Origin of the sequence: Gilliamella sp. B3801 (assembly GCF_026536645.1) — a bacterium.
Taxonomy (GTDB): domain Bacteria; phylum Pseudomonadota; class Gammaproteobacteria; order Enterobacterales; family Orbaceae; genus Gilliamella; species Gilliamella apicola_I.
This window is the reverse complement of record NZ_JAFNNR010000003.1, coordinates 230,686-288,356: the sequence shown is the minus strand read 5'-3', so window position 1 is coordinate 288,356 and position 57,671 is coordinate 230,686. Positions and strand designations below refer to the sequence as shown.

General features: G+C 36.2%; 47 protein-coding genes and 1 tRNA gene (2 of these 48 only partly in view). 12 read left to right on the top strand and 36 right to left on the bottom strand.

Features of this window, described 5'->3' with window-relative positions:
* The 15 genes from tssE to tssB all read right to left on the bottom strand — a co-directional run.
* Positions 1 to 316, bottom strand: partial view of a type VI secretion system baseplate subunit TssE gene (tssE, locus tag J3U14_RS04090; protein WP_267350477.1) — the 5' portion only. Its footprint begins 110 nt before the window's first position; only the first 316 of its 426 coding nucleotides appear in the window; its start codon is at positions 314 to 316; its stop codon lies beyond the left edge, outside the window.
* Positions 317 to 832, bottom strand: a complete 516-nt coding sequence (gene tssJ / locus J3U14_RS04085; RefSeq protein WP_267350479.1) for a type VI secretion system lipoprotein TssJ — start codon at positions 830 to 832, stop codon at positions 317 to 319.
* A gap of 2 nt (positions 833 to 834) precedes the next feature.
* Positions 835 to 1,896, bottom strand: a complete 1,062-nt coding sequence (gene tssG / locus J3U14_RS04080; RefSeq protein WP_267350481.1) for a type VI secretion system baseplate subunit TssG — start codon at positions 1,894 to 1,896, stop codon at positions 835 to 837.
* On the bottom strand, positions 1,860 to 3,623 hold the full coding sequence (tssF, locus tag J3U14_RS04075) for a type VI secretion system baseplate subunit TssF (protein ID WP_267350483.1): 1,764 nt from the start codon (positions 3,621 to 3,623) through the stop codon (positions 1,860 to 1,862). Before tssF ends, tssG begins: the two co-directional genes overlap by 37 nt.
* Positions 3,624 to 3,720: 97 nt before the next feature.
* Complete coding sequence (gene tssA / locus J3U14_RS04070) at positions 3,721 to 5,337, bottom strand: type VI secretion system protein TssA (protein ID WP_267350485.1); 1,617 nt, start codon at positions 5,335 to 5,337, stop codon at positions 3,721 to 3,723.
* Positions 5,338 to 5,358: 21 nt separating this feature from the next.
* Positions 5,359 to 8,700: an ImcF-related family protein gene (locus J3U14_RS04065; protein WP_267350486.1), complete on the bottom strand. Its 3,342-nt coding sequence runs from the start codon at positions 8,698 to 8,700 to the stop codon at positions 5,359 to 5,361.
* A 19-nt stretch (positions 8,701 to 8,719) separates the two neighbouring features.
* Positions 8,720 to 9,844, bottom strand: a complete 1,125-nt coding sequence (locus J3U14_RS04060; protein WP_267350488.1) for a hypothetical protein — start codon at positions 9,842 to 9,844, stop codon at positions 8,720 to 8,722.
* A 4-nt stretch (positions 9,845 to 9,848) separates the two neighbouring features.
* Positions 9,849 to 10,115 carry a PAAR domain-containing protein gene (locus tag J3U14_RS04055; RefSeq protein WP_267350490.1) on the bottom strand — a complete coding sequence of 89 codons (267 nt, stop codon included), beginning with the start codon at positions 10,113 to 10,115 and terminating at the stop codon, positions 9,849 to 9,851.
* A 585-nt stretch (positions 10,116 to 10,700) separates the two neighbouring features.
* Positions 10,701 to 13,571: a type VI secretion system ATPase TssH gene (gene tssH, locus J3U14_RS04050; protein ID WP_267350491.1), complete on the bottom strand. Its 2,871-nt coding sequence runs from the start codon at positions 13,569 to 13,571 to the stop codon at positions 10,701 to 10,703.
* A 70-nt stretch (positions 13,572 to 13,641) separates the two neighbouring features.
* Positions 13,642 to 14,130 (bottom strand): Hcp family type VI secretion system effector, encoded by a 489-nt coding sequence (locus J3U14_RS04045; protein WP_065559516.1) that lies wholly within the window; start codon positions 14,128 to 14,130, stop codon positions 13,642 to 13,644.
* Between the two features lie 35 nt (positions 14,131 to 14,165).
* Complete coding sequence (locus J3U14_RS04040) at positions 14,166 to 15,926, bottom strand: OmpA family protein (RefSeq protein WP_267350493.1); 1,761 nt, start codon at positions 15,924 to 15,926, stop codon at positions 14,166 to 14,168.
* An 11-nt stretch (positions 15,927 to 15,937) separates the two neighbouring features.
* Positions 15,938 to 16,603: a type VI secretion system protein TssL, short form gene (gene tssL, locus J3U14_RS04035; RefSeq protein ID WP_267350495.1), complete on the bottom strand. Its 666-nt coding sequence runs from the start codon at positions 16,601 to 16,603 to the stop codon at positions 15,938 to 15,940.
* 9 nt (positions 16,604 to 16,612) lie between these two features.
* Complete coding sequence (gene tssK / locus J3U14_RS04030; protein ID WP_267350497.1) at positions 16,613 to 17,965, bottom strand: type VI secretion system baseplate subunit TssK; 1,353 nt, start codon at positions 17,963 to 17,965, stop codon at positions 16,613 to 16,615.
* A gap of 52 nt (positions 17,966 to 18,017) precedes the next feature.
* Complete coding sequence (gene tssC, locus J3U14_RS04025) at positions 18,018 to 19,550, bottom strand: type VI secretion system contractile sheath large subunit (protein ID WP_267350500.1); 1,533 nt, start codon at positions 19,548 to 19,550, stop codon at positions 18,018 to 18,020.
* A 71-nt stretch (positions 19,551 to 19,621) separates the two neighbouring features.
* Entirely contained in the window at positions 19,622 to 20,122 is a 501-nt protein-coding gene (gene tssB, locus J3U14_RS04020; protein WP_065559521.1) for a type VI secretion system contractile sheath small subunit, read from the bottom strand.
* 601 nt (positions 20,123 to 20,723) lie between these two features.
* On the opposite strand from tssB, the gene J3U14_RS04015 reads away from it, so the two are divergent.
* Genes J3U14_RS04015 through J3U14_RS04000 form a run of 4 tightly spaced genes read left to right on the top strand, consistent with a single transcriptional unit; the run spans position 20,724 to position 24,234 of the window.
* Positions 20,724 to 21,644, top strand: coding sequence for a metal ABC transporter substrate-binding protein (locus J3U14_RS04015; protein ID WP_267350503.1), 921 nt, complete (start codon positions 20,724 to 20,726; stop codon positions 21,642 to 21,644).
* Positions 21,644 to 22,540 (top strand): manganese/iron ABC transporter ATP-binding protein, encoded by an 897-nt coding sequence (locus J3U14_RS04010; protein WP_267350505.1) that lies wholly within the window; start codon positions 21,644 to 21,646, stop codon positions 22,538 to 22,540. Before J3U14_RS04015 ends, J3U14_RS04010 begins: the two co-directional genes overlap by 1 nt.
* Positions 22,541 to 23,401 carry a metal ABC transporter permease gene (locus J3U14_RS04005; protein WP_267350507.1) on the top strand — a complete coding sequence of 287 codons (861 nt, stop codon included), beginning with the start codon at positions 22,541 to 22,543 and terminating at the stop codon, positions 23,399 to 23,401.
* 2 nt (positions 23,402 to 23,403) lie between these two features.
* A complete protein-coding gene (locus J3U14_RS04000; RefSeq protein ID WP_267350509.1) occupies positions 23,404 to 24,234 on the top strand; it encodes a metal ABC transporter permease in 831 nt (276 codons plus the stop codon).
* A 76-nt stretch (positions 24,235 to 24,310) separates the two neighbouring features.
* On the opposite strand, the gene dnaB is transcribed toward J3U14_RS04000, so the two are convergent.
* The 3 genes from dnaB to J3U14_RS03985 form a co-directional block, all read right to left on the bottom strand.
* The gene (gene dnaB, locus J3U14_RS03995; RefSeq protein WP_411590079.1) at positions 24,311 to 25,720 is read right to left on the bottom strand and encodes a replicative DNA helicase; all 1,410 of its coding nucleotides are present in this window, start codon (positions 25,718 to 25,720) and stop codon (positions 24,311 to 24,313) included.
* A gap of 62 nt (positions 25,721 to 25,782) precedes the next feature.
* On the bottom strand, positions 25,783 to 26,574 hold the full coding sequence (gene truA / locus J3U14_RS03990; protein WP_267350512.1) for a tRNA pseudouridine(38-40) synthase TruA: 792 nt from the start codon (positions 26,572 to 26,574) through the stop codon (positions 25,783 to 25,785).
* Complete coding sequence (locus J3U14_RS03985; RefSeq protein WP_267350513.1) at positions 26,561 to 27,580, bottom strand: aspartate-semialdehyde dehydrogenase; 1,020 nt, start codon at positions 27,578 to 27,580, stop codon at positions 26,561 to 26,563. The genes truA and J3U14_RS03985 overlap by 14 nt, the downstream gene beginning before the upstream one ends.
* A 177-nt stretch (positions 27,581 to 27,757) precedes the next feature.
* Here J3U14_RS03985 and J3U14_RS03980 point away from each other — a divergent pair, with 177 nt between their 5' ends.
* Positions 27,758 to 28,807: a LacI family DNA-binding transcriptional regulator gene (locus tag J3U14_RS03980; RefSeq protein WP_267350515.1), complete on the top strand. Its 1,050-nt coding sequence runs from the start codon at positions 27,758 to 27,760 to the stop codon at positions 28,805 to 28,807.
* A gap of 71 nt (positions 28,808 to 28,878) precedes the next feature.
* Here J3U14_RS03980 and truB read toward each other — a convergent pair whose 3' ends face one another.
* From truB to J3U14_RS03925, 11 genes are all read right to left on the bottom strand, one after another.
* On the bottom strand, positions 28,879 to 29,793 hold the full coding sequence (gene truB, locus J3U14_RS03975; protein WP_267350517.1) for a tRNA pseudouridine(55) synthase TruB: 915 nt from the start codon (positions 29,791 to 29,793) through the stop codon (positions 28,879 to 28,881).
* 67 nt (positions 29,794 to 29,860) lie between these two features.
* Positions 29,861 to 30,238 carry a 30S ribosome-binding factor RbfA gene (gene rbfA, locus J3U14_RS03970; protein ID WP_065559531.1) on the bottom strand — a complete coding sequence of 126 codons (378 nt, stop codon included), beginning with the start codon at positions 30,236 to 30,238 and terminating at the stop codon, positions 29,861 to 29,863.
* 69 nt (positions 30,239 to 30,307) lie between these two features.
* Positions 30,308 to 32,974: a translation initiation factor IF-2 gene (gene infB / locus J3U14_RS03965; protein ID WP_267350519.1), complete on the bottom strand. Its 2,667-nt coding sequence runs from the start codon at positions 32,972 to 32,974 to the stop codon at positions 30,308 to 30,310.
* A 17-nt stretch (positions 32,975 to 32,991) separates the two neighbouring features.
* Positions 32,992 to 34,467, bottom strand: a complete 1,476-nt coding sequence (nusA, locus tag J3U14_RS03960; RefSeq protein WP_065559533.1) for a transcription termination factor NusA — start codon at positions 34,465 to 34,467, stop codon at positions 32,992 to 32,994.
* A 16-nt stretch (positions 34,468 to 34,483) separates the two neighbouring features.
* The gene (rimP, locus tag J3U14_RS03955; RefSeq protein ID WP_065559534.1) at positions 34,484 to 34,945 is read right to left on the bottom strand and encodes a ribosome maturation factor RimP; all 462 of its coding nucleotides are present in this window, start codon (positions 34,943 to 34,945) and stop codon (positions 34,484 to 34,486) included.
* Positions 34,946 to 35,134: 189 nt separating this feature from the next.
* Positions 35,135 to 35,211, bottom strand: a tRNA-Met gene (locus J3U14_RS03950).
* Between the two features lie 236 nt (positions 35,212 to 35,447).
* Entirely contained in the window at positions 35,448 to 36,254 is an 807-nt protein-coding gene (trpA, locus tag J3U14_RS03945) for a tryptophan synthase subunit alpha (RefSeq protein WP_267350520.1), read from the bottom strand.
* Positions 36,251 to 37,444 (bottom strand): tryptophan synthase subunit beta, encoded by a 1,194-nt coding sequence (gene trpB / locus J3U14_RS03940; protein WP_255556761.1) that lies wholly within the window; start codon positions 37,442 to 37,444, stop codon positions 36,251 to 36,253. Before trpB ends, trpA begins: the two co-directional genes overlap by 4 nt.
* A gap of 22 nt (positions 37,445 to 37,466) precedes the next feature.
* On the bottom strand, positions 37,467 to 38,849 hold the full coding sequence (trpCF, locus tag J3U14_RS03935; protein ID WP_324169807.1) for a bifunctional indole-3-glycerol-phosphate synthase TrpC/phosphoribosylanthranilate isomerase TrpF: 1,383 nt from the start codon (positions 38,847 to 38,849) through the stop codon (positions 37,467 to 37,469).
* Positions 38,850 to 38,862: 13 nt separating this feature from the next.
* On the bottom strand, positions 38,863 to 40,494 hold the full coding sequence (gene trpD / locus J3U14_RS03930) for a bifunctional anthranilate synthase glutamate amidotransferase component TrpG/anthranilate phosphoribosyltransferase TrpD (protein WP_267350523.1): 1,632 nt from the start codon (positions 40,492 to 40,494) through the stop codon (positions 38,863 to 38,865).
* A complete protein-coding gene (locus J3U14_RS03925) occupies positions 40,494 to 42,056 on the bottom strand; it encodes an anthranilate synthase component 1 (protein ID WP_267350525.1) in 1,563 nt (520 codons plus the stop codon). The genes trpD and J3U14_RS03925 overlap by 1 nt, the downstream gene beginning before the upstream one ends.
* 361 nt (positions 42,057 to 42,417) lie before the next feature.
* Between J3U14_RS03925 and J3U14_RS03920 the strand changes: the two genes are divergently transcribed.
* A complete protein-coding gene (locus J3U14_RS03920; protein ID WP_065559539.1) occupies positions 42,418 to 43,335 on the top strand; it encodes an SPFH domain-containing protein in 918 nt (305 codons plus the stop codon).
* 96 nt (positions 43,336 to 43,431) lie between these two features.
* Positions 43,432 to 43,893 (top strand): NfeD family protein, encoded by a 462-nt coding sequence (locus J3U14_RS03915; RefSeq protein WP_267350526.1) that lies wholly within the window; start codon positions 43,432 to 43,434, stop codon positions 43,891 to 43,893.
* A 505-nt stretch (positions 43,894 to 44,398) separates the two neighbouring features.
* Here J3U14_RS03915 and J3U14_RS03910 read toward each other — a convergent pair.
* The 6 genes from J3U14_RS03910 to dapD all read right to left on the bottom strand — a co-directional run bounded on the left by J3U14_RS03910 (position 44,399) and on the right by dapD (position 53,226).
* On the bottom strand, positions 44,399 to 46,549 hold the full coding sequence (locus J3U14_RS03910) for a carbon starvation CstA family protein (RefSeq protein WP_411589998.1): 2,151 nt from the start codon (positions 46,547 to 46,549) through the stop codon (positions 44,399 to 44,401).
* A gap of 291 nt (positions 46,550 to 46,840) precedes the next feature.
* Positions 46,841 to 47,560: a two-component system response regulator BtsR gene (gene btsR / locus J3U14_RS03905; RefSeq protein ID WP_267350528.1), complete on the bottom strand. Its 720-nt coding sequence runs from the start codon at positions 47,558 to 47,560 to the stop codon at positions 46,841 to 46,843.
* A complete protein-coding gene (locus tag J3U14_RS03900) occupies positions 47,560 to 49,254 on the bottom strand; it encodes a sensor histidine kinase (protein WP_267350530.1) in 1,695 nt (564 codons plus the stop codon). The genes btsR and J3U14_RS03900 overlap by 1 nt, the downstream gene beginning before the upstream one ends.
* Before the next feature lie 54 nt (positions 49,255 to 49,308).
* On the bottom strand, positions 49,309 to 51,582 hold the full coding sequence (bglX, locus tag J3U14_RS03895) for a beta-glucosidase BglX (RefSeq protein ID WP_416380136.1): 2,274 nt from the start codon (positions 51,580 to 51,582) through the stop codon (positions 49,309 to 49,311).
* 225 nt (positions 51,583 to 51,807) lie between these two features.
* The gene (locus J3U14_RS03890) at positions 51,808 to 52,299 is read right to left on the bottom strand and encodes a YajQ family cyclic di-GMP-binding protein (protein ID WP_267350533.1); all 492 of its coding nucleotides are present in this window, start codon (positions 52,297 to 52,299) and stop codon (positions 51,808 to 51,810) included.
* A 102-nt stretch (positions 52,300 to 52,401) separates the two neighbouring features.
* Positions 52,402 to 53,226 carry a 2,3,4,5-tetrahydropyridine-2,6-dicarboxylate N-succinyltransferase gene (gene dapD, locus J3U14_RS03885; protein ID WP_267350535.1) on the bottom strand — a complete coding sequence of 275 codons (825 nt, stop codon included), beginning with the start codon at positions 53,224 to 53,226 and terminating at the stop codon, positions 52,402 to 52,404.
* A 219-nt stretch (positions 53,227 to 53,445) separates the two neighbouring features.
* On the opposite strand from dapD, the gene J3U14_RS03880 reads away from it, so the two are divergent.
* The 4 genes from J3U14_RS03880 to J3U14_RS03865 are packed head-to-tail and all read left to right on the top strand — an operon-like array spanning position 53,446 to position 55,210.
* The gene (locus J3U14_RS03880; RefSeq protein ID WP_267350537.1) at positions 53,446 to 53,925 is read left to right on the top strand and encodes a prepilin-type N-terminal cleavage/methylation domain-containing protein; all 480 of its coding nucleotides are present in this window, start codon (positions 53,446 to 53,448) and stop codon (positions 53,923 to 53,925) included.
* Positions 53,919 to 54,479, top strand: coding sequence for a prepilin peptidase-dependent protein (locus J3U14_RS03875; RefSeq protein WP_267350539.1), 561 nt, complete (start codon positions 53,919 to 53,921; stop codon positions 54,477 to 54,479). Before J3U14_RS03880 ends, J3U14_RS03875 begins: the two co-directional genes overlap by 7 nt.
* Positions 54,466 to 54,897, top strand: coding sequence for a DUF2509 family protein (locus J3U14_RS03870; RefSeq protein ID WP_267350541.1), 432 nt, complete (start codon positions 54,466 to 54,468; stop codon positions 54,895 to 54,897). Before J3U14_RS03875 ends, J3U14_RS03870 begins: the two co-directional genes overlap by 14 nt.
* A complete protein-coding gene (locus J3U14_RS03865; protein ID WP_267350543.1) occupies positions 54,884 to 55,210 on the top strand; it encodes a type IV pilus modification PilV family protein in 327 nt (108 codons plus the stop codon). Before J3U14_RS03870 ends, J3U14_RS03865 begins: the two co-directional genes overlap by 14 nt.
* Positions 55,211 to 55,213: 3 nt before the next feature.
* On the opposite strand, the gene J3U14_RS03860 is transcribed toward J3U14_RS03865, so the two are convergent.
* Positions 55,214 to 55,969, bottom strand: coding sequence for an alpha/beta fold hydrolase (locus tag J3U14_RS03860; protein ID WP_267350545.1), 756 nt, complete (start codon positions 55,967 to 55,969; stop codon positions 55,214 to 55,216).
* A 130-nt stretch (positions 55,970 to 56,099) separates the two neighbouring features.
* On the opposite strand from J3U14_RS03860, the gene J3U14_RS03855 reads away from it, so the two are divergent.
* Positions 56,100 to 57,671 carry the 5' portion of an exoribonuclease II gene (locus J3U14_RS03855; RefSeq protein WP_267350547.1) on the top strand. It continues 372 nt past the right edge of the window, so 1,572 of the gene's 1,944 nt are visible here — the first part of the coding sequence; its start codon is at positions 56,100 to 56,102; its stop codon lies beyond the right edge, outside the window.

The window sequence follows — 57,671 nt, the reverse complement described above, 5'->3', positions numbered from 1 at the left end:
AACTGAGAACCATTGAGTCATTATTTTTTTCATCGATATTGATATTAATCGATTCAAGTCGTGGTTCATAAATAAGTAGTGTTTGTTCTATAGCTCTCATTAATACATAAGCTGATGACGGTAATGCTTGAAAGATAGTAGACATGTCCGGTAACCCATAATCAGGCATATGGTTAATAGCCCCTGCCCGACTATTTAAGATACGTTCAATGTTATCCATTACACTTATAATCGTTTGTTCTTTTTCGTCTATATCATCCACTGGGATGCCAGATTCGAAATAGCCATATAAGATGTCATATAATGATGCGCTCATTTACTTTTCTTCCACAAGTTTAATGGTATATTGACTAGCAATAATTTCACGTGGTTCAGTTATATAAAGATCACCCCGCTCCAAGACTAATCGCCAAGTGTTATCTTTTAAATTCGGCTCTTTGAAAAGTGCTATAATTCCAACCGCATCGGCTTTTTTGTCAAATGGGATATCAATTGAAATAGCAGTGTCGGGTTTTAATACGACTTCTTTACTTTCAATCAATGTTTCTTGTAAGATTTCACTATCATTATCAACCAGTTCTTGATAGGTGGCTGTATTGAAATTATCGACATCTTTTAATTGATAAATGCGAATTACAACAGGTGATGATCGACTATCATCATCTACATTGAGTTCTGCTCTTGCTTTAAGATCTAAATGTAACGTTCTGACATTCCATTTAAAAACAGAATCTGTAATTTCAACTGCTGTTTCACTTACGCTTTGGGCAATACCACAGCCCGCTAGCGAAATAATTAACAAACTTGCAATTAATGTTTTGATTATTCTCATTTTTAGTCCTTTGTTTGATATGCTCGATAATCAACGCCTGAATAACTTCCCAAATTGACTTTGATTTCGTCTTGAATGGGTTGATTATTTTCGTCAGTTTTATTAAAAGATGCAGTTAATCCTAATCTGCTATTTTTTGATTTTAATTGACTTCTTGGTAGAAAAATTCGTTTAATACACAGCGTTATTTTAGCATCTACTCGATAGCCTAAATAAGTGCGTAATAATGCTAAGATGTCATGGAATAATTGTCCGTCAGGCAATAATTCAGCAATTTGATGTTCGTGTTGTGGCGTTATTGAAATATGAATACTTTGATTGCACTCTTTGAAGCGTGAACCCAATGTTCCACCACCATCTAACCCAATTCGATTAGGTTCCTTTCCACCTAATTTTGCAGGATTATCTATTGATTGCCAAACAGGATAAAATTCACTGACATCAACTTTGGCATCATCAACCATAACTCGAATAAGTCCAACAATCCCTTCTGCTGTTCGTGTTTTTTGTGACATTAGTCCAAGTAATGCAAAAAAACGTGATAATGGCGTGCCAATTTGCTCTCTTATACCTTTGATTCCTAACCCAATTAAACCAAATAAACATTGGGATACGGGATCTCGTCCTCCTTCTATGTAGCTTGCCGGATAGTGGTACTTTAACCAAATGCGATAAAATTGTGTGATGACTCTGTGATTGAACATGTCAAGAAAGTCAGTCATAACTTGATAGTTTTCATCACGACGAATAATGTTATCAATCAAACCTAGTGGTAATACGGCATCAACACCATATAGACCTAAAAATCGCGTTCTTACCGTTGTTGGACGGTTGATATAAGGTGCTTTCTCAATATATTTTAGTTCACTAGCCGGAAATGACATATCCACCGAAGGCGCAAATCGTAACGGATCAGCCGCAGGCGATTCATGTTTCCCTAATATCGGATCTACTGAATACATTTGCTCAAGTAACTGACAAAAACGATAAAAATTGATTCTTGGCAGTTCTTTTTCAAGCATTTGCATTAAAGGGCTGTTTTCGATGCTTTGCTCTGATTCCATACTATTTTGTTTCCTGTAGGTAAACTGATAATAACCAACTGCGTAAATAAATTGACATCGGCATATAAGGCAAAAAATTGATGTAATAATTCACCAAATAACATGACATCACCCTCACCCGAAAATTGAAAACTATTGATAGTGACCTCAATTTCTATACCCCGTTGTAACATGCCTTTAACGGTTCGCTTAATCATGCGATGAGTGACCTCAACTATGCCTTCAAGGCGTCTTCTATTTAATTCGTTGTCCGTCCAGTCGTATAGCGCTAAAGTTCCTCGTAAGACTTCAGCATTCATTAACGATAAGTAATTTGGTGCAAGATGCGATAATATTCGCCAATAAAAACGATCTTCTGTCGGCGGATAACAAGGCATTGTCGGTGAACAAAGATTGCGTACTTTGGCAATACTACTATTTGAATCAAGAAGACTATGAATGCGTGCATTGCGTAGTGCTTTACGTGGTAGCATTCCATTGGTTCCTGTGACTCTTAATGATAAAGTTTCGGTTTCAAGGATTTCGTTTTTATCCCATATTTTTCCACCTAAGATTAGCCATGTGTCATGTAGCCCCGAAGGCCCTTTTCTCACACGTGTGTGATAATACCGTTCTGGTGCGTCGTGACGTAACATTCCACCACGGTGTTTAAAGCTGGTAAATGGTACATAACGATATCGTCCATCATTGGTGATCGCTTCTACATTTTCAACTGAATAAACTTCTATATGCCCGTCCTGTCTTAACAGTGGTCTTAGTAGGTATTCACTTTCTAGCTGATTAACAACAATGGGATCCGCTTCCATGTCAAATAGGTTGATAACAGGGACACAATGCAAACGAATGTTATCATGCCCAAATGGCATGTCGCTTGGCCATGTTTGATTGAGCGTTAATTCTATATCGATATAAGTACATGCTTCTGATATATTGCTTGTTTTTAAACCATGTAAGTCAACAAACATAAATTTTTCACGAAATGCAAAATATTCCAATAGTAGTTGATATCCTGAAAACGCATTATCTGGTTTGAGCCATAGGCGATCTTCTTCACTGAATCCTACTGGTGTAATTTTTCCATCAAGCGTAACTCGTGTTTCTGGATCATCTGAGTAACGAACATGTATTTGTCCTACTTGCTGAGTCAATGCATGATGTAAAGTTGATGCAATTGGTGCATCAGCATTTAGGTATAGGCGTAAACATGATAAATCTAACTGTTCTTTATCCGCCAATTCGCTAAAACCTATACGGATAGTTATCATGCTTCGTCCATCGTGATTAAGCCCTAAAGTCACTTGATTAACTTTTATTGGCTGTAAAGTCACTTCTTGAGTTGTACGAAATGGGCATTTAGTGCCAACTTGTCCAAGTGGCTCGGTTTGTACTTGCAGGCCTTTAGGGATCACTTCTTGACGTGATAGCGTTGTATAATTTGGTGTTAATTCGACAATCGATAATGATGGAATTAAACGTAAATAATGTGGCCAAAGTAAGGTGACTAAGCTTTCTGTTAGTTCAGGTAAATCGTCATCAATTTTTTGGCGTAACCGTCCTGTTAAAAAGGCAAAACCTTCAAATAATCGTTCTACATATGGGTCACGGTCTCCGACACGATCTAAGTTTAAAAAACTTGCCCTATCAGGATGTATTTTAGCAAATTCTTTTCCGGCTTCTCGCAAATATCGCATTTCCGATTCGTAATAGCGTAAAATTAAATCATCCATTGTTAATCTCTTTCATTGTTGTGTTATTTTCACTTGGTTAATTGTTTTTATTACAAAATTTGTATTATTCATTATTTAGTTTTTTGATACTGCCTTTTTACATCATGCTGAGTGCCCGTGCAGGATCAAGCTGCATTAATTCATGTTGTAACAGATCTATTTTCTCTGATAATTCAACTTTTATACCATCTTTTAATTGATTTTTTTGCTTTAATAGCTTTAATAAAAAGCGTTTAACATCAAAGATTAGCTCTGGTTCCCAGTCAAGCAATGTCATTGATTGTTGTTGGTTATTTAAGCCAATCAATAATTTTAATGCAATTTCTTGTTTACCCAGTTGTTCAGCTACTCTTGCTTGCGTATATTGCAGTAAATATCGCTGTTTAGGTGAGCGTAATGTTGGCAAATTTTGTAACCATTGAAATGCTTTTTCCAACGTTTCAGACTGCGCTAATTCGTATGCTTGTTTTTCTATTTCGTTCCAATCGTTTTCACCAGAAATCGATATTGGCGCAATACTGTCACCTTCATCTAAATGATGAATTCTTGCATTGGTTGCAATCCAACTAAGTGTTTCATCATCGGCAAAAGGTGTGCCATTATCGAATGAAAGCCGTTCTATGCCATTCAATCTTTCTAACATCAAACCTATATCAGTTAGAAATATATCCGCCCAAGCTTGATGTGGTGCCCCCATTTTTTGTAGTGACATAATCGTTGCTCGCTGAAGGTCTAACCAAAAATGATTAGCACCTTCCATGAATGCAGCTTCTACACGCTCAAATAGTTCAGACCACTGCTGTTGAATTATTAATCGACTAATATTTTGTTTTAGTTCTGCTCTTGGCGCCGGTAAGCGAGTACGTCCTCGATGATCTGCTGGCGGTAAATCGACAATGGTATCCCAACGTAATATTCGTAAAAAACGACCAGCAGCAAGATATCCTTCTGGCTTTTCGCGTAAAAAAGCCGCCATTTTACGAGCTTGATCCAGTAAATCTCGTTGAGAACCAATTTTGACATCTGTCATTTTTGGAAAAGATTCGGCAGTTGTTTCAGACGAAGCTAAAGATGATGACGATGTCGATTCTTCTGGTTGTGAACTTCTAACTTGTTGTTTTAAGTTATTACTAAAAAAATGTACGAGAGCTGATAAATCAGGTGCTTCAATAGCTTGATCAGGGTTTTCACTGACAAAAAGTGTTTTGATTGTGCTATCTAATTCATTTAATGCAACAATGATACGTGACAGGCATTCGTCAGAAATTGGTTGTAATTGGGTAAGTTGATCAATAAATTTTGCATTAGCCAACCATTCAATCGCATTTTTGCGGACATTATGCCGTGATGGATAAATATTTGTTCCGAATTTTTCAAGTAAGCCGGCTAATAATTCAACACCGTCCGCATATCCTTCTGCGCCGTCAAGATGTAATCGGGCTAGGCAATAATAAGTTGCCACTCGAATATCCTTACTGCTCTGTTTTAATATGTTTTCACTTTCAGTGACGATCAATTCATAATCAATACCTGATAGTTTGGCGATTTCTTCTTTTATTTCTTGAAAAGTATCGTGGTAAGTTAAATCTTCACCTGTAGGTTTTTCTGGACTAATTGGTTCTAGCCAATCCGCCCATTGTTGGGTTAAATTTTTTTTGACTGATTCAGTTGAATCTTGTGTTCCAAATAAACGATTTAACAATTGGCTAAACATAATAATTTTCCATCATTTTAATTAATTTTCAAATACTCTGGTTGGTAAGGTGAAATTACGCAATTTTAACAACGTTAGTGGCCCTTGCCCCAATTGTGTCCTTAATACATATCGTAATTTACCTTCGTCAGATACTTTCCAAACTAGTTCATAACGACTTGAATCAAGCGCTTTTACAGATGCTTTTTCAAGTAGTCTTATAAGTGCCCAATCACCATTGTAGTAATCAAATAGTTTTAACCCTGCCTCATCAGAACTCCAACTGAGTTGAGAAAAAGGTGAATAGCCATCCCCTGGCCAATTGAAGCGTTGCCATGTTGGGGCTTGATTGAAGTATTCTAGTTTTTGTTTATTGATGATTAATTCAGTACGAACAATTTTGTTACCACTACGTGGCATTAAATCGAACGATAAGGTTACATCACCTGATGTGATCAATTCGGATGATAAATCATTAAATAACTCTAATGCATCAAGAAATTTTGGTGAGAAGTTAAGACCTTGAGCATTCACGGTATTGACTATCCAACGTCCGCCTTTCTTTTCTAATACACCGTTTAGTTCATTTATAATAAAGTTATCAATAATTCCAGTATCACTTCGTAAAAAACGAGCAAGTTCAGCTAATGATGCTTCATTTTCACTATTTTTGAATGGATAACGACCCGCAAATGACTTTTCCCATTGATTGACAATGTAATTTTGCCAAATTTCATTAAAACTTTCTGTTGCAGGTGTTAATACTACCTGCCAAGACTGCTCAAGCGGTTGTTTAAATAAGCTATGACCAAAACCTGACCATTCATTACCTAAATTAGCTGCAATTAGATTTCCATAATCTCGAGTTTCGGTTAAGTCAACTGAAGTCCCTTTAAATACGCTTTTTGCAAGTCCTTGCATCATTGCTTTAGGATCGGCGCTATTGGTCACATTTTGTAATTTTAAGCGAACTTGTGTTACTCGAGATAAGTAAGTCTGTAATGAAAGACTATTACTGTTTTCATTTTTTATTAGATTTACAATTGGTGAAAAAGTAGCTGTTAAAGGCCCCGATGCTTCATTATTGGCTATAGGAATAATAGATTGGTTTCTTTTGCCCATAATTTGTTGAGCAGTACGAATTAAATTATCCGATATGCCATCACCTGAATAATCAACTTCAGATTGATATTTAACTACATTGATAAGTGCAATTAGTGGTGATTGGCGATTATCAGCGAGTAACGTTAACTGTTCAATGACATCAGAAACATTGTTAGCTGGCTGCCATTGGATGTTATTTAGAAAATAAGCCCATGATGCTCCATATTCACTAAAGTAGCGATCTTTCAACTGCTGTTTTAATACATTAGGTGATATTGAGGCAATTAAATTGCTTTGGCTCCCTTCCCCTAATACCCAGTCAATTTGTTCTTTGCGTGATTTAGCCGCATCATTTATCTCATCTTTAATGGTTTCTTCCCATGCTTTTCGGGTAAATATACCAGGTACTTCTACATCATTGATAAAAAGTATATTACTGTCAATACCATCAAGCAGTTGATTTAAATTTAGGTTATTGTATTGCTGACTTGCACGTTGAATTATGTCTTGATAAAGCGTATTAACAGCATTTTGAACACCAATTTTATTAATTAATATTTTTTGTACGCCATTTACTAAACGTTTATCTTCTTGTAATGCCCAGTTAGGATTATTTTTTAAGACTTGTCCCCAAAAACGGACAAGATCGGGCATTAGTCGTTGCCAATCTCCATCACTAATACCTTCCGGTGCTCGCCATTTATCTGAGGCAAACTGGCTTAAATATATACCATCGCTTTTATCGGGATGACTTAGCATTAAATAAGCTTTTAAAAAGTCATATGCAGAATCTACTAATTTCAAACGTTCAGGACTATCCGGTGGAAGTTCTGTTAATAGCGTTAAGTAGTCAGTCATTAACGTATGGAATGGTGTTGCAATATTGCGTGAGTTGGTAACTTTATAAGTAAGCCATAATTTACTGAGTAGCTGATCATTATGGTTTAATCCAAATCGATACGATAATGGTGCACCATGTTGTTTACGATGTAATAATTGCTCAATGCGTTGTTGCAATTCAAATTGTGTCTGTAATTTTGTCTTATAATTTTTATTTACCGAATCATCAGCTTGTTTTGCCAGTTCAATACTTCCGTTAATAAGAAATGCATTTTGAAGATAGGATGTGATTAATCCTACTCCCGTAACGAGTATTGCACCTAATATCGCGCAGTTAATAATTAGTCCCCATTGAATGCCCATTCGTCGACCTGACTGTAACTTTGCATCTTCACTGATCGATTCCCATGTTGGCGTCATAGTCAAATAGTTATTTAAGTACGGGATTTCATCATTGGATAAGACTTGATGTGGTGTAAAAAATAATCCACGTATTCGTGGCGAATAGGGAAGTGCTGTCAATGAACTTAAATAACGTTGAATATTAGTAATATTACCTTTTACTAAATCTTGACTTAATTTAAGTAAAAACGAATATGTCGTTTTTTCTTTAATTTGCTGTATACCACGTTTGCTACATTCTGAAGCTAGTTGATTAAGTGATAACACCACAGAATCCATTGATTCTTTATTTAATGTAGGAAATATCAGACCAACGCTTTGCTCGATTCGTCCTGCTTGTGACCATTCGGTTTCTTCCGTTGAGATAAGATAAAGCGGCGAAGACCACTTTAAAATTTTATCTCGAGATTTAAATTGTAATACTGCCTTTTCAATAATTGATTGTTGTTGACGGTTATTGACAAGATAATTTTTAGGCACCACCCAAATTACCGCATTTAATGGTTTTCGTGAAAATGGCAAAAACCGAGAAAGGTGTTTTTTTAAAGCTTGTAACCATGGGATATTAAGTTCATCTTCAATATCTCCACCATAAATCACTAATGTCTTATCATTCAATTGCCATTGTTCTTGAGGTAAGCGAGGAAAAACGCTTTCTATGTCATTTGATTTTCCAAGAACCAGACATTTACGAATTTTGTAGCGCCAAAATATACCTGTAATGTAACGACATTTTTTTTGTATATCGATAAATTCTGAAAATGGAATTACTTTTTTCGTTTTTTTATCTGTTTCAGCAGGATTAAGTGATTCTCTTTTCGCTTTATCTTTTGCTGCTAGTCGTCGACTATTCGTTATTATGGAAGGCGTTAAAAGTAAGCCTAATAAAAATAGCATACAATATATCCAAATTTCTATTTTATGTCCTAATGTTTTGTAACCTAGGTCATCACCCCAAATAGATAGTCCTATAGCTATTGATATGGCCCCTAATAAAATAATGAAAATTAATCCAATTCGTTTCCATTTATTTCTCATTTAACACACCTTTCCTTTTTTATACATTTTTTATCACAGAAAATTGCCATTGGTGTTGGCTTTCTGAAACAATTAAATTATTGTTCTGAGTTATACTCATCATTTCACATGTAAGTGCTAATGCTAACCAATAAGTAAGTTCTGTTGACTTACCGACAAAACTTTCAAGTGAATATATATGTTCTGGTGAAATCTCATGTAGCGTTAATTCTTTAGCCACATCAGCTTTTTGTTTATTACTTATATTGGTTACCCAAAGTTGATTTATTGTTTTAAGTGCACTTTGCATTTCGACCATTTGATTCAGACCTTCTTCTAAATCATTAGCAATCATTGGTCTTAAGATTTCTATCTTTGCAAAATCCAATTTTAAATCTTCGTAATAGTCTTTATTAAGCAGTAAAAAACTGGCCAAAAAAGCAGACCCTTCTGATTTTTGATTATTAATTATAATTAGCTCTAAACCTGAATCTGGTGTATCAATATTTTCTACTATTTTTTTTATATTAGTGTTACGAAAAAGAATTTGCTGTTGTAAAGTAAATTTATTTTCTATGTTAGATGCTCGAATAGCTTGATTTATTTCGTTATCAATAGGTTGATAAGACTTGTCTGATGAATAAACTGTAATATGCAATGTTTCAGATTTAGGCAATAGAGCCAGTATTTTATTAAATTTGATGAATAGATCTTCAAGCTTGTGCTTCAATTCAAATGTTTCTTCAAATTCAAGCGATTTGTTGATCTGAGAATCTATATTGATCTCATCATCGAATATTTTTCTTGCATTGACATTACTAACTAAATAATAATAACTTTCAAGAACAACTAATGATTTCATTGCCCAATTTTGCCAATTATTATCAATAGTTTGTTGTTCATTTTGCCATATTTCATATTCTTCTTGTGCTAAACCATAAAGATATATTCGTACGCCAAATGCCGAACCTCCAATTATAGTTGGTATTAAAATTACGCCAGCCCAGTAAGTGAATTGAGTCGCAAAGCTTTTATCTGGCCATAAGGCTGCAAGTATTAACGCGGTAATTATAATTAATACAACAAAAAAAATTCCCCATTTTGCACGACTAAAACTTATAGGTTGTTTTACTATATTTGTAACATTTGGTTTAGGCCAAGACATAATATTATTCCATCTCCGATGTACTAATTGTCGAAATTACTTTACAGCCACAGGCACAAGCACATTGATCTACGACGACTTGCTTTCCATCCGAATAACTTCTTTCAACACCTTCAATAATAGGATTGACTCCGTGCCCTTTTTTTGGGCAACTTACCAAATCACCGACTAAAGCAACGGGTTTGCCTTCAACAATCATGGTGGATGAAGCAGTAATTACATTACCTCCATGAGTAGTCGGATCACCTAATCTCACTACATTTTTAGCCATCTTTCATTCCTTTATTATTCATTTATTGGTGTTTCATTTTTTATGCAACCATCGGATATTGTATAAAATTTGCAAATTAATTTTTTTCGATCACTTTATGTTCATTATCAGTATCGAGTTAATACCCTTAAGTTATAATTTATATGCAAATAACATTATTTTTGGGTTATTAACTAACACTATTATTACAATTTTATTTTTATAACTGTTTGCTATGAATCACTATTTATTTTTAATTATTACTTTAGCCAAAGTATTTTCTTTTATATTAGTCAGCTTTTAATCACCATAATTAATTTATTATTTGTTGGTATATAATTCTTATTTTGAAGTTTATTATTGGTGATATAAGTAATTGTTTAATATCATGTAAAATTAAAATATTCATAAATTTCAATTCATTAAAACAGAAATTAGTAAAAAGCATTCATACTTCAACCTAACATCAAAATCATGTGTGACATCATTCAGTATCGCTACAATTTTACTAAGATAATGTTAACCGAAAAGATTGATGAACACTTTCACTGTTTTATCATTTTGTAAAACGCTAACGATTTTATTCGTTAACGTTTTACTTACTTATTAGGCTTTTTTGGTAGCCTTCTCTTTCTTATCTTTAGTATTTTCTGCTTGTTTAGCTTTAGTTGTTTTAACCGTCTTAGCTTTAGCAGGCTTAGCTTCTGCCTGTTTGGTTTCAACTGATTTTGTTTTAGCAGATTTTGCTTTAGTTTGCTCACTTTCCCATTCAAGTACGATTCCTTCTGATTCGTCAAAATCAAGGATTAACGTTGGTACTTGATTGTTAGTTGTACTGCTTCGTTGTAGTAATAAATTTGATACCACAGGTAAAATTTGTTGATTTAAGATACTGTCAATGTTTCGTGCACCTGTATCTGGTAGTAAACACGCTGATACCAAAGTGTCGTAAAGTTTTTCGCCCACATTAAATACAATTTTGTAATGTTTTTGTAGTCGGCTGGCAACTTTATTGAGTTTCATTTCAACAATTTTGCGTAATGCGTCTTTACCAAGTGGTGTATAGATTACTGTTTGGAAACGTGCTAATAATGCCGGTTGGAAATGTTCACGAATGATCGGACGTAGAAGTTCTTGTTGTGTCGCAATATCGGCATCTGGCATTTCTTCGAAAAGCGCCATAAGCTCATCACTACCTAAATTAGATGTCATTAATATTAAGGTATTACGGAAATCGATTTCACGACCTTCACCGTCACGCATAAAGCCACGATCAAAGACTTGATAGAATAAGTTAAGTACATCACGATGTGCTTTTTCAACTTCGTCCAGTAACACAACACTGTATGGTCGTTTTCGAACGGCTTCGGTTAATACCCCACCTTGACCATAACCTACGTATCCCGGAGGTGATCCTTTAAGTTGTGATACGGTGTGCGCTTCTTGGTATTCTGACATGTTAATGGTTACCAGTGATTGTTCACCACCAAATAGGGTATCTGCTAATGCTAAAGCTGTTTCGGTTTTACCAACACCTGACGGACCAACTAATAAAAATACGCCCATTGGTGCATCTTCAGATGTCAGTCCAGTTTTTGCTGCACGAATACGTTTAGCTAATTCAAACAGGGCATTATCTTGTCCCACAACACGTTGACGTAAATCATCTTCAAGCGCAAGTAAATGGCTTTGCTCATCTTTTAGTAAACTTTCTAATGGAACACCTGTCCAGTCTGATATAACGGATGAGACTGTGCGACTGTCAACATCAAGTGAAAGTAATGGGTTATGACCTTGTAGCTCATTTAATTCTTGCTGAGCATCGCTGAGTTTTTTAAGTAGCTTGCTATCTGATTTATTCGTCAGTTTTTGACGTAATTCTATCAATGTTTCAATTTGTTTTTTCTCTTTTTCAAATTGAGTTTGTTGAATAGTTAATTTGTCTTGTAGTTTGGCTAACTGGATGTCTATTTCTTTTAAGCGATCGCTCGTTAAATTTTCACCTAATGCCAGATCTGCGTTAATTGCATCTTGTTCAATTTTTAGTGAAGCAATTTTAGCTTCAAGCTGTGTAATTGATTCTGGTATCGTATCTAGCCCCATACGTACACGTGCTGACGCTGTATCAAGCAGGTCAACCGCTTTATCGGGCAGTTGACGTCCACTGATATAACGTCTTGATAGTGAAACGGCTGTTTTGACAGCTTCGTCTAGGATATGTACACCATGGTGTTTAGCATAACGTGATTTTAAGCCACGCAACATTAAACATGCTCGATCGTCATCAGGTTCGTCTACTTTGACCATTTGGAAACGACGCTCTAAAGCGGCATCTTTTTCAAAATATTGTTTGTATTCAGACCATGTTGTCGCTGCAATAGTGCGTAGTTCTCCACGTGCTAATGCAGGTTTTAGTAAGTTTGCCGCATCTGCGCCACCGGCTGAATTACCTGCGCCGATAATAGTATGAGCTTCGTCAATAAATAGCAATATTGGGGTTGGAGACTGTTGAACAGCATCAATCACATTTTTTAATCTTTGTTCAAATTCACCTTTTACGCCAGCTCCAGCTTGTAATAATCCAAGATCTAACGTTAGGATGCTAACATCCGCAAGATTTTTTGGTACGTTTCCTTCAGCAATTCGAAGTGCTAAACCTTCAACTAGCGCAGTTTTACCTACCCCTGGTTCACCGACAAGAATTGGGTTATTTTTACGACGACGGGATAGAATATCGACCATTTGTCTGATTTCACTGTCACGACCAAAAACGGGATCAATTTTACCTGATTTGGCTTTTTCAGTGACATTTTCGGTAAAACGTTCAAGCGCCGCTTGATGATGCTTTTGTTGAGCGATTTGTTTATCATTATTATTTGTAGCATCATTCGCATCGTTTTTTTGTGTTTTGTTTGCAGCGATTGTTGAGTTCGCTGTTGAATCAATACCAAAACTGTCTGTAGCGCTGATCGCTGTATCGGATTGATAGCTGTATTGGTTAGCTGGGTTTTCGTCCGAAGTTTCATCCAATTGTAATCGCATTTTTTGCAATGAAACCGGCGATAAACTAAGTAGTTGCCATGCATCTTGAGCTTTTAAGCAATGTGGCATTTCTTGCAATGCTTGCAATATATGAACTGAGCGAATAACTTCTTCATGATTTTCTAGCGACGCTTTTAACCATGCTGATTGCATTACAGCTATCAACGATGGCGATAAACTTGGTTTTGTGTTAATAGTATGCGGTAGTGCGTCTAGATAATTGAGTAATCCAGTCCAAATTTTATCCATATCGAGTTGATAATGTCTTGAAATTATCGTTATGTCACCTGAACCCTGTTCTAGTAATTTTAATAACCAATGTTCAAGTGTAATTTCGGTATGTGCTCGTGTTTGGCATAATCCAGCCGCAGCTTCAAGCGATTTCGCACAGTACGGATTTAGTCGTCTTAATAAAACAGAGGGATCAGCTATCATTACTATTTCTTTCCTTAATCTTAAATAAAATAAATACAGCCCCTATAAATAGGGACTGTGTAAGTTAAAATTAACCTCGGCTTTCTACCCAGCTGTCTGAGTGGATGATGTTGCCATCTTTATAAGTCCAAGTAATTTTTTCATAACGAAGTTCAATACGTTCTAAGTGGTTGTATTGTTCTTTCGTTGGGTCTTTGATGTTGTGCATTTCAGGTTTAACAGATACGACTTTTACACCGTCCATTAATGTATTGAAATATTCAACTTCTTGTCCTGCATCGTTGATTTTGTACCATTTGATCTCAACTGATTTTAAGTTTTGACCAGTAGTTACAGCTTTGTATAGGTAAGGTGAAGATGCATCAACTTCTTTAACAAATTCAAGTGCTTTATGTACACGAGTTCCTGTTAATTTACCTGTATTACCATCGGTTGGGATGTATACTCGGTGATCGAATTCAACCACTTCTACACTTCCTTCACGACCAACAACGGTTACAGAACCTTTGATTTCGGCACCGCCGTCATCTTTTAAAAACATATAAGCTGGTACAGCCATTGTTTATCTCCTTTTATTGTTTTTGTTTCACACTCTTAGTTTTCATTCGTCAAAATACATGTTGACGCTTGAGGAACTAAATTTATTTCTACCCTTCGGTTTTTTGCACGATTTTCTGGAGTATCGTTATCCACTAAAGGTTTTTTTGCACCATACCCTTGGATGGCGAAACAGGTTTCTGGTATGTCACTCGCTTTTAATATCCAATCACGTACTGACATGGCTCGATTAAATGATAGTTGTTGATTTTTGGTTTCATCGCCAACTGAGTCGGTATGACCCGTTATGATCATTAACCAACCTGTACCAGGATTTGCATTAATCTGTTTTTGTATTTCCATTAATGCATTAATTAGTACTTTTTCTGAACCCGATTTTAGACTTGCTTGTCCACTTTCAAATAACGCCAAGCTATCTAGACGAATTGGCGGAGGTGGTTCTTTAACAATAACCTGGGTTTTTTCAACGATTACTTTTTCAGGCTCTGGTGGTTTTGCTACGTAGTCACTCATGGCTACATTGAGCGGTTCAACAAGCTGTAATCCACGATATAATCCCATTCCTAAACGAATAGGTTCACCTTTAGCATAGTATTCATTTAGCATTGTTTTATCATTTCGTAGTACTTCAAGTGCCTCTTTTTTCTCATCATAATTGCCCATTGGAACTAAATGGTAATGATGAATATCATTCTGAATTCTATCGATTAATTTGATGTTATTCCAAAATGACGCTCCCATACTTCCCATTAAAAATAATGATGTGATCATGATTAAACCACAGATCATGGAACTAATAGGCGAAAATGGGTATGCAATTGGCATAAATTTAACTAATGCATCTGGCGGGGTGACACCGTCTTGTATTTTATGCGTATTTGGTAATGATAAACTTGTCGCATTTTCCCATATTTTTTTCATGAGATTATCGTGAACAATCGATTGATTGGTAGGATAGATTGCTACACCAGTCGGTACACATTTAGCAATAGGTTGCTTGTCATTAACTAAAGTGGTTAATACTACGTCTTCAATCCAACTTTCTGTTTCACTTAAAAATGGTCGAAGTCTTAATCGTCGTTCACGTTCATCTGTTGGAATTTTGATGTCATTAACCCAATTTGTAATTGGCGACAAATAACGATCTAACAAGTATAATTTTTGATTTAATAATTGAAACCAATATACAGGTAATGGGTTATTTTCATCATAGATTAAGTCGTTCAGTCCAACATGTGTTGAAAGATAAACAGGCATTTGGTATTTAGCTATTCGACAAGTGTCCACCCATGATTGACGAAATGCTTGTAGTTTAGCTACGAATAAGCCCTGTTTGTCTTCTGTTTCTGGTGTTAAGGCAAGGAAAATACCTACACGACCAAGCATATCAGGCCATTTCGCCACTAATGAATCGTAAACTATCGGTAGATGTGAAAATTCATCAACGTAGATCCAAACTGCTTCAGACGAAACTAATACATTAGATTCGGCAAGCGATAAATCATCAGGAAAAAAATCTTTAGCCGCGCTACCCGTAACCATGAGTATTGGTAAACGATAACGCTGTCTTGCCGGTAATAAATCAAGTTTTTGAGTTAAAAATTGGATATTTGCTGTTGATGATGCTAGCACTCGTCGATAACGTCGCATTTGCCAAAGAAAACCTCCGGCAATAGCAAAGACGAGAATCGATCCAAGTATTTTCCAGCCAATTGTTATTGGTAGGAAAACAAACAATAATAATAAACTCAATACGACTGCATATATAATTTGAATGCGCTTAGGGTAATCGCTCATAATAAACCTTTTTAACCAACAAGTTGCTTAACCAAGTTGTCTAGTTGATTATCCAATAAAAAGTAAAGCCCAATAACGACAATAACCGATACGACAGTACAAGCTAGTAGAATGGTTTTTCTAAACTGATAACGATATGTTTTGGTCTGTTCAATGATTGGATATGATTGTTCTGGCTCATATTCTCGTAGAGCTTCACGTAGCGCGAGTATCAGGTGCTCTCGTTCCATTTGAGGTCTATCAAGATAACAGCCTTGGAAACCAAGTCCTAATACTCGGTCAAAACAAGCTAAAACAATTCCTTCTTTTTTATCAGCTTTTAAGCGAGAACGAATTTTATCGAATAGATCATCACCCGCGCTGTGCGTGTTAAAATAGATAACTTGTAATGGCGAACCTAACCATTCATCATAGTCTTGATTTTTCGGATTATCTCGATGACAAAGTAATACAGTTTCATCTAATAAAGCACATAAAGCATAACTGATATCATCAATTACATCTTGGCTATACTGCGCTTGATGTAATTTTTCTCGTACGGTTATAACTTGTTGTTTACAAATTTCGTACAATTTATGTCCTGATGGAATATCAGCTTTAGCTTTTAACTGCACTACAACTAAGATGGAATCTCGTAATAATTCATCAATAACAATTGGTTTTGATTCTATACTCATAATTTGATCCTATGACCGCAATACGGCAAACAATTCCAAAGAAATATCAGGCATTGCACGTGGTACATAAAATTCACAACAGCGTGTAAGCAACATATTTTTGGCCGCTTCATGTGAAAGATCTAGTGCAAAATATTGATTATCCAAACGTACCGGTATAGCTGCCGGAACATGGCTCAATGCTTTAATTGGAATACCAGATAACGCAGAATGAATGATTTGTCTAACATCATCAGGTGCACCTGCTTTACATAAGATTGGGAACCGCGATTGTAATTGATGACCAGGCATACTTGAACGAACAGAAAGATAGAAATCAGCATCTTCAACAAGACGTGAGTCATTTAATCGTCCTGTCCATAGTGTGTCTTTGTCATGAACCAATTCAATTTTAATTACTCGAGAAGGTAAGCTTTCTTCCAGTAAGTTGCGTACTAATCCAAATAATGGAGGGAAAACTTCATTAAGATTATTATGTTGATAAGCTGGAATACCATCTACATTATTTAAAAGCGAGAAAGTTAATAATGCACCGGTTAGTGCTATTAATGTTTGATAAAGCTTTTCAGGATGAATCGTTGGATTATCACGCAAAAATTTGAGTTGAGGCTCATAAGTATTTAATGCATTTAACAACCAGAATAATGACACATCAGCGGTGGCAAATTCTGCCATTTGTTGATTTCGCTCATGACGCATTCCTGTTAAATGTTGCCGTTTGGCTTGCATTTGAACACATAATAATTCAAGTTCTTTAACTAATGTTCCACTTTGTGTATGCAGGTTTAACATTGGTGGAAGATATTCTTGATCCAGTACAAATCGCCCGTTAAGATCTCGTTTTAATCGTGCTATAGGACAGGTTAGATAATCACTTTGATTTTCAAAATCAAATAAGAATGTTAACGCATAATGCTCTACAGCTATAGTTTCGACATTTTGCCCCAATAAATCTGTAACTTCTACCCAATCTTGTCTATAACGCAGTGGGCGTTCAAGACGTTGATTTTCTTGTAAACAGTTACCCCCGTTGGCTTGTAGTAACGGTATACCAATAAAAACGGTTACTTCTTCAAGCTCGACAGGTATATCGGTATTTAATATTCTCGCTTCCGGTAGTTTATCTGCTATATCCGTATTGATGACAACACCATCAGAAAATCGGATACTTATTGATTCTGCTTGTAATCGATCGAAGGTTAGTGCCTGCAAATCAATAGATAGGTTTTCAATTCCCCATGGGTTAGCCACCGCTAGAGTGGCTAATTTTTGTGAAGTGAATTGATCCCACAACGCTTGTTGTTGAAATTGTTGAGGCGTCAGAAAGACGCCTTCATTCCATAAAGGACGAAATATTTTCATGTGTCCTAACACTCCTTAAAAGATATTAATGAAATCAAGTAAAAGCTAATACTTATGATTTAGCTTTTGGCATCTGTGATACCATTGATAAATTAATATCCATTCCTTCGATTTGGAAATGAGGAATTAAGAATGTTTTAACACGGAAGAATCCTGGATTATCTTCAATATCTTCAACAATGACTTTTGCTTCTCTTAATGGGTGAGCCGCTTGAACTTCATCACTTGGATCTGTCATTTCAGTGACAAGGTTGCTTATCCATTTATTTAATTCAAGTTCTAACATACGGCGGTCTTTAGTTGCACCGATATTTTCACGTTGAATAACTTTTAAGTAGTGAGCAATTCGTGACAATAAGAAGATATAAGGTAAACGAGCATTAATACGGCTGTTTGCTGTTGCTTCTTTTGTATCATAAAGTGCTGGTTTTTGCGTTGAGTTCGCAGAGAAGAAACATGCATAATCTCTGTTTTTATAGAAAGATAATGGGATGAATCCTAAATTAGCAAATTCAAATTCGCGTGTTTCAGGGATAAGCACTTCGGTAGGAATTTTTACTTGATTACCAGTACCTAAATCATAAAGGTGAATTGGTAAATCTTCAACTAGTCCACCTGCTTGCGGTCCACGAATTTGTACACACCAACCATTACGAATGAAGCTTTGAGTCATGTTTGCTGCAAACGCATAAGATGCATTAGTCCATAAATAACGGTTGTGATCAAGTCCTTTAACATCTTCAACATAATTGAAGCTACGTACTGGAATTGTATCTGGTCCATAAGGCAGACGAGCAAGTACTCTTGGTAAAGTTAAGCCGATGTAACGTGAATCATCAGTTTCACGGAAGCTGTTCCATTTGGTGTATTCTGCACGGTCGAAATAGTTGCCAATATCTTTAATTGCAGCAACTTCTTCCATGGTTTCTTTACCAAAGAATTTTGGACCAACAGAGCTTACAAATGGCATGTGTGCAGCAGCTGCAACTTTAGAAATATTACGTAACAATGAGATGTCTTGTGAACTACGATCAAACTCATAATTTGAAATTGTTACACCAATTGGTTCGCCACCCGGTGTGTCATATTCTTGAATATAGGTATGACGATAGAAACCTGTTTGGATAATTTCTGGCGCATCTTCGAAATCTTGGCGAAGATCTTCTTTTGAAACATCTAAAAGTTCAATTTTGACATTACGACGGAAATCAGTACGGTCAACTAAGAATTTTAAACCACGCCATGTTCCTTCGATTTCTTGGAACGTTTCGTGATGCATAATAGCATCAAGTTGACGACTTAATTTTTGGTCTATTTGACTGATGTGATAATCTAATAGGTGTTTATCTAATTTTTCAATCTTTTGCGATGAACTTTGAATCAATTTTAATAAAATATTGATTGCCATTGTGACACGTTCATCTTGTGAAGCTTCAAATAATACTTCATTATCTTCAAATTTATCAATTTCACCCGCTTTTTTGATTGGACTTAGATTGATTTTATCGAATAAAGATTGGTAAACACTACCATTCTCTTCTACTACGGTTGCTTTACTAGCATTGCTTTGTTTTTGTACGTTCATTACTTTTGTCTCTTAATTTTTATCAAACTTTATATTTTGCTGTGCAAATTGAGTTTTGATTGATTAAAATTTTATTTTTTACTTTCAGATACAATTGATTCTAATTCAGCACGGAGCTCATCAGAGAGTTGTTGATCTTTCACTATTTTTTCAAGTTCATAGCGGAAAGTAGCGTTATCTAATAGATTTGATTTCAAATCTCTTAATAGATTACGCATAGCAAGTAAAGAACGTAGTTGTGGGATTTTTTTAGCGACTTGTTCTGGTGAAAAATCTTTCATAGATTCAAACACCAAATCAACACTGATGTCACTACCATCATCTGCAAGTGTATTAGGTACACTTATTTTAGCTTCTGGTCTAAAATCGTTTAACACTGCATCGAAATTATTTTTATTAATCGATACTTTTTCTTTTTCAGAAAGTGAACGTTTGTCTTTTCCACGACCATAATCGCCAATTGACAATATTTTAAGTGGTAGTTCAACTTTCTTTGAGGCTCCGCCAGTGTGTAAATCTAAACTGATATTCACGCGGGCAGCTGGGACTTCATTTTGATAACTGTTTGACATAATTTCTCCTAAATTTCCATTCCCTTTAAAGGCTAAAATAAATAATTACCCTTAAGTTGTGAATAAATTACACGATTTACGAATTAATTACAATCTTAACGCTTAAATTAATTAATTTTTTCATAAAGAATTTTTTTTAAAATTTGCTTATTTTTCTAGCAAAATAAAGGGTTTTTATGATGTCGCAGATATGAACTGATGGATTGTTTTTTAATCATTTTTAAATAAATTTTATTAAATTTAATGCTAATTCAACTTTTAAAATGTTTTTTAAATTTTTTTAACTATAGTTAACTCAATAAATCAATTATTAAAATAGCTATTATTCTAATAGATAAGGCTATCTCCTTTTTCAATAAATATTTATTTAAAATACGTTATCTAATAATTTAAAAATTGACTAAATTAAACAAATTTATTTGACTTTAGCGACTTAAATGATAATAATTCTCATTAACATTTAAAGTGTATTTATTTTTATCACTTTATTAGATAGTTAAAGGAAGCTATTATGAAAAGGATTTCTTTTTAGCTTTCACGTTTTCCTTGATTTCTCGGTATCTTGAAGATGATTGAGTATATTATTAAATAGGAGTTGCTAATGAAATTCAATTCTATCAAAAGTCGTAAAACTTTATTAAATTTAATTTTTACATCATTAATTATTCTTACTGGCGTGGCTAACTCTGCAATCGCTGAAGAAAAAAAATTTAAAGTTGTTACGACATTTACCGTGATTCAAGATATCGCACAAAATATTGCGGGCGATGCAGCGATAGTTGAGTCAATCACTAAAGCTGGTGCCGAGATTCATGAATATGATCCAACCCCTCAAGATATTACCAAAGCACTTTCTGCCGATTTAGTATTATGGAATGGACTTAATTTAGAACTTTGGTTTAAACGTTTTTTTGAAGATATTAAAGATGTTCCTTCGGTTACGGTAACAGAAGGAATTGACCCTATGCCGATTCAGGAAGGAAGTTATAAAGGTAATCCTAATCCACATGCTTGGATGTCTCCGACACTTGCTTTAACTTATATTGAAAATATTCGTGCTGCTTTTGTTAAATATGATCCGAAACATGCCGATATTTACAATAAGAATGCTGCCGATTATGTTGCTAAGATTAAAGCTCTTGATGCGCCTTTAAGGGAACGCCTAGCCAAAATTCCAGAATCTCAGCGTTGGTTAGTCACCAGTGAAGGGGCTTTTAGTTATTTGGCAAGAGATTATAATCTTAAAGAAGCATATTTGTGGCCGATTAATGCTGAGCAGCAAGGCACACCTAAACAAGTTAAAAATCTGATTGATACGGTCCGTAAAAATAATATTCCGGTTGTTTTTAGTGAAAGTACGATTTCGGATAAACCGGCTAAGCAGGTAAGTAAAGAGACAGGTGCTAAGTATGGAGGTGTGTTATATGTTGATTCACTTTCAACTAAAGATGGCCCAGTACCAACCTATATCGATTTATTAAAAGTGACTGTTGAAACAATAGCTAAGGGGTTTGAAAACTGATGACTCAAATTTGCCTAAACGTTGATGATATTACTGTGACTTATAATAATGGTCACACTGCTATTCATGATGCAAGTTTTAGCTTACATGGTGGCACTATATGTGCACTGGTTGGCGTTAATGGTAGTGGTAAATCCACACTGTTTAAAAGCATTATGGGGATGATACGACCAACTAAGGGACAAGTAACTTTTAATAATACGCCTGTAAAACAAGCATTAAAACAAAATATTATTGCTTATGTACCCCAAACGGAAGAGGTTGATTGGGATTTTCCTGTGTTAGTGTCTGACGTAGTAATGATGGGACGTTATGGACATATGTCTTTTTTACGTATTCCAAGTAAAGAGGATAAAAGACAAGTTGATATTGCCCTAAAGCGTGTAGATATGCTCGAATTTAAACACCGACAAATTGGCGAGCTTTCTGGCGGTCAAAAAAAACGTGTATTTTTAGCCAGAGCGTTAGCTCAACAAGGTAAAGTACTTTTATTAGATGAGCCTTTTACTGGGGTTGATGTTAAAACAGAAAATGCCATTATTGAACTTTTGAAGGATCTTCGTGATGAGGGGCATTTAATTTTAGTTTCTACCCATAATTTAGGTAGTGTGCCTGAATTTTGTGATCAAGTTGTTTTGATTAATCAAACTGTTCTTGCTTTTGGATCAACCCAATCCACATTTACCCCTCAAAATTTAATGACTACTTTTGGCGGTGCTTTGCGTTATCTAAGTCTTTCGGGTGAAAAGTTACATGAAGATGAAGATCCTCGCAAGGTATCTATTTTAACCGATGATGAACGTGCAGCAATATTTTATGGTGAAGGTAAAGATGATTCCCCTCATCAAGATTTACTTGTTGAACATCATGATCATGAACCAAAAGGACAGCAATAAATGGAACTCCTTCTTGAACCATTTAGTTATGACTTTATGCTAAAAGCCATCTGGGTAAGTAGCATTGTCGGCGCAGCTTGTGCTTTTTTATCTGCCTTTTTAATGTTAAAGGGCTGGTCATTAATGGGCGATGCTTTATCTCATTCAGTGGTCCCTGGTGTTGCCGGAGCTTATGCACTGGGTTTACCTTATTCGGTAGGCGCTTTTTTTACGGGATTATTGGCTGCACTTTCTATTACCATGGTAAGAGCAATGACCCGATTAAAAGAAGATGCCATTATTGGTTTTATTTTTTCTACTTTTTTTGCGATTGGTTTATTAATTCTTTCATTAAATCCGACTTCTATTAATGCCCAGACAATTATTTTTGGTAATATTTTAGGTATTGATGATAGTGATATGTGGCAAGTGCAGATTATCATATTGGTTTCGGTTGTACTTTTATTATTATTCTGGAAGGATTTATTAGTTGTATTTTTTGATGAAATTCATGCCAGATCAATCGGTTTAAGACCTTTACCTTTAAAAATCCTTTTTTTTACTATTTTAAGTGCTTGCACAGTTGCAGCTTTACAAACGGTTGGGGCAATTTTAGTTATTGCAATGGTTGTCACGCCCGGTGCAACCGCTTATTTGCTGACTAATCGATTTTCACATTTATTGATTATTTCGGTAATAATTGGTGCACTAACCAGTGCTATTGGAGCGTGGTTTAGTTACTTTTTAAATGGTGAAACAGGTGGCGTTATTGTTACATTGCAAACGTTAGTTTTTATTTTTGCTTTTTTATTTGCACCTAAACAAGGATTAATTTCTAATCGCCGTAAAATTAGACAACTTCGCTTAAGTAAAGGGGATTAAGTATGGCTGATATAGGGTATTTTATTTTTCATCCTTTTACGATTCCTCTTATGCAAAGAGCCATTTTAGCCGCGCTTGCAACCGGTATGGTTTGTGCCCTACTATCGTGCTTTTTAGTTTTGAAAGGGTGGTCATTGATGGGCGATGCTATATCACATGCAGTATTACCCGGTATTGTACTTGCCTTCTTAGCCGGAATTCCCATTATTATCGGGGCTTTTGTGTCAGGTTTATTTTGCTCAGTCGCTACCGGTTATATAAAAGAAAACAGCCGAATAAAAGAAGATACCGTCATGGGAATTGTGTTTTCCGGTATGTTTGCATTCGGTTTAGTGTTATTTTCTAAAGTTGATACGTCGCAACATTTGAACCATATCTTATTTGGTAGTGTACTTGGTACAAGTTATGCAGAATTAATACAGATTATTTTTATTGCTGCTGTCGTGTCTATTATTGTTATCATTAAGCGTCGTGATCTCATGCTTTATTGTTTTGATCCTGTTCAAGCAAGAGTGGTTGGATTACCCGTTCGATTATTACATTATGGATTACTGAGTATTCTAGCTTTAACTATTGTAGGATCGCTAAAAGCAGCTGGGGTTATATTGGTCATTGCTATGTTGATTGCACCGGGTATTACTGCTTTTTTAATCAGTAAACGATTTGAAAGAATGTTAGTTATTGCGGTGTTAATTTCTGTCTTTTCAACCGTTATGGGAACATTGATCAGTTATCATTTAGATGCTTCTACCAGTGCTTGCATTGTGATTCTACAAGCTACTATTTTTGTTTTTACACAAAGTTATGCCTATATTAAAAGCCGTCAAAATTAACCATTAATAAAATTGCGTAAATGTGACATGTTAGTCGTTATGACATTTACGCAATTTTCGCTTTGGAATTTTTTAACTATTCATCATCCATATATTTGCTGGAATCAGCATAATTATCAAAGCGTGAAAATTGACCTTGGAATTTTAATCTTACTTTACCTATTGGACCATTACGCTGTTTACCTAAAATAATTTCGGCAATTCCTTTGTGTTCAGATGCTTCGTTATACACTTCATCACGATAAATAAACATGATTACATCGGCATCTTGTTCAATCGATCCGGATTCACGTAAATCCGAATTCACTGGTCTTTTATCTGCCCGTTGTTCAAGACTACGATTTAACTGTGATAGTGCAACAACCGGAATTTGTAATTCTTTTGCTAATGCTTTTAATGATCGTGATATTTCAGCAATTTCCAACGTTCGATTTTCAGACATATTCGGTACACGCATCAGCTGTAGATAATCGACCATGATCATACTTAACCCTTTATGTTCCCGATAAATACGTCTGGCACGTGAACGTAATTCCATTGGCGTTAATCCGGAAGAGTCATCGATATAAATATTTTTCTTTTCAAGCAAAATACCCATGGTACTTGAAATACGAGCCCAATCATCATCTTGTAATTGACCAGTACGAATACGTGTTTGGTCTACTCGAGAAAGTGAAGCGAGCATACGCATCATAATTTGTTCTGAAGGCATTTCTAAACTAAATATTAATACCGGTTTTTCTTGCATCATTGCTGCATTTTCACACAAATTCATGGCGAAAGTTGTTTTTCCCATAGAAGGACGTGCGGCAATAATGATTAAATCTGAACGTTGCAAGCCAGCTGTCTTTTTGTCTAAATCAAGAAAACCTGTAGAAACACCAGTGACACCATCATGTGGGCGTTGGAACAGTTCTTCGATTTTAGCAACCGTCGCTTCCAGCACTTCAGTTATGCTTTTTGGCCCCTCTCCTTGCTTGGTACGGCTTTCAGCAATTTGAAAGATTTTACTTTCAGCTAAATCCAATATTTCACTACTGTCTCGCCCTTCTGTCGCATAACAGTTATCTGCAATCTCATTTGATGCGCTGATAAGTTCACGTAATATAGCTTGTTGCCGAATAATATCACTATATGCCACAACATTGATGGCGCTCGGGGTGTTTTTTGATAATTCAGCTAAATAAGCAAATCCCCCCACGTCAGCAAGCAAATCCTTACTTTCTAAACTTTCTGAAAGCGTAATTAAATCTATTGGTGTTCCTTTACCCACTAAAATATGCATTTCAGCGAAGATAATTTGATGATGACGTGAATAAAAATCCCGTTCGGTTATCATTTCAGCAACGACATCCCAACGCTGATTATCCAGCATTAAACTACCGAGAACAGCTTGCTCTGCCTCTATGGAATGGGGAGGCAATTTTAAGCTATGTAGTTTTGCGTTTTTCGCATTTTGATTATTACCGTCTTTATTGGTAATGATTTCATCAGTATTCATTAGATTCATCTTTTTTAATTTAATTCATATTTGAGCTTATCATTTAGCTAGCTCAAAAATAAGGGGCCTAATGCAAGATTAGGTATTTGATATTCTAGTGGATAATCCACCTGAACTAAATACAAACCTTCCGGTTTTGCTGTTGCTGCCGCCCGTGTTCTATCTTTAGCTTTCAATAAATCATCAATCCATTGCGGCTTTTGATTTTCAGCGCCAACTTCTAGCAAACTGCCGACGATATTCCTTACCATATGATGTACGAATGCATTCGCTTTTATATCCACAATCACATAGTCACCCTGTCTGGTTACACTAATTTGATGAATGTTTCGCCAAGGCGTTAACGACTGACATTGTGCGGCCCTAAATGATGAAAAGTCGTTTTCTCCTAACAGATATTGTGCAGCTTCATGCATGAGCTTTTCATTAAGGGGTAAATAGTAATGCGTAACCCCTTTTGATAAAATTGCTGGACGGTAACGGTGATTATAAATCACATAACGATAACGTCGAGCAGTTGCGCTGAATCTTGCATGAAAACTTTCCGCAACAGGTTGAGACCACCGCACCGCAATATTTGATGGTAAGTGGGAATTGACCCCCATTGTCCAAGCACTGTGAGATCGTTGTGCTTTTGTTTCAAAGTGAATAACTTGTCCTGTTGCATGGACCCCCGCATCCGTTCGACCTGCACAAAAAACCGTAATAGGCTCATCGGCGATAACCGATAAAGCAGACTCTAATCTTTCTTGGACTGAATCAACGGATTGTTGGCGTTGCCAACCAAAATATCCACTGCCATCATATTCAATACCCAGTGCAATTTTAGAGGTAGTCATTAATCAGCATCTCAAGCGTCTGGATGAGCATTATTCCACCTAAATAGCGAATATTATCAGCAACTGACCAAAATTGGATTTGTTCATAATGACCAAAACTATGCCTTAAATTGGATAATTTAATCGTCAAATTAGATTCTGATTCGGCATTAACTTCAGTAACAGGAGTTGAAAGCGTATCCCCTTGTAATTCAACACCATATTCGCTAAAACGTGCCATATCTAATTCAATCGGTAAACTGCTAGAAACATTTACCGCTTGAGCAAGTCCATAAAATACCGGAACAATAACAGATTCAATCGATATTGGTAGCTGATAATTATTGATAACTTTACGAATCTGATTTATCAGTGATTTTTCACCGTATGATGAATTATCAGATTCATGTGAAATAGGCAACAGATTGAAAGCAAGCTGTTTGTCGAATAAGTCATTATCAACAGGCATACCATTTAATAATCGAGCACTTTGACCAGCCAGTTCTTCAACGCCTGGTTTGCCATACATTGAAGAGGGAATGAAACTTGTTACATGCAAATTAGTGAGTAACTCGATATCCGTTAAAGGTGCAACACAGCGAAGTAATTGAGAAACGGGGGCACTGGCTACCGCAATAATGTTTTCGTTACGGTATTCAGCTAAAACATGATTGTTCACTTGTGGCACAATCAGTGGAATATGATCTTGATCAGCAAAGTAGCCACTTGCATCAATCACAATGCATCCTGCTTGTGCTGCTTGTTGAGCATATTTTTCACTGGTTTTCGCACCCGCGACAAAAAAAGCAAAATGGCATTGACTAAAGTCCATTTGAGCACTATCAATAACCGTTAAATTTTTACCTGCAAATCGAATAATCTCGCCAGCACTGTTATCACTGCCGACTAGGTAGAGATTATCAATTTCAATACTATGATTTTTTTGAGTATACTCTTGTAGTAACTCAATGAGCGCAGAACCTACTTGTCCTGTCGCACCAACAATGGCAATATTCCATGCTGACATATATAAACCCAATCAATAAAATTTATCAAAGATTATAACATTATATCTGTGAGGATAGCTGAAAAAAAAGAGCTATTAATTTTGGAAGCAAGATCGACAAATTCATTTTTTATCCGTTACACATTATAAAATTATGATTAAAGTGATGCACCATGTTACACGTTAAAATCCTATTTTATGAATAAAGTTACTTTAGCTGTGATTGCCCAAAAGGCAAATTTATCAATTGCGTCCGTGTCAAGAGTATTAAACACGCCCAATTTAACTTCTGCATTAACACAATCACGTGTTTATAAAGCAATTGAGGAGTTGGGGATTGATACACCCTTTAATACTAAACCCTATCATGTAGAGTGTGAAACGCAAAAAATTTTAATTATTGATAATCAATTATTCTCGCAAAGTTTAATCAATATTGGTTTAGAAAGTGGTTTAAAAGAAGCGGGATACCAATTTTTTTATTTACGCTTCGCCTATTCCAGCCCAAATGATATTCATCATTTAATTCGATATGCAACCCAAAACATTTTTGATGGTATCGTGATCATTAATGATGCTCCCTATTTAGATATCCTCAAAAACTACAAATCCACCTTACCACCTATTATTTTAGTTAACCATTTTTCGCTTGATTTTAATTGCGTTTATTTCGATCACTTGACCATAGCCTATAATATTACTCAATATTTAGTGCATCAAATACATAAAAAAATTGCAGTTATCATCAATGACAGTCATAAAAAGAGTTCAACTCTTTTTTTACAAGGTTATCAGCAAGCCCTTCTGAGGTCTAACATTAAGTTTGATCCTAATTACCTAATTCATCATTGCTTTAGTTATGAGCAAGGGCGTTCGGCTATCAAAAAATTAATTGAAAGTAACAAACCACCCACTGCGATTATTTGCTCGGATAATATTCATTTAAATTATTTGGATGAACAATATTATGATCAAAAAAATTCTCAACACCCTTTTGCTGCGGTACTGGGAATATTGCATCAAGTGAATCAAAGCAAGGAGCAGCTAACGACCCCTATCGCTATTACTTATATTAATCATTCAAAAGATCGTCAATATAATGAATTAGACCAGCTTAGCCGAATTTATAAACCTTTATCTAAAATGGGAAGAAAATCAGCCCGTTTACTTTGTGACATACTCAAACAAAAAACTGCATCAACTTTGCAATACCACCTTGTTGAAACAGAATCCCTATTTATTAACTAGTCTATAATTAAACATCGTCGCTATTATTAATAGTAGCAGAACGTTTATTTCTGTTGGATTCTGTTTTATGACTATGATGATATCAATCGTTTTGGTGAGAGTTTATTTTTTATCTGAACGCCCGCCCCGATAAATGTTTGATCTTGATAAATCCTGACTAACGTTTCTTGAGGTGAAGTTATCTCATCGTTAATGACCGTATCTATTTCTATCGTTCGACCTAATAAAATATGCTTACCTTGTTGTTCAGTGAGTGTGACCTTTGGGTACGCATTCATTGGGCTATCTACTGGCATTAACAAAGTATCTTTATCAGCTAAATTGTGTAGTGCATCTAAAGTTACCATTTGTTGAATGGGATAATTAGAAACTTGCAGACGTCTTAAATAAATGACATGTGCACCACAACTCAGTAATTCTCCTAAATCATCAATAATCGTTCGAATATACGTTCCCTTAGAGCAATGTATTTCTAAAGTTAATTCATGAGTATTGGCATCAAATTGGATAAATTGATTTTCGTAAACGGTAATGGGTCTTGCTTCTCGTTCAATGACAATGCCTTGCCGAGCATATTCATAAAGTGGTTTACCTTGGTGCTTTAATGCCGAAAACATGGTTGGCACTTGTAAAATATCCCCACGAAAATGCGTTAACGCTTCATCAATTTGTGATTGAGTAATATTGACAGGTTTAGAACAAATGATTTGACCGTCTGCATCTGACGTATCTGTTCGTTCACCTAGTTTAGCAATAACTTGATATCGTTTATCAGAATCTAACAAATATTGAGAAAATTTGGTCGCTTCACCAAAACAGATGGGTAACATGCCTGTCGCTAAAGGGTCGAGCGCACCTGTATGCCCTGCTTTTTTAGCGTTAAAGAGTCTTTTGACTTTTTGCAAAGCATCATTCGAGGTCATGCCTTGCGGCTTGTCTAATAACAAAACGCCGTGAAGTTCACGGCGAATTTTTTTAATATTCATTGTTAATTTCTTTATCTTAAAAAATAAAACCAACTAGATTTAGTTCAAAATCATGGCATTTTTTATGTTAATCTTTATGACGTTCGTTATCCTGTTTGATAACATCAGAGACTAAACTAGACATTTGCATACCTTTAACCAATGATTCATCATAAAAGAATTTGATTTCAGGAATAATACGTAAACGCATTGCTTTGCCTATTAAAGTTCGAATATATCCTTTCGCATCATTGAGTACGGTTAGACCTTGTTCAATAACTTGCGGATCATCATCATTTAAAAAAGTTACAAATACTTTCGCGTAGGAAAGGTCGCGTGAGATATCAACACCCGAAACAGTAACCATGCCTAGACGTGGATCTTTGATTTCGCGTTGTAGTATGATTGCAATCTCTTTTTGCAATTCATGTCCAACACGAGAAGAGCGATTAAATGCTTTTGCCATATCTATTTTCCTTAAAATATGAATAAGCAAGGCATAAACCTTGCTTATAACATGGTAATGTCATCGTTATTAAATTGTACGCTTGATTTCGATAGTTTCAAAGACTTCGATTGAATCCCCAACACGAACATCATTATAGTTACGTACACCAATACCACATTCCATTCCGTTACGAACTTCATTAACGTCATCTTTAAAGCGACGTAGTGATTCAAGTTCGCCTTCATAAATAACCACGTTATCACGTAAAACACGGATTGGATTATGACGTTTAACCACACCTTCAGTAACCATACAACCAGCGATTGCACCAAATTTAGGTGATTTAAACACATCACGGACTTCGGCAAGACCAATAATTTCTTGTTTGTACTCTGGAGCTAGCATACCACTCATGGCTTGTTTCACTTCATCAATCAGATCATAAATAACTGAATAGTAGCGAAGGTCTAAATTTTCTGTTTCAATCACTTTACGAGCTGAAGCATCGGCACGTACGTTAAAGCCTAAAATTATGGCATTCGATGCTGCTGCAAGCGATGCGTCCGTTTCGGTAATTCCACCAACACCCGAACCAATAATTTTAACTTTAACTTCATCGGTTGAGAGTTTAAGTAGTGAGTCAGAAATCGCTTCAACCGAACCTTGAACGTCGGCTTTTAGCACGATATTAAGTTCAGATACATCACCTTCAGTCATGTTAGTAAACATGTTTTCGAGTTTCGCTTTTTGTTGTCGAGCAAGTTTAACGTCACGGAATTTTCCTTGACGATATAATGCCACTTCACGTGCTTTCTTTTCATCACGTACAACTGTTGCTTCATCACCAGCAGAAGGTACGCCCGATAGACCTAAAATCTCAACAGGAATTGATGGACCTGCTTCAGTCACTTCTTTACCTAATTCGTTGCGCATTGCACGAATACGACCATATTCAAACCCACATAGAACGATATCGCCTTTACGTAATGTTCCTGATTGAACAAGTACTGTAGCAACAGAACCACGACCTTTATCAAGGAATGATTCAATAACCACACCACTAGCCATACCGGTTTCGTAAGCTGTGAGTTCAAGTACTTCCGCTTGTAACAAAATGGCTTCAAGCAGTTGATCTATACCTGTTCCTGCTTTAGCTGATACATGAACAAATTGTGTGTCTCCACCCCAATCTTCTGACATGACACCATATTGTGCAAGTTCACCTTTTACACGTTCTGGATCGGCTTCGGGTTTATCGATTTTGTTTACGGCAACAACCATAGGTACATTTGCAGCTTTAGCATGTTGGATTGCTTCGATAGTTTGAGGCATGACGCCATCATCAGCTGCCACGACAAGAACAACAATATCAGTTGCTCTTGCACCACGAGCACGCATTGAAGTAAATGCCGCATGTCCCGGTGTATCTAAGAAAGTGATCTCACCATTTGCTGTTTTAACATGATAAGCACCGATATGCTGAGTAATACCACCTGCTTCACCTGAGGCAACTTTTGCTTTACGAATATAGTCAAGCAATGAAGTTTTACCATGGTCTACATGTCCCATAATGGTCACAACCGGAGCCCGTGACACTTTTTCCGCACCCGTATCACGATCACTCATTAAAGATTCTTCTAGTTCGTTTTCACGACGAAGAACGACTTTGTGTCCCATTTCTTCAGCAACTAGCTGAGCTGTTTCCTGATCGATAACCTGATTAATGGTTGCCATTGCCCCCATTTTCATCATCGTTTTGATAACTTCTGAACCTTTTACTGCCATTTTGTTAGCGAGTTCAGCAACGGTAATCGTTTCACCGATAACTACATCTCGGTTAACCGCTTGTACAGGTTTATTAAAACTTTGTTGTAAGGTACTTTTACCTTTCTTTTTATTATTACCACGAGTAACAGCACGTGCTTCTTCACGTTCTGCTTTACCTTCAGATAATTTGCTGCCTTTTTTCTGTTTGGTCTGTTTTGCATTACGACCTCGACCACGTGCGCTTTCAACTTCACGGTCGGTATCGTCTTCTGCTGCGCGTGCAAATTTAGACGTAGTAACATGATAATCTTCTTCATCACCATTGTTGTCATTGTCATTATCATCAGCATCACTATATTGTTCTGCTAATTTTCGCGCTTCTTCAGCCATGCGTTTAGCTTCGGCTTCTAGTTTGCGACGATTTTCTTCTTCAGCTTTACGTTTAATTTCGTTAGCTTCGGCTTCAAGACGCGCTTTTTCTTCTTGTGCTTTTTTTACCTTAGGTGTCACTGATTGTTCTGCTGCTTTTTCAGCTTCTTTCGCTTTTGCTTCTTGTGCACGTTTTTCAGCTTCGGCCTCTTCACGTTTTTTGGCTTCTTGAGCAGCTAATTGTGCTTGTGCTTCAGCTTCTTTACGTGCTTTTAATTCAGCTTCCTGTTTGGCTTTGCGTTCAGCTTCAAGTCGTGCTTTTTCAAGTTCAGCAGGATCTTGCTTAACAATTGTACGTTTTTTGCGTACTTCTATTTTAATTTCTTTGCTTTTGCCACCGCCACTCGATACATTCAAGGTAGAATGTGTTTTACGTTGTAACGTTAATTTTGTTGGGCCTTGCTGAGGATTTAGATGCGCAAGCAAAGCTTCTTTTTCCTTTTGTGTAACAGTATCTGTTGCAGTTTTTTTAATACCTGCATCAGCAAACTGTTGCAAAAGTGTTTGCACTGGAGTATTTATCTCTTGAGCCAGTGTTTCGATTGATACTTTGGTCATGTATTACTATCCCTCAATTATTCATTTGCAAACCAACAAATATTACGAGCAGCCATAATAAAGTCGCCAGCTTGATTACTTGTTAAACCTTCAATCCCGACTAGATCATCTGTACCTTGTTCAGCTAAGTCTTCCAAGGTGATTACATCATGTTGGGCTAATTGATAGGCTAATTCTTGTGTCATACCTGGCAAATCTAATAAATCTTGCGCAGGTCGTTTATCACCACTATTAGCTAATGCTATTGTAGTTAATGCATCTTTGGCTCTATTTCTTAATGCTTCAACGAGTTCTTCATCAAGTTCTTCAATTTCAAGCAATTCATCAACAGGAACGTAAGCAAGTTCTTCCAGTGAAGTAAATCCTTCTTCTACTAAAAGTTTTGCTAACTCTTCATCAATGTCCAGATGTTTAATCAGATTATTAATTGCTGCAAATGATTCTGCATGATGCTTTTCTTGCAAATCTTCGGTGCTCATGACATTTAATGTCCAACCGGTTAGCTGCGAAGCTAAACGAATATTTTGACCGTTACGACCAATTGCCTGTGGTAAAGTATCAGCATTAACAGCAACATCCATTGTATGTTTATCTTCATCAACAACAATGGAAACCACATCGGCAGGCGCCATAGCATTAATTACAAATTGTGCCGGATTATCATCCCATAAAACGATATCAATACGCTCACCACCAAATTCATTGGATACAGCCTGAACACGCGCACCACGCATCCCAACACAAGCACCAACAGGATCGATACGACGATCATTACTGCTTACTGCGATTTTCGCGCGTGAACCTGGATCACGAGCAACGCCTTTAATATCAATCATTTCTTCGCCAATTTCTGGTACTTCAATGCGGAATAACTCTTCCATCATTTGTGGATTTGAACGACTGATACAAAGTTGTGCCGGTTTATTATCTTGTTCAACTAAATATAAGATCCCGCGAACCCTATCGCCTATACGAAAGTTTTCACGTGGTAACATATCATGGCGGGACATCATCGCATCAGCATTATTTCCTAAGTCAAGGATAACGCTATCACGATTAGTCTTTTTAACAATACCTGTTACGATATCTCCAATTCGATTTCTAAACATGTCGATAACCATCGCACGTTCAGCTTCACGAACTTTTTGCACAATCACTTGTTTGGCTGTTTGCGTAGTAATACGGTCGAAGGCAACCGATTCTATCTGCTCTTGAACGTAATCACCAATTTTTACTGAAGGATCTTCGTATTGCGCAGCTTCTAAAGTCATTTCTTTCGTCGGTTGAGTAACTTCGTTCACAACAAGCCAACGACGGAATGTGTCATAATCACCCGTTTTGTGATCAATCTTAACGACAACATCAATATCAACTGTATGTTTCTTTTTGGTTGCCGTCGCTAATGCGGTTTCTAACGCCTCAAAAATTTTATCTCGCGTAAGTGCTTTTTCATTTGATACCGCTTCAACAACAGCTAAAATTTCTTTATTCATCCTTTACACCCGTACTCTATTTAAGGTTAAAATTAGGTACAATGTTTGCTTTTTGTATATTACTAAAAGCAAATACCTCATCATTATTATCAACTGTTAATGTAATCATCTCATTATCAATGGATTTAATATGTCCTTTCCATTTACGACGATTAGCAACAGGGATACGTAAACTCATCGTAATTTCTTCACCAATAAAACGTTTATAATGCTCAAGCGTGAATAATGGTCTGTCCATACCTGGCGATGAGACTTCAAGATTGTAGGCATCTTTGATAGGATCTTCGACATCAAGTACCGCACTAATTTGTCGGCTAACATCAGCACAATCATCAACAGAAATACCCTCTTCACTATCAATATAAACTCGTAACACTGGGTAACGGCCACGGATATATTCAATACCGACTAATTCAAAACCAAGCGCATTAACAGGCTCTTGAATGATATCGGTCAATTGTTGCTCTATATTAGCCAAACAAACCTCCACTGCAGAAAATAAAAAAGGGCATGAAGCCCAACATTCCTTAAAAACTTACGCTTAAATCGAAACGTAAAAAAACCTCGACATGCGAGGCTTACATTTAAAACTAACTATAATGAAGCCACTTGTTTCGAACTTTCATGCAATAATAACAGGATAAATGGTTATGGATGAAAAGTTAAGTGGTTGCGGGGGCTGGATTTGAACCAACGACCTTCGGGTTATGAGCCCGACGAGCTACCAAGCTGCTCCACCCCGCGATAGATGGTTGATGAGTATACTATATTTTGAAAAAAATGCAACTGAAAATCACGCTTTTTTAACAGTTTTACTTGAAGTTATTGAAATATTTCAGATAGTCATTTTGTCTTATTTTTTTAATTACTCACATTAAATTACATTATAATATTTTCTAATGAAATCATAAGGATTTCCGCTGATTTTTCAGCGGAAAAACGTGTTTTTGTGATTAATATTAAATAACGATTTTTGGAGGCTATTTTATAGTTGCATTTTTCATTTTATTGACAAAAATAGCTAATTCATGCAACATTTTTTGAGGGTTATCCAAATGTTGCTCAATAATTTTGACTGTCGCAGAACCAGCAATTGCTCCCGCTGCTCCCGATTTAATTGCTTCACTTACTTGGTTAGGATCAGATATACCAAATCCTTGAATAGCAGGAGGTGCATTAAATTCAATGAGTTTTTTCAATAAATGGGTAAGGGGTTTATTGGCACGATTTTCAGTTCCTGTAACACCAGCGCGAGACACCAAATAAGTATACCCTTTACCATATTTAGCAATATTTTTAATCACTTCATCATCGGCATTAGGTGGACAAATAAATATAGGGGCAATACCATTTTTTTCAGCTGAGCCTATAAACTCTTGCGCATACTCAACAGGTAAATCTGCAATCAATACTGAATCTATCCCTGCTTTAGCGCACTTGGCATAGAAGTTATCAATACCATTTTTGAACACTAAGTTAGCATAGATGAGTAATCCAATAGGAATATGAGTATTATCATGTCGAATTTTGGTTAAAATTTCAAAGCATTTATCAACGGTGATACCGCCTTGAAATGCTCGTATATTGGCGTTTTGAATGGTGGGACCATCCGCCATAGGATCTGAAAATGGAATACCAAGTTCCAACGCATCAGCACCCGCATCAATTAATGTTTGAATTATTTGTAATGAGAGCTTTGGATTGGGATCACCAACGGGAACAAAAGGAACAAATGCACCTCGTTTTTCTTGCTTTAACTTATCAAATAGTTTTTGATAGCGGCTCATTCGACTTCTCCTTTTGCTTTTAAAATATCATAAACAGTAAAGATATCTTTATCGCCACGACCAGATAAATTGACAATTAATAACTGTTCTTTGTTTGGATTTTCTTTGATCATCTTAATAGCGTACGCTAAGGCATGCGATGACTCTAATGCGGGGATTATGCCTTCACTACGTGATAGAGCTTTAAAGGCCGCTAATGCTTCGTCATCAGTAATCGATACATAATCAGCCCGTCCAATACTGTCTAAATATGCATGTTGAGGCCCTACCGACGGAAAATCCAAACCCGCAGATATCGAGTAAGATTCTTCAATTTGTCCTTCATCAGTTTGCATCATTGGCGATTTCATCCCAAAATAAATGCCTAGTTTACCATGTTTTAATGATGCGCCATGCTCGCCACTTTCAATACCATGACCACCCGGTTCAACACCAATTAATCTGACCGATTTATCTTCAATAAAATTGGCAAACATTCCAATAGCGTTTGACCCCCCTCCAACACAAGCAATGACAGCATCAGGCAAGCGACCTTCTTTTTCTAAAATTTGCTGTTTTGCTTCACGGCTGATCATTTGTTGAAACTCTCGGACAATGGTCGGAAACGGATGCGGTCCGGCAGCTGTGCCTAACATATAATGTGCTTTTTCATAACTACCTGACCAGTCTCGTAATGCTTCGTTACAAGCATCTTTCAATGTTGCAGAACCCGTTTCAACAGGAATGACTGTTGCGCCCATTAAACGCATTCTAAAGACATTGGGTGCTTGGCGCTTAACATCTTTTGCCCCCATATAAATGCGGCATTTTAGACCTAATAGTGCGCATGCTAAAGCCGATGCAACGCCATGTTGCCCTGCACCGGTTTCGGCGATTATTTCCGTTTTTCCCATTCTTTTGGCTAGTAAAGCTTGCCCTAATACTTGATTTGTTTTGTGTGCCCCACCATGCACAAGATCTTCTCGTTTTAAATAGAGTTTAGTTTTCGTACCCGCCGTTAAATTTTTACATAATGTGAGTGCTGTAGGTCGACCTGCATAGTTAACTAACAAATCGTTAAACTCTTTTTGGAAGCTGGGATCGTTGATCGCAGAGATAAAAGCATCCTCAAGTTGTTCAAGTACAGGCATCAATATTTGAGGGACATATTGCCCGCCAAATTCACCAAAATAAGGATTTAATTTAGACATAACCATTCCTTTTTAAAATTAATTAAATTTGTTCAAATACGGCTTTAATTTTCTGTTTATCTTTAATTCCAGCAGACATTTCCACACCGGAATTAATATCAACGCCAATAACTTTAGTGGCTAATGCAGATTTGACATTTTGTGGATTTATACCACCCGCTAAAATCACATTATTTAAATCCAGTCCATTTAGTAATGACCAATCAAAACGTTGTCCTGTTCCCCCTGCTCCATGATCAAAGATATAGCGACTAATTAGCGGATGATGATGTTCTGGGATGACATCGCTAATACTTAGCGCTTTCCAGATTTGACAGGATTGAGGCAGCTGTTGACGTAAGGTTTGTAAATACTCTTCGTTTTCATCGCCATGTAATTGAACGGCATAAAGTGATAATTGTTTGGCAATTTGACTTACTTGCTCGATGTCTTCATTTTTAAACACACCAACCCAATTAAGTGGAGCCACTGACATAAGCGAACGCGCTTTAATGGGTGAAATATAGCGTGGTGATTGGGGGACAAAAATTAATCCACCATAAACAGCGCCAGCTTGATAAGCCGCAACAGCATCTTCTGTTCGCGTCAAACCACATACTTTATTTTCACCTAGCATAACTTTTCGAATCGCTATCGCTAAGTTAGATTCCGACATTAATGCACTTCCAATTAAAAAACCATTAGCAAATTGACTGAGTTCTTTCACCTGATTATGGGTGTATATACCTGATTCACTGATAATGATGCGATCCGTCGGAATTGTTTTAGACAAATTCTTGACCCGATTTAAATCGACACTTAAATCACGTAAATTACGATTATTTATACCGATGACTTTAGCACCAAGTTCAATGGCTCGTTCGACTTCTTTTTCAGTACTCGCTTCAGTTAGTACACCCATATTAAGTTGATGAGCAATCTGACTTAAATGACGATATTCATCATCGGTAACAACAGATAGCATTAATAAAATAGCATCTGCTTGATAATAACGCGCTAAATAGATTTGGTATTCGTCAATAATAAAATCTTTACATAGAACGGGTTGTGTCACTTCGTTGCGAACAATTGGCAAAAATTCAAAACGACCTTGAAAGTATTTTTCATCAGTCAGTACAGAAATAGCCGAAGCATAATCTTTATAGACTTTAGCAATACTCGCTGGATCAAAATCGTTACGAATTAAGCCTTTTGAAGGTGACGCTTTTTTACACTCTAAAATAAACACCGTTTTAGGCTGATTTAAGGCTTGATAAAAATCACGATCACTTGGTTTAATTTCTGATTGAAATGTGTCTAGTGGTTTTTGTTTTTTTTGTTCGATTAGCCATTGCTTTTTATCATCAATGATCTGTTTTAAAACAGTCGCCATTTCAACATTTTCGGTTAATGTATTTACAACCATGTTACTCTCCATTTTACCTTGCTGCTAATTGTTGTAACAGCGTATAGGCTTTGCCACTATGCATCATATCAATTGCTTGCTGCGCATTTTGTTTTAAATCTGACTGACCAAACAGGCTCATTAACATGGCGACATTAGCAGCAATGGCTGCTTCATGCGCCGGTTTACCATGACCTTGTAAAATGGCTATTAACATATCACGATTCATCTCAGGTGTACCGCCTTCAATGTCTTTTAAGGTATACTGTTTTAGCCCAAAATCTTGTGGTGTCAAAGTAAAATAACGAATATTGCCATTTCGAATTTCAGCCACTTGGGTTTCACCATGAATAGCAACTTCATCCATTCCAGATCCATGTACCACGTAAGCATGAGTATAACCTAGCATTTTTAGCGTTTCAGCAATCGGTTTAATTAAATCGGGATGATAAACTCCTAATAAAATACGTTTAGGTCTGGACGGATTTATCAACGGCCCAAGCACATTGAAAATAGTCCTTGTTTTTAATTGCTGACGTACGGGCGCAGCATGACGAAAGCCTGAATGATATTGTTGAGCAAATAAAAAACAGACCCCCAATTCATCTAATGCTTTACGAGATGCTTCCGCAGGCATATTTAACTTTATCCCTAAAGCGGATAATACATCGGACGATCCCGATTTACTTGATACACCACGATTACCATGCTTAGCCACTTTATAGCCTAATGCTGCTGCAACAAAAGCGCTTGCTGTGGAGATATTAATACTATTGGTGCCATCGCCACCGGTTCCCACAATATCGGTAAAGTCATAATCGGGAATATCAAAACTATCCGCATTTTCCAGCAAGGCTTGAGCAGCGCCAGCAATTTCATCAGGTTTTTCACCCCTTACTTTCATGCTAATCACCGCAGTTGCTAAAACGGTTGGTTCAATTTTGCCTTGAATAATAAGATTAAATAGAATTTTACTCTCATTTTGGGTTAATGTTTGTCCTAAATACAATTTATTAATAATAGGTTGAATGTTGTATTCTTGTTTATCAATAATGGCCTCAGGTTTCGATTGTGACTCTGATTGTGGTGGATTGAGTGCCCACTCAATCGTTTGTTCTAACAATTTTAGACCTTGAATCGTTAAAATTGATTCGGGGTGAAATTGAAAGCCATAAACCCGATCATGATCATTGCGCACCGCCATTACAATATTATTACAAAGTGCATTAATGGTGAGTGTATTTGGAATATTTTCGCCTTTTAATGAATGGTATCGAGCAACAGGTAGTGGGTTGGGTAACCCTTTAAACATAGCTTGTTCATCGTGTTCAATAAGCGATGCTTTACCATGTAAGATATCACCTGCTGGTACAATACTTCCCCCATAGGACTCGACAATTGCTTGATGACCAAGACAGATACCAATTATTGGCAATTTTCCTTTCAGACGCTTAAGTAGTTCTGGCATGCATCCTGCTTCGCTTGGCGTACCGGGACCTGGTGATAGCATTAAAATAGGATTTTGCATTTGAGATAATTTTTCAATAATGACGTCGGCTGGAATCGTATTACGATAAACAGTGACACAATGTTTGCTATTACGCAGTTGATCGACTAAGTTATAAGTAAAGGAATCAACATTATCAATAAATAAAATATTAGCCATTAAAATACACCTTCTACATGATGTGCTGCCATAATCGCACGAACAACGGCACGAGCTTTATTACGTGACTCATCAGACTCAAATTGTGGTTCTGAATCTAACACTACCCCCCCACCTGCTTGAACGGTTGCAATTCCTGCTTCCACGTAGGCACTACGAATGACTATGCAAGTATCCAAATCGCCATTGGCGGTAAAATATCCAACCGCTCCACCGTAACTACCTCGTTTAATTTTTTCCGATTCAGCAATTAATTGCATGGCTCGAACTTTCGGCGCTCCCGTTAACGTTCCCATATTCATTGTTGCTTGATAAGCATGTAAGGCATCCAAATCATGTCTTAATTGTCCCACCACTCTTGATACCAAATGCATAACAAAAGAGTAACGATCAACTTTTAATAATTCTTTAGTATAGCGAGTACCGGGTTGACATATACGCGCTAAATCATTACGGGCTAAGTCAACTAACATTAAATGTTCTGCTAACTCTTTCTTATCGGTACGCATATCAAGTTCTAATCGACTGTCTAAATCATAATCAATTTCACCATTCGCCGTTAATCCTCGAGGGCGAGTACCAGCAATCGGGTAGATTTCAACTTGATTTGTCACTTTAGTATATTTAAGCGCGCTTTCAGGTGATGCCCCAAACAAGACAAAATCACGATCTTGCATATAAAACATATATGGACTTGGATTGTTATTTTTTAGCACTTGATAAGCCGATAATGGGGCTGGACAAGGTAACGTAAAACGTCTGGAAGGCACTGCCTGAAAAATTTCGCCTTGTTGGATAGCATCTTGCATTTTTTTTACAACCGTGTTGAAATCGTCATCACTTTTATTACACGTAACATCAATGCTTGCCAGTGATTGAGTTTGAATTGGTTTCATCGGCTTGCTTAATCTCACATCTAATTCAGCTAAACGATGAGTTAAGCGAGATATTTCAATCTGATCTGACGTAAAAGCGGTAGCCTTCAAAATTGATACATGATCTTGATGATTAATTTCTAATAGAGTTTCCGCTAAATAGAAACAAAAATCTTGGCAACGTTGTTCTGTTGGTAAAATAGGTAAGTTTTCAAATCCTGCCACCAAGTCATAACAAAATAACCCACCAACAAATATGACATCCGAGCTACTTTGTTCAGGGATATTTACTATTTTAAGTAAAGTTCTTAACGCATCGAAAATCGATAGCGACTTTAAACGAGAATCCTCATCTTGCAGGCTATCAATCGTTGGAAAACTCAAGGTTAATTTTTGGGAATGATCGAATATTTTAATGACCTTTTCGTCAAAAGCATGGTGCAATAAAGGTAACAACTTTTCACCATTAGTGGTCAAGGCTTCAAAAGTCACTTGCGTGTTTATTGCCGAGATACGTAATGCACTATCAACAATCATGACACTTTTAATACCTTGCTTATTATCAATTTCAGCCGATTCGAGCAATAACGTTGCAGGACGATTTTCACATAATTGGTTAAATACTAACGTCGGATCTTGATGATAACAAATAGTTTTAGTTAGCTGGGTTAAAGTTGGCTTATTCATTGTCGACTCACTATTATCAAATTTTTATTTAATTTTTTTATCATTAATTCAAAACTAAAAAACCCGCTTTAAGCGGGTTTATGAAAAAAACAGATAATCACATCACCCGAAATAGCTAATGTGCCACCGACCAAAGCCTATGAATGAATAAATAACTAGGTATAAGTACTGTAATGTCATCATCATTATCTGTTTAATATATTTTGTACTATTAAACTAGTTCATTAGTGTGTTGTCAACAATTAAATTTAAGTAAAGTATCGATAATCGTTTTAATATAAATAAGTTAATAATAACTAGTCAAATTAGAAATTTATCATTAAAATAGCCCCGAATTCTAATTACTAAGGAAATGTTGTCTATGCCTACTTTTTACATCGTTATTGGCGTTATCGTTATACTTGCTTTAATTACTGTATTAAAAGCCATTACTATTGTTCCGCAAGGTTTTCAATATACTATAGAGCGCTTTGGTAAATATACCCATACTCTTGAACCCGGATTAAATATCATTATTCCATTTATGGATGGTGTGGGACGAAAAATTAATATGATGGAACAAGTGCTTGATATTCCATCACAAGAAGTAATTTCAAAAGATAATGCGAATGTGCAAATTGATGCGGTTTGTTTTATCCAAGTACAAGATGCAGCAAGAGCCGCTTATCAAGTTAATCAATTAGAGCGTGCTGTGATTAACTTAATGATGACCAATATACGTACTGTACTGGGTAGTATGGAACTTGATGAAATGTTATCACAACGTGATCATATTAACTCAAAATTATTGGGTATTGTCGATGATGCAACTAGCCCTTGGGGGATTAAAATTACCCGTATTGAAATTCGTGACGTTCGTCCACCTGCTGAATTAATTGCAGCTATGAATGCTCAAATGAAAGCAGAACGTAATAAGCGTGCTGAAATTCTTGAAGCAGAAGGGGTGCGTCAAGCGGCTATTTTACGTTCTGAAGGTGAAAAACAATCTGAAATTTTGAAAGCTGAAGGTGAAAGAGAAGCCGCATTCTTACAAGCTGAAGCGCGTGAACGTGCCGCTGAAGCTGAAGCAAAAGCGACACAAATGGTGTCCCAAGCAATTGCTGCCGGGAATATTAATGCGATTAACTACTTCGTTGCCCAAAAATATACCGAAGCATTACAACAAATCGGTTCATCAGATAACAGTAAAGTTATTATGATGCCACTTGATGCATCTAATTTAATCGGCAGTATTGGTGGTATTGCAGAATTAATTAAAGAATCAAAAACTAATTCATAATAATTTTTCGATATTTATGCCTCTAATTTAGCGAATTTACACAGTGCTAAATCAGAGGCATTATTTTAATTTTTATAAAATGAAAGGTAAAAAATAATGGCTGATTTTTTTACAGTTATTTATAACTCTCCTCAATGGATTTTCATTGCCTTAGGCGTTATTTTTCTGATTGCCGAATTATTGGGTATAGGTGGATATGCACTTTGGTGTGGAATTTCAGCCATTTGTGTGGGAATAATAGCTTGGGTAATTCCATTATCTTGGCCAACTTTATGGTTCTTATTTTCAATTTTTACGGTCGTTTCTGTTTATCTCTGGTATGTCTGGCTTAAAAGCAAAGGAAAACATCGTTCAAGTAAAAACCAAATTAATCAACCTCAACAAGACTTAATTGGTATTAAAACCGTTGTCACTGATGCAATTATTAATGGTACTGGTCGAGTTAAAATTAAAGATGGCACATGGTCAGCTAGATGTAATCAAGATTTACCAGTAGGTCAATCCGTTATTGTTACTTCTGTCGATGGAATAATTTTAAGTGTTGAACCTATCATTTAAAATGTTTTCATATCATATTTGAAAAACAAATATCAGAAAAATGACATTGAGAAGATGATTGAAATTTGTAAAGAAAATAAGATTTACATATGGAAAGATGATACCCAAAATGCACCAAAATTTATGCAATCTTTATTGTGTAACAAAGCAGTATCATTGATTCGATACTATTAATCTTAACATTCATTTATCCTATTAGCCAATAATCATTATTGGCTAATTTTTTTAGTTAATAAACCGTAAATATTTGTTATAACAGTGACGATAAATTGTTCACCTTCGTTTGACTTATCGATGCGATATGCTATCACACTGGTAATGACATATAGAGAGTTATGCCGACAACGCTAATTTTTTTAATTTAACAAACCTTATAATATTGGAAGCATTTTTTTCATGACAAACATAGAAAAGCCCAACAATGTCACATTGTTGAGCTTTAACTAAAATAATTGGAGTTTACTATCGAGAGGCAATATCACTATGACATCTCGCTCCAGACCACTTAATGTGACATAGAAGTTTTAACACCACCTTCTGGTATAGGAACATAAGCGGTTTCTTTATCTGTTCTTTGTTTATTGTTGCGAACTTTAAGGGCGGTTTTAATACCAAAGAAGATAATCGTGTATACCACAAGTAAGAATAAAATACTTAATCCTGCATTGGTATAATTATTGATAATAATATGATGCATATTATCAATTTGTTGAGCAGTTAACTCTTTACTACCTTCAGCAATTTGACGTTTATATTCATTAGCTAAATAGAAGAAGCCTTCTAATTGAGGATTATCACTGAATAATTTTAGACCTAATGCCCATGTTGTACAGATTAACAACCAAATTGCCGGAATGATCGTGACCCAAATGTATTGCGCACGTTTCATTTTAATCAATACGACTGTTGCTAAAATCAGCGCGACAGCAGCTAACATTTGATTAGATATACCGAATAGTGGCCATAAGCTCTTCACACCACCTAATGGGTCAACAACGCCTTGATAGAGGAGATATCCCCATAATCCTACACACCCCAGCGTACCAATAAAGCCGGCGATAAGTGAGTCTGTTTTTTTCAAGAACGGTACAAAATTACCTAATAAATCTTGTAACATAAATCGACCTGAACGTGTTCCTGCATCAAGCGCCGTTAAAATAAATAGGGCTTCAAACAAAATACCGAAATGATACCAAAAGCCCATATTCGCTCCTGGTAATATTTGGTTGAATACATAAGCAATCCCTACCGCTAGCGTTGGTGCACCACCTGCACGATTCAAGACGGACGGTTCACCTATGTCTTTGGCGGTTTGTAGGATTTGCTCAGGAGAGATCACAAAGCCCCATGAACTCACTGTCGCAGCTGCATGAACGGTGACATCTTTTAATTGCGCCATTATCATTGGTGCATCATCAGTCCCCAATTTATGCAAATCAGGCATTGTAATCCCTAATCCTGCTGGCGGAGTATTCATCGCAAAATAGAGACCAGGCTCAATAATTGAAGCTGCTACTAACGCCATTATGGCGACAAATGACTCCATTAACATTGCACCATATCCGATAAAGCGTGCGTCTTTTTCGTTAGCTAATAATTTAGGTGTGGTACCAGAAGAAATAAGCGCATGGAATCCAGAAACCGCACCACAAGCTATCGTAATAAATAAGAATGGAAATAATGATCCCTTCCAAACAGGACCAGTCCCATCAACATATTGTGTTACATCTGGCATTTTTAAATCAGGATTTAATATGACTATTCCTATTGCTAAACCAACAATGACGCCAATTTTCAGAAACGTCGCTAAATAATCACGTGGTGCCAATATTAACCATACAGGTAACATCGCAGAGATAAAGGCATAACCGACTAGCACATAAGTGATCGTTGTGTCTTTAAATGTTAACGCTGGTCCCCAGTAAGGATCGTGAGCAATAACGCCCCCAAACCAAATGGATAATATAAGTAAAACAATACCAATGACTGAGATTTCAAGAACTCGACCGGGTCTTAAAAATCGCATATAGATACCCATAAACAGCGCAATGGGTACGGTTGAACACACCGTGAAAACACCCCAAGGACTTTCTGCTAATGCTTTCACAACAATTAACGCTAAAACCGCTAAAATGATAAGCATAATCAAAAAGCAACCAAATAAGGCAATAGCACCAGGAATTGGCCCCATCTCGCTTTTAATCATTTCACCCAGTGAAGAACCATTACGGCGAGATGAAAGGAAAAGCACCATAAAATCTTGTACGGCGCCAGCAAAAACAACACCAGCAAGTAGCCAAAGTGTACCAGGCAAATAACCAACTTGTGCAGCAAGAACGGGACCAACTAGTGGACCTGCACCAGCTATAGCAGCAAAATGGTGACCAAATAAAACATATTTATTGGTTGGAACATAATTTAGTCCGTCGTTATTAATGACAGCAGGCGTTGCTCGAGTAGGATCTAATCGCATAACCTTATTAGCGATATAAAGGCTATAATATCGATAAGCAACTAAATATACAGATACAGCAGCAGCAACAATCCATAATGCACTGATGTGTTCACCTCGCCGTAATGCAACAACTGCTAGACAGCATGCACCAACAAAAGCAAGAATGACCCAAGGAATATGCTTTAATATTTTATTATTCATAATGATTCTCTTTTTGGGTTTTAAGATTATAAAAACGATACTTAACACCATTAAAATGCTATTTGGCTTGGTGTTTGGATAAATAAAAAACAATTTTTTATTATCTTCCACTATTCCTTACCTATTTTATGGTTTTGAGTATACCTTTGTGACTTATATATCAAGCTTATAGTAAATTTTTGTTGATAAGAATGGTATCGCTATTTAAGCCATAGGTTGAATGGCAACAATGAGTGGTTAAAATCAGTCAATGAGCGGTTTAATAAAATTTACATAAATCGATAATTGAAATCATAATCCTAACATTTCTTTGAGTGATTTTAGATATCGACGACTAACAGGGACTGAAATATCGTTATTTAAAATAATACTTACGCCCGTTGATTCATTAAAGCGAATCTCTTTGAGTTTTTTTAAATTAACTAAGTATTGTCTGTGACATCGAATAAGAGGGGTTTTATCTTCTAATGTCTTTAAAGTTAACTCAGTAAAATATTCATCATTATTTTGATTAAATACATAGATACCACTTATTTTTGAAGCGATATAAAATACATCATCTAAATTTAATAAATAGATACGGTTATGACCAACACAAGGGATATAATCTAAATTTTGATTAACTATATCTAAATGCTTTAGATTATTAGGTAATTGATGTTGATGTAAACGGCATAGTGTTTTATTGAGACGGTCTTGTTCTACCGGTTTAAGTAAATAATCAAAGGCTTGTTCTTCAAAAGCTTTAACGGCAAATTCACTGTATGCAGTTAAAAAGACAATGCTAGGCATCGTCTGGGGATCAAGCATCGATAACATTTCAAACCCATTTATTTTGGGCATATGTATATCTAAAAATACTACGTCAGGTTGTAGGCGGTGTATTTTACTGATTGCTTCCATTGCATTATGACACTCAGCAATAATAGCAACATCGGGATCTTTTTCGAGCAAACAACGTAAATTTTCACGTGCAGGGAGTTCATCATCCACAATAATAACATTTAACATTAACTAATTACATCCTCTTGCAATGGTAGTGATAATATCACTTTCGTATATTCGTCAGGTTGACAGAAAATCGCTAAACCATATCTTTCACCATAACGAATATGAATTCTTTTATCGACTAAATTTAGTCCTAATCCTTTCATATCTTTTTTATTTTCTCGATAATTACCCGCATTATCGATGACTTCTAAATACAATGTTAAATCTTTTGTATAAGCATTTATACTCACTTTTCCTTCACCAATCAATTGGGAAGTACCATGTTTTATGGCATTTTCAACGATTGGTTGCAATGAAAATGCAGGAAGACGAGCATTTTCTAAATCTGCTGGGATATGAATATCAAGCGTGAGTTGATCCATAAAACGCATTTTTTCAATTTGTAAATAAGAATTAACATGCTCTATTTCATCTTTGAGCGTAACTATTTCGTCCGTTCTTTTTAGATTTTTTCGAAAAAAAGTTGATAGATTTTGCACCAGCTCAGATGCTTGCACTTTATCACGCCGAATAACCGCGACTAGCGTATTTAAGGCATTAAATAAGAAATGTGGATTAACTTGAGCGTGTAATAACTTAATTTCGGTTTTAGACAATAATTGTTTGTAATGCTCATTTTGACCCGCTAATATTTGTGCCGATAATAAACTGGCTATCCCTTCCCCTAATGTTCGATTGATTGAACTAAATAAAGTATTTTTTGCCTCATATAATTTGATCGTACCAACAACAGTATTATTTTCACCTCGCAGTGGAATTACCAGCGTTGATCCAAGACGGCAATTTTTATTAATTGAACATTGATACGGTAAATGTGCGCCATCCAGATATTGTACTTCATTTTTTTCAATAGCTTCTAAAGTACTATTTGACGTGATCAGTGTACCCGGTAAATGGTGATCATCTCCAATTCCAATAAAAGCCAAGATTTTTTCTCTGTCTGTAATGGAAACCGCACCAATATCCAACTCTTGATAAATAATTTCTGCCACTTTTGTACTATTTTCTTGATTGAAACCATCACGTAACAGCCCTTCAGTGCTCACTGCAATTTGTAATGCTTTTGCCGAAAAAGCCGAGGTATAGCGTTCGAAAATAGCTCGTCGATCCAATAAAATTCGCATAAACATCGCTGAACCAATACTATTGGCGATAATCATGGGCGCTGCAATACTTTTTACCGCATGTAAAACAGTATCAAAAGGACGTGAAATTAATAATACTAAAATCATTTCAAGCGATTCGACCAATAAACCCAGCACACCGACTAACAAAGGATTATAGATAAGATCAACCCGACCTTTTTTCATTAACGCGTAATGTAATAACCCACTGATTAGCCCAATTAATATAGTCGATAACATACAACTTTCAGCCGTTATTCCCCCCAATGTATAGCGGTGAATTCCCCCTGTCACACCGACTAAAAAACCAACCATAGGACCACCAAGAAGACCACCTAAGATCGCCCCGATAGCACGGGTATTTGCAATAGTATCTTCAATGTGAAGTCCAAAATAGCTCCCCATAATACAAAACAGTGAGAAGATAAAATAGCAAACTAATTTATGCGGTAAATGCACTGTGACTTGCATGAGCGGAATAACAATTGGGGTTTTACTTAGTAAATAGGCAATAACCAAATAAACACACATCTGTTGTAAAAGTTGTAAAATTAGATCGAATTCAAGCATAATTTAAATCTATTAAGCCTATCCCACTAACGAAGGTTAATGGGATAAAAAAGTTTAGTTATTCAATAAAGTAAAAGTTTGTTTGTTTTGTGTAGTTGAATCCGAGCCAATAAACACATTAAATTTACCTGGCTCTGCCACATATTGCATTTTGTCATTCCAAAATTTTAACATTTCAGGCTTAATAATAAAGTGCACTTCTCCTTTTTCATGTGCTTTCAATGTAATGCTCTCAAAGCCTTTTAGTTCTTTAACGGGTCTACTTACCGAAGCAGTCACATCTTGTAAGTAAAGTTGAACGGTTTGAGTACCTTCCCTGTTTCCTGTATTTTCAACTATTGCTGTCACAATAATTTGACCATTTTGTTGCATTTCTGTCGCTGAAAGAGAAAAAGTGATGTTGAAATCAGTATAACTTAGTCCATAGCCAAAAGAGAACAAAGGTTCATTAGGACTGTCCAAATAAGATGTCGTGTATTTCCCCATATTCTCCGTTCCGTGTGGGCGACCTGTGTTTAAATGGCTGTAATAGACAGGTATCTGCCCAACATTACGTGGAAATGACATAGGTAATTTTCCAGACGGATTATAATCGCCAAACAATACATCAGCAATGGCATTACCGCCTTCTGTACCTAAAAACCATGTTTCAAGCATCGCATCGGCTTGTTGAAATTCATCGACTAATGTTAACGGGCGACCATTCATTAAAGCAATAACAAGGGGTTTACCGGTTGCTTTAAGTGCTCGAAGTAATCTTTTTTGACTTTCAGGAAGGGAAATATCTGTTCGACTTGACGACTCATGTGCCATTCCTTGCGCTTCACCAACGAAAGCGACAACAACATCTGCATTTTTCGCTAATTCGACCGCTTCACTAATCATCTTTTCAACAGGTCTGTCATCAAATTTTGCCGTAACTTCGTAAAGATTTAAGAATTTAAATAGTGCGGGATCATCCGAAAGATTAGCACCCAATGCATAACTGACATTTTTGGGGTTGTTTATTGCGTGATTAATGCCTTCCAAGGGAGTCACGGCTAAATTAGCTCGACCTGCACCCGACCAACTCCCTAATATATCGCGTTTGGAGTCTGCTAGTGGACCAATAACCGCAATTTTTTGATCTTTAGATAAAGGTAAAACCTTATTATCATTTTTTAATAACACAATACTGCGTCGTGCCACTTCTCTGGCTTCTTTTCGATGTAATCGATTATCAGCAAACATCGTTTCAATGTCTAAGTTTGGATCTAAATTACGATGAGGGTGACGAAACAATCCCATATCATATTTAAGCGACAACACGTGTCGACATGCATTGTTAATATCATCTTCACTCAATGCCCCTTCTTTGACCAGTTGGGGGATAAATTGAAGGAAATATTCATCATTCATACTAACATCAATACCGGCTTTAATTGCAATGCGAACAGCATCTTTGGCATCACTGGCAACACCATGATTAATTAGTTCCCGAATTGCACCATGATCGCTAATGACTACGCCATTAAAATGCCATTGATGACGTAGCACATCGGTCAAAAGCCAATGATTTGCGGTAGCCGGAACACCATTTACCGTAACCAGCGATACCATAATAGCTTGGCTTCCTGCATCTATTGCCGCTTTGTAGGGAACCAGATATTCTTGAAACATTTTTCGTTCACTCATATCGGTACTATTGTATTCTCGCCCACCTTCAACCGCACCATAAAGCGCAAAGTGTTTAACGGTTGTCACCAACGAATTTTTTTCCGCCAAAGACGGCTTTTGCATTTTTTCAACAAAAATCCGCCCAGCTTCTGAAGTAAGATAAGGATCTTCACCAAAACCTTCAGAAACTCTACCCCATCGTGGGTCTCGGGTAATATCAACCATGGGAGCCCAAGTAATATTAAGTCCATCAGAAGTAGCTTCATCAGCGGAAACTTGTGCGACAAGAGCCATTGCTTGGCGATCCCAAGTAGAGGCAATACCTAAATTGATTGGAAACACAGTGCGATGACCATGCACAATGTCAAATCCTAATAATAACGGGATCTTGTTAGGTGAATTTAAAGCACGATCTTGCATTCGTGACAAGTCAGGCTCGACAACAGTATTAAATATCCCCCCAATTTCGCCAGCTTCAATTTGATCTAAGACTTTATCGAGTGTGAGTTCTCCGCCCACACTGATTAAACGCAATTGTCCAACCTTCTGTTCAATGGTCATTTTTGATAATAGCGCATCAATAAAGGCTTTTTTATCCTCGCTATTTTCATTTTGCGCAAGAATAGAAGAAGAGAAGAGACACATGAATAACAATAAGATTAATTTTTTCATCATTAGGTTCGCTGTCACTGTCGTTGTGAGGATTAAAATAAGAATAGAATAGCTGAATCGCTAAAAAAAATCTCAATCTTTACTAAATTTGTGAAAATCAACTTTATGATAGTATGGTGAAATTTTTTAGTAATAATAAGAAAAAATGAGGATTATGCTAAAATGAAGACCGGATATTCAATAAGCAAACTTGCCGACAACATTATCGGCAAATTTAAGCGTTGTTTAGTCTCGAAAATTGGTAAATTGAAAAGGTTGTCCTAATTCACCATTCTTGACTAAAGCCATTGTCGCTTGTAAATCATCACGAGACTTACCAGTTACACGAACTTGATCACCTTGAACTTGAGCTTGAACTTTAATTTTACTATCTTTAATTAATTTCACTATTTTTTTAGCTAACTCTTTATCAATACCTTGCTTCAGTTTGACAGTGATACTGTAAAGTTTACCGCTATGCTCCAATTCTTCAGGAATGTCTAAAGCACCGCCATCAATACCACGTTTAGCCAATTTATCTCGTAAGATATCAAGAAGTTGCTGAACTTGAAACTCAGATTGACTGGTGGCTTTAATTGTCTCGTTTTTTTCGTTCAATTCAAACGAAGCTTCAACATTTTTAAAATCCCAGCGTGTGGTCAATTCACGTGACGCGTTCTCGACGCCATTTTTCACTTCTGGCATTTGGATTTCTGATACGATATCGAAAGAAGGCATAAACTCTCCTCTTCAAAAGATTAAAAATATAAATAGAATTCTAAGAAAAATACAAAGATATATGCCACTTAGTTAGTGGCATTTTTAAGTGTGATTAAAAAATTAATCGATAGTGCGAAGTAACTCATTGATACCCACTTTTCCTAAAGTTTTGGCATCCACTTTCTTAACAATAACGGCACAATAAAGGCTATATTTACCATCTTTAGTTGGTAAGTTACCGGAAACAACAACAGAACCTGCAGGCACACGACCATAATGAACTTCACCGGTTGCACGATCATAAATTTTGGTACTTTGCCCAATAAATACGCCCATTGAAATAACCGAACCCTCTTCAACTACCACGCCTTCTACAATTTCACTACGGGCACCGATAAAGCAGTTATCTTCAATAATCGTTGGATTTGCTTGTAATGGCTCTAAGACTCCACCAATACCTACACCACCAGACAAATGAACATTTTTACCAATTTGGGCACATGAACCAACTGTAACCCATGTATCAACCATTGTTCCTTCATCAACATAAGCACCAATATTAACATAAGATGGCATTAATACGGTGTTACGAGCGACATAAGCCCCTTTACGCGCAATGGCAGACGGAACAACACGAAAACCCTCTTGCGCAAATCTAGCTTCATCATAGTCAGCAAATTTTAACGGCACTTTATCGTAATAATTAGTTGGACCAGCATTGATCAACTGATTTTCGTTAATACGAAACGAGAGCAATACAGCTTTTTTCAACCATTGATGGGTGACCCACTCACCATTAATTTTTTCAGCGACACGCATTTTTCCGCTATCTAATAGATGAATACATTGATTAATTGCATCACGTGTAACAGCATCTGCATTTGATGGTGTGATTTCCGCACGACGTTCAAATGCGGCGTCAATAATAGTTTGTAATTGTTGCATCTCTTGTTTCCTTTAACTTTTAAGTCCGTTGGCAAATTTAATCAGGATTGACAGTATAATATAATATCTGGCACTTTTTAAGCGGTTTGTCATATCATCTTAATACTGTTTAATAAAAAGGACATTAATTTGTGAAATGTGTTCCAATTTTGACAATAAAAAATCATTATTTGAATGTCATTATTTACTATCATCATATCGCTAATTTAACCAATATGTATGATGCAAAATTCAGGATTTTCTTTATTAGAGTTGATCGTTGTTGTGGGCATTTGTGCCATATTTGCTTCCATTGGTGTAACACAATGGAAAACGTTACAATTTAAAGAAGAATTACTTACCACCACTAAACAATTAACGCATTTTTTTAACGAAGTGCAAATTAACGCATACACTTATAATCATACTTATCATTTCTATCTTTTTTCCTCGCCTTGGTGTTTAGTTGCCAGTAAAGGCGATAAACCCAATTCCTGTATGGAGAGTGAATTACGATATATTAAACCCAACAATTCGGTGGAAATAAGCGGTTTAACCAATAAAAAAATCATTTCCTTTTGGGGACGAAGAAACATGGCACAAACAGCTTCTTTACAACTTCATAATCAGATAGGCGAAACAAAAATTTTTATCTCATTTCGAGGAAGGGTTCGCTTTTGTTATGAGCAAGGTTATCTATCCGGTATGCCTCCATGTTAAAACAATCAGGATTTTCGCTATTTGAAGTATTAATCTGTTTAATGATAGCAAGTTTAATTTTGATTGGCACAAGTCAATGTTATCAACAACTCCAAATGCGGCTAAGTGATGATTATTTAAAATCACATTTACAACAAACAGTTCATCAAGCACTGGCTGGCTTATCTAAAGATATTAAGCGTGCTGGGTTTACGCATCATATTTCTACAGAAATAAAATTTAAACCCATTGAAATTAATGATCGACAAGATTGTATTGTTATTCGTTATGACAGTGGATTAGGTGATAATGGGAGTCGCAACTCTTTATATTCTACTTATTTTGATGTCTTTACTTTTCGCTATCACCAAAATAATCTTGAATACAAACACGCAGCCACAAAATGTGATGGTTTGAATTGGCAACGCCTGTTTGATCCAAATGATGTGAACGTCACACAATTTAGTATCAAGCAACGCAGTCAGACAATTGAAATAAAGTTAACTGCTGAATTAAAAAAACATGCTCATATTCAGTATCACCTTACCAAGATAATCAAAAATGAAAACAGGTAATCGTTTTGTTAACCAATCGGGGTTTAGTGCTATTGTTATGGTGATTATTTTAATGATAATAGGCTTATCTTTATTGTTCGGATTTCATATTTTAGTTGCATCATGGCAAAAAATTGCCATGACAGAAAGACGATACTATCAACAATTTAATACCGCCAGTTCATCATTAAGTTGGGCAATAACCCAACGTTGGCAGCGCCCTAAACCCCATTGGCAATGCCAACATGAGCTAAATTTACAATTAAAAGTTTGTATTAAACAATCGAATTTGAGTCACGATAATGCCATTTTAGTACGAGGAGAAGCTAATGGATTTTTTCTTTATACTTTAGCGCATTTAGACAATGGCAAACTCATCGTTCATAAAGGACAGTGGCTTGATTATTGCCCAGAGAAAAGAAGTCATGATTGTGAATAAACATGCTGGCGGTTTTAGTTTGATTGAAGTATTGATCGCCTCACTACTATTTTCAATCATTCTTTTTAGTTTTATGCAGATGGAAAAAGCCTTATTTCATCAGCGCCATTACATTACCAACAAACTACATGCTGATCAGGTTATCTTCCAATTACTCGATAGCTATCCTGATATTGCCCAACATATTATTCCAACACATTGGACATACCTCGTACAAAATAAAACCTATAATAATCAATGTACACTGGTAATCATAACCGTTACTATACCTAATTATGATAAAAGTGAGCAACAACGATTATTTTGCCAATAACAATTAAATCTTATTTTCGATAAACTCATGCAATGCCATTAACACTTGAGCCGTTTTTTCAGCATGAACATTGTGACCGGCTCCTTCAATAGTTACAATTTTAGCCTGTGGAAATTGCGAAAACAGTGTATCCAAATATTGATCAGCTATGTATGTTGAATTCCCACCACGAATAAATAAAATGGGTTTCATACTGGGCGCGTCTGCTTGCCAATCACTTAAATCAGAATAATTTTTAACAATAATGTTAGCATTAAATAGCCAGTGATCGTTTTTAAATGATTTTAATAAAAAATAGATAGTCGCTGTATTCACACCTTGTTGCTCCATAATATGCATAATCTGTTTTTTATCAGTAATGTGCTGTGAACAACACTTTTCTAATGATTGAATAACATCAAAATTAGGCGACTGTAAATATTTAACGGGTGCAATATCCATGACGACAACTTTCTGTATAATTTCAGGCACAATTCGAATTAATTGCATTGCCACTTTTCCACCCATTGAATGGCCGACAATTATAAGATTTTTCAATTGTAATTCATGACAAAGCTCAGCAACATCATTAGCCATAGCGTCATAATTCATTTCATCTGACCACGGCGAAAGTCCGTGATTACGCAGATCGACCTGAATAGTTTGATAATGCGGAGCAAAATCTTTTGCTAACATATTCAAATTATCCAAGCTACCAAACATACCATGCAAAAATAAAATAGGCTGTCCTTCGCCCTGAATTTTATAGTTTAGTTTCATATTTCCACTCTAATATTTATGTTTAAAATTTATTCCAATAGTTGATAATAATTTAGTGATTAATTCTGTAACAATATAAGCTATAAATGTGTTAGAATTCAGCACTTATTTTCATTATATATTAAGTCATATGTTTCAAAATAACCCATTACTCGCACAATTAAAGCAAGAGCTTCATCAACAAACGCCACGCATTGAAGGCACAGTCCGAGCCCATGAGAAGGGATTCGGTTTTTTAGACGTTGATAACAAAACCAGTTATTTTATACCAATGGCTAAAATGAAAACCGTTTGTCATGGCGACAAAGTTTCTGGAATCGTTGTCAAAAACAACGATAAAGAATCTTTTGAACCTGAAGTATTACTTGAAAGCGCATTAGAATCATTTATTGGAAGAATAGGTTTCCATGACCGTTCAATGGTTATCTATCCAGAAAACATGCCTAGTAGTTTTTCGATCCCCTGCAAAGTAAATAGTCAACTTCCACAAAAATTGAAAGAAAATGACTGGGTCGTTGCAACACTAATTTCACATCCTTTGAACGCAGACAAAAAAAAATTTGTTGCAGCCATTACCGACTTCATCGTTGAAGATGATTCAAAATACAAATTATGGCTTAAAACACTAGCACGTTATAATTTAGAAACAACAGTACCGCAAGCTGATACTTTATCGATTATTCAAAAAGAGCTTGAAAATCGTCAAGATTTAACTGACATCTGTTTTTTTACCATAGATAGTGAAAACACTCAAGATATGGATGATGCGATTTCGGTTAATATGGATGAACAAGGTAATTTTAATCTTCATGTCGCCATTGCCGATCCCACAGCATTTGTCTTGAAAGATAGTGATATTGATAATATTGCAAAAATGAGGAATTTTACGACCTACCTTCCCGATTTCAATATTCCAATGTTACCTAAAGAGTTAGCCGATGATTTATGTTCTTTGCAAGCGAATGTAAAACGCCCGGCAATGGTCTGCAAGCTAAAACTTGATTCATCAGGGAATATCTTATTTGATAGCATCAGTTTTACCTCTGCTTGGATAGAATCGAAAGCCAAACTTGCTTATCACAATGTTTCTGACTTCTTGGAAAACAATGAGCAATTATCTTCAAGTCATTCATCTTTACCCGAACAACTTAATATTTTAGCCAATTTAGCTAAGGTCAGAATAAATTGGCGACAAGAAAATGCACTTGTTTTTAAGGATGTAACCGACTACCGTTTCGTACTTGATGAAAATCGCCAAGTTGAAGCTATCATAAAAGAACCGCGTCGCATCGCTAATCAAATTGTTGAAGAAGTCATGGTGATTGCAAACCAAGCATTAACCACGATGTTAAATGAAAACATTGGTTTTGGTATTTATAATATTCACACCGGTTTTGACACCAAATATCTGGATCAAATATTAAAAATTCTAGCCGACAACGGGATAACTGAGTTTGATAAAACGTCACTAACTTCGTTTGCAGGTTATATAAAACTTCGTCGCATCATTGATAATGATCCGTTTTTAGCCATGCGATTACGAAAATTCCAAAGTCCGGCTGATTTTTCAATTGAACCTCAACCTCATTTTGGATTGGGATTTGACGCTTATGCAACTTGGACATCACCAATTCGTAAATATGGCGATATGGTTAATCATCGTTTATTGAAAGCTTATATGCGCCAGGAAGCGTTAACACCA

What these genes read in the sequence shown, in the direction of transcription:
- J3U14_RS04000 (WP_267350509.1), top strand. Translation starts at nt 23,404, where the DNA reads ATGGCTGATATAGGGTATTTTATTTTTCATCCTTTTACGATTCCTCTT.
- J3U14_RS03860 (WP_267350545.1), bottom strand. Translation starts at nt 55,969, where the DNA reads ATGAAACTAAACTATAAAATTCAGGGCGAAGGACAGCCTATTTTATTT.
- J3U14_RS04060 (WP_267350488.1), bottom strand. Translation starts at nt 9,844, where the DNA reads ATGTCTTGGCCTAAACCAAATGTTACAAATATAGTAAAACAACCTATA.
- J3U14_RS03985 (WP_267350513.1), bottom strand. Translation starts at nt 27,580, where the DNA reads ATGTCAGCATGGAATATTGCCATTGTTGGTGCGACAGGACAAGTAGGT.
- tssF (WP_267350483.1), bottom strand. Translation starts at nt 3,623, where the DNA reads ATGGATGATTTAATTTTACGCTATTACGAATCGGAAATGCGATATTTG.
- J3U14_RS03875 (WP_267350539.1), top strand. Translation starts at nt 53,919, where the DNA reads ATGTTAAAACAATCAGGATTTTCGCTATTTGAAGTATTAATCTGTTTA.
- trpB (WP_255556761.1), bottom strand. Translation starts at nt 37,444, where the DNA reads ATGTCTAAATTAAATCCTTATTTTGGTGAATTTGGCGGGCAATATGTC.
- tssG (WP_267350481.1), bottom strand. Translation starts at nt 1,896, where the DNA reads ATGGAATCAGAGCAAAGCATCGAAAACAGCCCTTTAATGCAAATGCTT.
- truA (WP_267350512.1), bottom strand. Translation starts at nt 26,574, where the DNA reads ATGACTACCTCTAAAATTGCACTGGGTATTGAATATGATGGCAGTGGA.
- tssL (WP_267350495.1), bottom strand. Translation starts at nt 16,603, where the DNA reads ATGAGTATAGAATCAAAACCAATTGTTATTGATGAATTATTACGAGAT.
- J3U14_RS04065 (WP_267350486.1), bottom strand. Translation starts at nt 8,700, where the DNA reads ATGAGAAATAAATGGAAACGAATTGGATTAATTTTCATTATTTTATTA.
- btsR (WP_267350528.1), bottom strand. Translation starts at nt 47,560, where the DNA reads ATGTTAAATGTTATTATTGTGGATGATGAACTCCCTGCACGTGAAAAT.
- J3U14_RS04045 (WP_065559516.1), bottom strand. Translation starts at nt 14,130, where the DNA reads ATGGCTGTACCAGCTTATATGTTTTTAAAAGATGACGGCGGTGCCGAA.
- J3U14_RS04010 (WP_267350505.1), top strand. Translation starts at nt 21,644, where the DNA reads ATGACTCAAATTTGCCTAAACGTTGATGATATTACTGTGACTTATAAT.
- J3U14_RS03890 (WP_267350533.1), bottom strand. Translation starts at nt 52,299, where the DNA reads ATGCCTTCTTTCGATATCGTATCAGAAATCCAAATGCCAGAAGTGAAA.
- J3U14_RS04005 (WP_267350507.1), top strand. Translation starts at nt 22,541, where the DNA reads ATGGAACTCCTTCTTGAACCATTTAGTTATGACTTTATGCTAAAAGCC.
- tssC (WP_267350500.1), bottom strand. Translation starts at nt 19,550, where the DNA reads ATGAACGTACAAAAACAAAGCAATGCTAGTAAAGCAACCGTAGTAGAA.
- J3U14_RS03925 (WP_267350525.1), bottom strand. Translation starts at nt 42,056, where the DNA reads ATGAATAAGCCAACTTTAACCCAGCTAACTAAAACTATTTGTTATCAT.
- tssK (WP_267350497.1), bottom strand. Translation starts at nt 17,965, where the DNA reads ATGAAAATATTTCGTCCTTTATGGAATGAAGGCGTCTTTCTGACGCCT.
- rbfA (WP_065559531.1), bottom strand. Translation starts at nt 30,238, where the DNA reads ATGGCAAAAGCATTTAATCGCTCTTCTCGTGTTGGACATGAATTGCAA.
- J3U14_RS04040 (WP_267350493.1), bottom strand. Translation starts at nt 15,926, where the DNA reads ATGAGCGATTACCCTAAGCGCATTCAAATTATATATGCAGTCGTATTG.
- tssB (WP_065559521.1), bottom strand. Translation starts at nt 20,122, where the DNA reads ATGTCAAACAGTTATCAAAATGAAGTCCCAGCTGCCCGCGTGAATATC.
- J3U14_RS03915 (WP_267350526.1), top strand. Translation starts at nt 43,432, where the DNA reads ATGGCTGATTTTTTTACAGTTATTTATAACTCTCCTCAATGGATTTTC.
- J3U14_RS03900 (WP_267350530.1), bottom strand. Translation starts at nt 49,254, where the DNA reads ATGCTTGAATTCGATCTAATTTTACAACTTTTACAACAGATGTGTGTT.
- trpCF (WP_324169807.1), bottom strand. Translation starts at nt 38,849, where the DNA reads ATGGTTGTAAATACATTAACCGAAAATGTTGAAATGGCGACTGTTTTA.
- tssH (WP_267350491.1), bottom strand. Translation starts at nt 13,571, where the DNA reads ATGATAGCTGATCCCTCTGTTTTATTAAGACGACTAAATCCGTACTGT.
- tssJ (WP_267350479.1), bottom strand. Translation starts at nt 832, where the DNA reads ATGAGAATAATCAAAACATTAATTGCAAGTTTGTTAATTATTTCGCTA.
- J3U14_RS03980 (WP_267350515.1), top strand. Translation starts at nt 27,758, where the DNA reads ATGAATAAAGTTACTTTAGCTGTGATTGCCCAAAAGGCAAATTTATCA.
- dapD (WP_267350535.1), bottom strand. Translation starts at nt 53,226, where the DNA reads ATGCAACAATTACAAACTATTATTGACGCCGCATTTGAACGTCGTGCG.
- J3U14_RS03865 (WP_267350543.1), top strand. Translation starts at nt 54,884, where the DNA reads ATGATTGTGAATAAACATGCTGGCGGTTTTAGTTTGATTGAAGTATTG.
- nusA (WP_065559533.1), bottom strand. Translation starts at nt 34,467, where the DNA reads ATGAATAAAGAAATTTTAGCTGTTGTTGAAGCGGTATCAAATGAAAAA.
- trpD (WP_267350523.1), bottom strand. Translation starts at nt 40,494, where the DNA reads ATGGCTAATATTTTATTTATTGATAATGTTGATTCCTTTACTTATAAC.
- J3U14_RS03880 (WP_267350537.1), top strand. Translation starts at nt 53,446, where the DNA reads ATGATGCAAAATTCAGGATTTTCTTTATTAGAGTTGATCGTTGTTGTG.
- J3U14_RS04055 (WP_267350490.1), bottom strand. Translation starts at nt 10,115, where the DNA reads ATGGCTAAAAATGTAGTGAGATTAGGTGATCCGACTACTCATGGAGGT.
- trpA (WP_267350520.1), bottom strand. Translation starts at nt 36,254, where the DNA reads ATGAGCCGCTATCAAAAACTATTTGATAAGTTAAAGCAAGAAAAACGA.
- J3U14_RS03870 (WP_267350541.1), top strand. Translation starts at nt 54,466, where the DNA reads ATGAAAACAGGTAATCGTTTTGTTAACCAATCGGGGTTTAGTGCTATT.
- J3U14_RS03910 (WP_411589998.1), bottom strand. Translation starts at nt 46,549, where the DNA reads ATGAATAATAAAATATTAAAGCATATTCCTTGGGTCATTCTTGCTTTT.
- truB (WP_267350517.1), bottom strand. Translation starts at nt 29,793, where the DNA reads ATGAATATTAAAAAAATTCGCCGTGAACTTCACGGCGTTTTGTTATTA.
- bglX (WP_416380136.1), bottom strand. Translation starts at nt 51,582, where the DNA reads ATGAAAAAATTAATCTTATTGTTATTCATGTGTCTCTTCTCTTCTTCT.
- J3U14_RS03920 (WP_065559539.1), top strand. Translation starts at nt 42,418, where the DNA reads ATGCCTACTTTTTACATCGTTATTGGCGTTATCGTTATACTTGCTTTA.
- J3U14_RS04015 (WP_267350503.1), top strand. Translation starts at nt 20,724, where the DNA reads ATGAAATTCAATTCTATCAAAAGTCGTAAAACTTTATTAAATTTAATT.
- infB (WP_267350519.1), bottom strand. Translation starts at nt 32,974, where the DNA reads ATGACCAAAGTATCAATCGAAACACTGGCTCAAGAGATAAATACTCCA.
- tssA (WP_267350485.1), bottom strand. Translation starts at nt 5,337, where the DNA reads ATGTTTAGCCAATTGTTAAATCGTTTATTTGGAACACAAGATTCAACT.